The organism is Croceicoccus sp. Ery15 (assembly GCF_020985305.1).
GTDB lineage: Bacteria > Pseudomonadota > Alphaproteobacteria > Sphingomonadales > Sphingomonadaceae > Croceicoccus.
Genome location: NZ_CP087588.1, coordinates 1,830,590 through 1,886,977 on the forward strand (window position 1 = coordinate 1,830,590; position 56,388 = coordinate 1,886,977).

55 protein-coding genes (2 of these 55 only partly in view) are annotated in these 56,388 nt (G+C 64.9%); 27 read left to right on the forward strand and 28 right to left on the reverse strand.

Annotated features, from left to right (window positions below; all coding sequences use genetic code 11):
* Positions 1–651, forward strand: the 3' portion of a protein-coding gene (locus LOZ77_RS08975; RefSeq protein WP_230278849.1) for a Mur ligase family protein. Its footprint begins 774 nt before the window's first position; only the last 651 of its 1,425 coding nucleotides appear in the window; its start codon lies off the left edge, out of view; it ends in the stop codon at positions 649–651.
* Positions 652–655: 4 nt separating this feature from the next.
* On the opposite strand, the gene LOZ77_RS08980 is transcribed toward LOZ77_RS08975, so the two are convergent.
* From LOZ77_RS08980 to LOZ77_RS08990, 3 genes are read right to left on the reverse strand one after another with little or no spacing between them, the layout of a single operon-like run.
* On the reverse strand, positions 656–2,359 hold the full coding sequence (locus LOZ77_RS08980; RefSeq protein WP_230278850.1) for a M28 family metallopeptidase: 1,704 nt from the start codon (positions 2,357–2,359) through the stop codon (positions 656–658).
* A gap of 28 nt (positions 2,360–2,387) precedes the next feature.
* Positions 2,388–3,716 (reverse strand): DUF418 domain-containing protein, encoded by a 1,329-nt coding sequence (locus tag LOZ77_RS08985; protein WP_230278851.1) that lies wholly within the window; start codon positions 3,714–3,716, stop codon positions 2,388–2,390.
* Positions 3,717–3,762: 46 nt separating this feature from the next.
* Positions 3,763–4,269, reverse strand: a complete 507-nt coding sequence (locus tag LOZ77_RS08990) for a GNAT family N-acetyltransferase (RefSeq protein WP_230278852.1) — start codon at positions 4,267–4,269, stop codon at positions 3,763–3,765.
* Between the two features lie 296 nt (positions 4,270–4,565).
* On the opposite strand from LOZ77_RS08990, the gene rpsF reads away from it, so the two are divergent.
* The 4 genes from rpsF to LOZ77_RS09010 all read left to right on the forward strand — a co-directional run bounded on the left by rpsF (position 4,566) and on the right by LOZ77_RS09010 (position 7,365).
* Complete coding sequence (gene rpsF, locus LOZ77_RS08995; RefSeq protein ID WP_230278853.1) at positions 4,566–4,922, forward strand: 30S ribosomal protein S6; 357 nt, start codon at positions 4,566–4,568, stop codon at positions 4,920–4,922.
* Positions 4,922–5,146 (forward strand): 30S ribosomal protein S18, encoded by a 225-nt coding sequence (gene rpsR, locus LOZ77_RS09000; protein WP_066845972.1) that lies wholly within the window; start codon positions 4,922–4,924, stop codon positions 5,144–5,146. The genes rpsF and rpsR overlap by 1 nt, the downstream gene beginning before the upstream one ends.
* Before the next feature lie 14 nt (positions 5,147–5,160).
* Positions 5,161–5,778, forward strand: a complete 618-nt coding sequence (gene rplI / locus LOZ77_RS09005; protein WP_230278854.1) for a 50S ribosomal protein L9 — start codon at positions 5,161–5,163, stop codon at positions 5,776–5,778.
* Positions 5,779–5,925: 147 nt separating this feature from the next.
* On the forward strand, positions 5,926–7,365 hold the full coding sequence (locus LOZ77_RS09010; protein WP_230278855.1) for an AMP nucleosidase: 1,440 nt from the start codon (positions 5,926–5,928) through the stop codon (positions 7,363–7,365).
* 3 nt (positions 7,366–7,368) lie between these two features.
* On the opposite strand, the gene LOZ77_RS09015 is transcribed toward LOZ77_RS09010, so the two are convergent.
* The 3 genes from LOZ77_RS09015 to LOZ77_RS09025 form a co-directional block, all read right to left on the reverse strand.
* Complete coding sequence (locus LOZ77_RS09015; RefSeq protein WP_230278856.1) at positions 7,369–8,157, reverse strand: alpha/beta fold hydrolase; 789 nt, start codon at positions 8,155–8,157, stop codon at positions 7,369–7,371.
* Positions 8,158–8,287: 130 nt separating this feature from the next.
* Positions 8,288–9,313, reverse strand: a complete 1,026-nt coding sequence (locus LOZ77_RS09020; protein ID WP_230278857.1) for an aspartate-semialdehyde dehydrogenase — start codon at positions 9,311–9,313, stop codon at positions 8,288–8,290.
* Between the two features lie 152 nt (positions 9,314–9,465).
* On the reverse strand, positions 9,466–9,972 hold the full coding sequence (locus LOZ77_RS09025; protein WP_370638076.1) for an Rrf2 family transcriptional regulator: 507 nt from the start codon (positions 9,970–9,972) through the stop codon (positions 9,466–9,468).
* Between the two features lie 30 nt (positions 9,973–10,002).
* Between LOZ77_RS09025 and LOZ77_RS09030 the strand changes: the two genes are divergently transcribed.
* Positions 10,003–10,455, forward strand: a complete 453-nt coding sequence (locus LOZ77_RS09030) for a globin domain-containing protein (protein WP_230278859.1) — start codon at positions 10,003–10,005, stop codon at positions 10,453–10,455.
* A 9-nt stretch (positions 10,456–10,464) separates the two neighbouring features.
* Complete coding sequence (locus LOZ77_RS09035; RefSeq protein WP_230278860.1) at positions 10,465–10,749, forward strand: DUF1971 domain-containing protein; 285 nt, start codon at positions 10,465–10,467, stop codon at positions 10,747–10,749.
* On the opposite strand, the gene egtD is transcribed toward LOZ77_RS09035, so the two are convergent.
* The 4 genes from egtD to LOZ77_RS09055 all read right to left on the reverse strand — a co-directional run bounded on the left by egtD (position 10,746) and on the right by LOZ77_RS09055 (position 17,534).
* Positions 10,746–11,750 (reverse strand): L-histidine N(alpha)-methyltransferase, encoded by a 1,005-nt coding sequence (egtD, locus tag LOZ77_RS09040; protein WP_230278861.1) that lies wholly within the window; start codon positions 11,748–11,750, stop codon positions 10,746–10,748. The genes LOZ77_RS09035 and egtD overlap by 4 nt on opposite strands.
* Positions 11,751–11,762: 12 nt before the next feature.
* Complete coding sequence (gene egtB, locus LOZ77_RS09045; RefSeq protein WP_230278862.1) at positions 11,763–12,998, reverse strand: ergothioneine biosynthesis protein EgtB; 1,236 nt, start codon at positions 12,996–12,998, stop codon at positions 11,763–11,765.
* A gap of 80 nt (positions 12,999–13,078) precedes the next feature.
* Complete coding sequence (locus LOZ77_RS09050; RefSeq protein WP_230278863.1) at positions 13,079–14,455, reverse strand: class II 3-deoxy-7-phosphoheptulonate synthase; 1,377 nt, start codon at positions 14,453–14,455, stop codon at positions 13,079–13,081.
* Positions 14,456–14,579: 124 nt separating this feature from the next.
* Positions 14,580–17,534, reverse strand: coding sequence for a pitrilysin family protein (locus LOZ77_RS09055; RefSeq protein WP_230278864.1), 2,955 nt, complete (start codon positions 17,532–17,534; stop codon positions 14,580–14,582).
* 156 nt (positions 17,535–17,690) lie between these two features.
* On the opposite strand from LOZ77_RS09055, the gene LOZ77_RS09060 reads away from it, so the two are divergent.
* The 7 genes from LOZ77_RS09060 (at position 17,691) to miaB (ending at position 22,792) form a co-directional block, all read left to right on the forward strand.
* Positions 17,691–18,266: a NifU family protein gene (locus LOZ77_RS09060; RefSeq protein ID WP_230278865.1), complete on the forward strand. Its 576-nt coding sequence runs from the start codon at positions 17,691–17,693 to the stop codon at positions 18,264–18,266.
* A gap of 55 nt (positions 18,267–18,321) precedes the next feature.
* The gene (gene tsaB, locus LOZ77_RS09065) at positions 18,322–18,990 is read left to right on the forward strand and encodes a tRNA (adenosine(37)-N6)-threonylcarbamoyltransferase complex dimerization subunit type 1 TsaB (protein ID WP_230278866.1); all 669 of its coding nucleotides are present in this window, start codon (positions 18,322–18,324) and stop codon (positions 18,988–18,990) included.
* Complete coding sequence (locus LOZ77_RS09070) at positions 18,990–19,463, forward strand: GNAT family N-acetyltransferase (protein ID WP_230278867.1); 474 nt, start codon at positions 18,990–18,992, stop codon at positions 19,461–19,463. The genes tsaB and LOZ77_RS09070 overlap by 1 nt, the downstream gene beginning before the upstream one ends.
* A 223-nt stretch (positions 19,464–19,686) precedes the next feature.
* Positions 19,687–20,115: a MucR family transcriptional regulator gene (locus LOZ77_RS09075; protein ID WP_230278868.1), complete on the forward strand. Its 429-nt coding sequence runs from the start codon at positions 19,687–19,689 to the stop codon at positions 20,113–20,115.
* Between the two features lie 190 nt (positions 20,116–20,305).
* Positions 20,306–20,725, forward strand: coding sequence for a Fur family transcriptional regulator (locus tag LOZ77_RS09080; RefSeq protein WP_230278869.1), 420 nt, complete (start codon positions 20,306–20,308; stop codon positions 20,723–20,725).
* A gap of 7 nt (positions 20,726–20,732) precedes the next feature.
* Positions 20,733–21,461, forward strand: a complete 729-nt coding sequence (locus tag LOZ77_RS09085; RefSeq protein WP_230278870.1) for a lysophospholipid acyltransferase family protein — start codon at positions 20,733–20,735, stop codon at positions 21,459–21,461.
* Between the two features lie 11 nt (positions 21,462–21,472).
* Positions 21,473–22,792 carry a tRNA (N6-isopentenyl adenosine(37)-C2)-methylthiotransferase MiaB gene (gene miaB / locus LOZ77_RS09090; protein WP_230278871.1) on the forward strand — a complete coding sequence of 440 codons (1,320 nt, stop codon included), beginning with the start codon at positions 21,473–21,475 and terminating at the stop codon, positions 22,790–22,792.
* On the opposite strand, the gene LOZ77_RS09095 is transcribed toward miaB, so the two are convergent.
* Positions 22,789–23,373, reverse strand: coding sequence for a hypothetical protein (locus LOZ77_RS09095; protein ID WP_230278872.1), 585 nt, complete (start codon positions 23,371–23,373; stop codon positions 22,789–22,791). The genes miaB and LOZ77_RS09095 overlap by 4 nt on opposite strands.
* Before the next feature lie 52 nt (positions 23,374–23,425).
* On the opposite strand from LOZ77_RS09095, the gene LOZ77_RS09100 reads away from it, so the two are divergent.
* The 5 genes from LOZ77_RS09100 (at position 23,426) to LOZ77_RS09120 (ending at position 28,029) form a co-directional block, all read left to right on the forward strand.
* Positions 23,426–24,418, forward strand: coding sequence for a hypothetical protein (locus LOZ77_RS09100; protein ID WP_230278873.1), 993 nt, complete (start codon positions 23,426–23,428; stop codon positions 24,416–24,418).
* A 120-nt stretch (positions 24,419–24,538) separates the two neighbouring features.
* Positions 24,539–25,621 (forward strand): PhoH family protein, encoded by a 1,083-nt coding sequence (locus tag LOZ77_RS09105; RefSeq protein ID WP_370637988.1) that lies wholly within the window; start codon positions 24,539–24,541, stop codon positions 25,619–25,621.
* Positions 25,622–25,644: 23 nt separating this feature from the next.
* Entirely contained in the window at positions 25,645–26,148 is a 504-nt protein-coding gene (gene ybeY, locus LOZ77_RS09110; RefSeq protein ID WP_230278874.1) for an rRNA maturation RNase YbeY, read from the forward strand.
* A gap of 58 nt (positions 26,149–26,206) precedes the next feature.
* Complete coding sequence (locus LOZ77_RS09115; RefSeq protein WP_230278875.1) at positions 26,207–27,142, forward strand: hemolysin family protein; 936 nt, start codon at positions 26,207–26,209, stop codon at positions 27,140–27,142.
* Positions 27,142–28,029, forward strand: a complete 888-nt coding sequence (locus LOZ77_RS09120) for a LysR substrate-binding domain-containing protein (RefSeq protein WP_230278876.1) — start codon at positions 27,142–27,144, stop codon at positions 28,027–28,029. Before LOZ77_RS09115 ends, LOZ77_RS09120 begins: the two co-directional genes overlap by 1 nt.
* Before the next feature lie 158 nt (positions 28,030–28,187).
* On the opposite strand, the gene LOZ77_RS09125 is transcribed toward LOZ77_RS09120, so the two are convergent.
* Together LOZ77_RS09125 and LOZ77_RS09130 are read right to left on the reverse strand one after the other, a co-directional pair.
* Entirely contained in the window at positions 28,188–28,358 is a 171-nt protein-coding gene (locus tag LOZ77_RS09125) for a hypothetical protein (protein ID WP_230278877.1), read from the reverse strand.
* Positions 28,359–28,457: 99 nt separating this feature from the next.
* Positions 28,458–28,922: a peptidylprolyl isomerase gene (locus LOZ77_RS09130; protein ID WP_230278878.1), complete on the reverse strand. Its 465-nt coding sequence runs from the start codon at positions 28,920–28,922 to the stop codon at positions 28,458–28,460.
* Positions 28,923–29,189: 267 nt separating this feature from the next.
* Between LOZ77_RS09130 and mgtE the strand changes: the two genes are divergently transcribed.
* Together mgtE and LOZ77_RS09140 are read left to right on the forward strand one after the other, a co-directional pair.
* The gene (mgtE, locus tag LOZ77_RS09135; protein ID WP_370638077.1) at positions 29,190–30,668 is read left to right on the forward strand and encodes a magnesium transporter; all 1,479 of its coding nucleotides are present in this window, start codon (positions 29,190–29,192) and stop codon (positions 30,666–30,668) included.
* Between the two features lie 38 nt (positions 30,669–30,706).
* The gene (locus LOZ77_RS09140; protein WP_230278879.1) at positions 30,707–31,099 is read left to right on the forward strand and encodes a DUF1489 family protein; all 393 of its coding nucleotides are present in this window, start codon (positions 30,707–30,709) and stop codon (positions 31,097–31,099) included.
* Between the two features lie 26 nt (positions 31,100–31,125).
* On the opposite strand, the gene nudC is transcribed toward LOZ77_RS09140, so the two are convergent.
* Positions 31,126–32,055, reverse strand: coding sequence for an NAD(+) diphosphatase (nudC, locus tag LOZ77_RS09145; RefSeq protein ID WP_370637989.1), 930 nt, complete (start codon positions 32,053–32,055; stop codon positions 31,126–31,128).
* A gap of 104 nt (positions 32,056–32,159) precedes the next feature.
* Positions 32,160–33,248, reverse strand: coding sequence for an A/G-specific adenine glycosylase (locus tag LOZ77_RS09150; protein WP_230278880.1), 1,089 nt, complete (start codon positions 33,246–33,248; stop codon positions 32,160–32,162).
* A gap of 33 nt (positions 33,249–33,281) precedes the next feature.
* Here LOZ77_RS09150 and LOZ77_RS09155 point away from each other — a divergent pair, with 33 nt between their 5' ends.
* The 6 genes from LOZ77_RS09155 (at position 33,282) to LOZ77_RS09180 (ending at position 40,985) form a co-directional block, all read left to right on the forward strand.
* The gene (locus LOZ77_RS09155) at positions 33,282–33,866 is read left to right on the forward strand and encodes a DUF721 domain-containing protein (protein WP_230278881.1); all 585 of its coding nucleotides are present in this window, start codon (positions 33,282–33,284) and stop codon (positions 33,864–33,866) included.
* Positions 33,863–34,582 (forward strand): thioredoxin domain-containing protein, encoded by a 720-nt coding sequence (locus LOZ77_RS09160; protein ID WP_230278882.1) that lies wholly within the window; start codon positions 33,863–33,865, stop codon positions 34,580–34,582. Before LOZ77_RS09155 ends, LOZ77_RS09160 begins: the two co-directional genes overlap by 4 nt.
* Positions 34,583–34,747: 165 nt before the next feature.
* Positions 34,748–35,497, forward strand: coding sequence for a thioredoxin domain-containing protein (locus LOZ77_RS09165; protein ID WP_230278883.1), 750 nt, complete (start codon positions 34,748–34,750; stop codon positions 35,495–35,497).
* 28 nt (positions 35,498–35,525) lie between these two features.
* Complete coding sequence (gene smc / locus LOZ77_RS09170; RefSeq protein ID WP_230278884.1) at positions 35,526–38,957, forward strand: chromosome segregation protein SMC; 3,432 nt, start codon at positions 35,526–35,528, stop codon at positions 38,955–38,957.
* Positions 38,954–39,448: a PH domain-containing protein gene (locus tag LOZ77_RS09175; RefSeq protein WP_230278885.1), complete on the forward strand. Its 495-nt coding sequence runs from the start codon at positions 38,954–38,956 to the stop codon at positions 39,446–39,448. Before smc ends, LOZ77_RS09175 begins: the two co-directional genes overlap by 4 nt.
* A complete protein-coding gene (locus LOZ77_RS09180) occupies positions 39,441–40,985 on the forward strand; it encodes a PH domain-containing protein (protein ID WP_230278886.1) in 1,545 nt (514 codons plus the stop codon). Before LOZ77_RS09175 ends, LOZ77_RS09180 begins: the two co-directional genes overlap by 8 nt.
* Before the next feature lie 4 nt (positions 40,986–40,989).
* Here LOZ77_RS09180 and ftsA read toward each other — a convergent pair whose 3' ends face one another.
* The 13 genes from ftsA to rsmH form a co-directional block, all read right to left on the reverse strand.
* Complete coding sequence (gene ftsA / locus LOZ77_RS09185; RefSeq protein ID WP_370637990.1) at positions 40,990–42,270, reverse strand: cell division protein FtsA; 1,281 nt, start codon at positions 42,268–42,270, stop codon at positions 40,990–40,992.
* A gap of 9 nt (positions 42,271–42,279) precedes the next feature.
* Positions 42,280–43,257, reverse strand: coding sequence for a cell division protein FtsQ/DivIB (locus tag LOZ77_RS09190; RefSeq protein WP_230278888.1), 978 nt, complete (start codon positions 43,255–43,257; stop codon positions 42,280–42,282).
* Complete coding sequence (murB, locus tag LOZ77_RS09195) at positions 43,254–44,165, reverse strand: UDP-N-acetylmuramate dehydrogenase (protein ID WP_230281824.1); 912 nt, start codon at positions 44,163–44,165, stop codon at positions 43,254–43,256. The genes LOZ77_RS09190 and murB overlap by 4 nt, the downstream gene beginning before the upstream one ends.
* A gap of 62 nt (positions 44,166–44,227) precedes the next feature.
* Positions 44,228–45,658 (reverse strand): UDP-N-acetylmuramate--L-alanine ligase, encoded by a 1,431-nt coding sequence (gene murC / locus LOZ77_RS09200; protein ID WP_255671118.1) that lies wholly within the window; start codon positions 45,656–45,658, stop codon positions 44,228–44,230.
* On the reverse strand, positions 45,655–46,869 hold the full coding sequence (gene murG / locus LOZ77_RS09205) for an undecaprenyldiphospho-muramoylpentapeptide beta-N-acetylglucosaminyltransferase (protein ID WP_230278889.1): 1,215 nt from the start codon (positions 46,867–46,869) through the stop codon (positions 45,655–45,657). Before murG ends, murC begins: the two co-directional genes overlap by 4 nt.
* Positions 46,866–48,005, reverse strand: coding sequence for an FtsW/RodA/SpoVE family cell cycle protein (locus LOZ77_RS09210; protein ID WP_230281826.1), 1,140 nt, complete (start codon positions 48,003–48,005; stop codon positions 46,866–46,868). Before LOZ77_RS09210 ends, murG begins: the two co-directional genes overlap by 4 nt.
* Before the next feature lie 77 nt (positions 48,006–48,082).
* Positions 48,083–49,480 carry a UDP-N-acetylmuramoyl-L-alanine--D-glutamate ligase gene (gene murD, locus LOZ77_RS09215; RefSeq protein ID WP_230278890.1) on the reverse strand — a complete coding sequence of 466 codons (1,398 nt, stop codon included), beginning with the start codon at positions 49,478–49,480 and terminating at the stop codon, positions 48,083–48,085.
* Complete coding sequence (mraY, locus tag LOZ77_RS09220; RefSeq protein ID WP_230278891.1) at positions 49,477–50,538, reverse strand: phospho-N-acetylmuramoyl-pentapeptide-transferase; 1,062 nt, start codon at positions 50,536–50,538, stop codon at positions 49,477–49,479. Before mraY ends, murD begins: the two co-directional genes overlap by 4 nt.
* Positions 50,539–50,681: 143 nt before the next feature.
* Positions 50,682–51,704: a hypothetical protein gene (locus tag LOZ77_RS09225; protein WP_230278892.1), complete on the reverse strand. Its 1,023-nt coding sequence runs from the start codon at positions 51,702–51,704 to the stop codon at positions 50,682–50,684.
* Between the two features lie 11 nt (positions 51,705–51,715).
* Positions 51,716–53,197, reverse strand: a complete 1,482-nt coding sequence (locus LOZ77_RS09230; RefSeq protein ID WP_230278893.1) for a UDP-N-acetylmuramoyl-L-alanyl-D-glutamate--2,6-diaminopimelate ligase — start codon at positions 53,195–53,197, stop codon at positions 51,716–51,718.
* Positions 53,197–54,894: a penicillin-binding protein 2 gene (locus tag LOZ77_RS09235; RefSeq protein ID WP_230281827.1), complete on the reverse strand. Its 1,698-nt coding sequence runs from the start codon at positions 54,892–54,894 to the stop codon at positions 53,197–53,199. The genes LOZ77_RS09230 and LOZ77_RS09235 overlap by 1 nt, the downstream gene beginning before the upstream one ends.
* 110 nt (positions 54,895–55,004) lie before the next feature.
* Entirely contained in the window at positions 55,005–55,694 is a 690-nt protein-coding gene (locus LOZ77_RS09240; RefSeq protein ID WP_230278894.1) for a hypothetical protein, read from the reverse strand.
* Positions 55,691–56,388, reverse strand: the 3' portion of a protein-coding gene (gene rsmH, locus LOZ77_RS09245; RefSeq protein ID WP_230278895.1) for a 16S rRNA (cytosine(1402)-N(4))-methyltransferase RsmH. Its footprint extends 289 nt past the window's final position; only the last 698 of its 987 coding nucleotides appear in the window; the start codon falls outside the window, past its right edge — the gene reads right to left on this strand; its stop codon occupies positions 55,691–55,693. Before rsmH ends, LOZ77_RS09240 begins: the two co-directional genes overlap by 4 nt.

The window sequence follows — 56,388 nt, forward strand, 5'->3', positions numbered from 1 at the left end:
GGATCGATCCGCGAAAGCGCCACCGGCATAGCCGCAACCGTGCTGGACCGCGCCAACGGGCGCGAGGCGGCGCTGACCCTGCAAGTCCCCGGCAGGCATAATCTGTCGAACGCGCTGGCCGCACTGGGCGCGGCAATGGCTGTGGGGGTCGATTTCGGTGCGTCGGTCGATGCGCTGGGCGGGTTCACCGGCCTTGCGCGGCGGTTCGACATTGCGGGCACCAGCGCATCGGGCATCACAATGATCGACGATTTCGGTCACAATCCCGACAAGGTGCGCGCCACTTTGCGCACATTGCGCGCGCATGACGGACGCGTCATCGCCTTTTTCCAGCCGCACGGTTTCGGCCCGATCCGCCAGATGGGCCGCGAACTGGCGCAGGTGTTCGCCGAAGAGCTGAACGACGAGGATCGGGTGATCCTGTGCGATCCGGCCTATTTCGGGGGCACGGTCGACCGCAGCATCGGCGGGGCCGATCTGGCGCAATGGATCAGGGACGCGGGGAAAGATGCCGAATATTTCCCGCTGCGCGAAACATGCGGCGATCGCATCGCCGAAATCGCGCGCGGCGGCGACCGCATCGTGGTCATGGGCGCGCGCGACGATACGTTAAGCAGCTTCGCACGCGCCCTGCTGGACCGGTTGCCCTAGGCCGTTATTCCGCCGCAACCGATGAGCCGGGGGCCGGAGCCTTGGGCGCGTCGGGGGCGAAATTCTCGCCGAAATAATTGCCTTCGTACCACTTGGGCGCTTCGTCGGCATTGGCAGTGATCTTCACGATCTCGTAATTCAGCAGCGCGAATTTGCGTGCCGATTCCCAATTGAGCGGCTGGGTCAGATCGTCGGTCGGCTGATGGTAATTGGTCGACAGGAATTCGGTGAATGCCGCCTTCCCGCCGTTCTGCACGCCGGTCATCAGGAACAGGGCGGGCACACCTTGCTTGACGAAGCTGTAATGGTCCGAACGGGTGAACAGGTTCTCCTGGGGCATGAAATCGGGCGACACGCCGATGCCGGTGGCTGCACCCGCCTTGATCAGTGTCTGCCCCATGGTCGAATTTTCTGCGCCGAAGCCGACCACATCGGCCAGATCGTAAAGCAGAACGGGCATGTCGAAATTGACGACGCCGACCGGCTTGCCGTCTTCGCGCACGAAATGCTTGGCCAGATATTCCGAACCCAGCAGGCCCTTTTCCTCTGCCGTCAGGGCGGCGAACAGGATCGGGCGGCGCGGGCGATGCGGGCTGTGCGCGATCACGCGGGCGACTTCCAGCATGGTGGCAACGCCGGTCGCATTATCCATCGCGCCATTATAGATCGTGTCGGTATCCTCACCCTCTTCGGCATCGGACAGGTGATTGCCGACATGGTCCAGATGCGCGCTCATCACCACATATTCACCTGCCAGCGCGGGATCGGAACCCGGCAGCATGGCGACGACATTTGCGCTGGTCTTGTCGTCCCAGTCGGTGGTGACGCTACCCTTGGCCTCGCCCGTCATGTCAAAGGCGGCGGGACGGCTCTTTGCCTTGGGATCGTCATAGATTTTCAGCAGCGCGTCGAGATCCTTGCCCGATGCCGCCATCAGCTTTGCCGCCGTTTCGGGCGAGATATAGGCCTGCATCTTCAGACCCGGGTCCTGCACATTGGCCTGACCGTCAGGGCCGACCCATGTCTCGCGCGGTTCCTGAAGATAGGTGACCAGCTTGTCGAACGGCAAGCGTTCCAGCGATTCCTTGTTGCGGATCGAAATCATGCCGACCGCGCCATTCTCGCTGGCATATCTGGTCTTGGTATCGCCCAGTGTCGCCGCAACCTCGCCCGAAACCGTTTTGGGCGCGCCCGATACGATCACCACGATCTTGCCCGCAATATCGACGCCCGCATAATCGTCGATCCCGTTTTCGGGGCTGTGGATGCCCTGCCCGACGAACACCATCGGCGCGGTCAGATCGACCTGCCTGTCGGTAAAGCTGCCGCCCGCGACGAAGTCCTTGCCCGGTTCCAGCACCATTTCGCCATCGGGCGTGGTGATGGTCAGCGCGGCAGATGCCGTGCTGGCATTGCGGAAAACAATGTCCTGCATCCAGCTGCCGTTATTGGCAGGTTCCAGTCCCATGGCACGATAGCGCGAGGCGACATAGGCGGCGGCAATGTCGTAATATTCGCTGCCCGTGTCGCGCCCCTGCAGCAGATCGTCGGCGAGGAATGTGACGGTGGCCGCAATCTCGTCCGCGCTGATCGCGGCGGCGGCGGGATCGGAGCGCTCGGCCGGAGAAAGTGTGGCGGTTTGGGCAAGGGCAGCAACCGGCGAAAGGGCGCAACCGGCAAGCGCGGCGGCGAGGATAAGCTTGCGCATCGGGAAGGGGCGATCCTTACAATTGAGACTATATGTCCCGTTTAGCAGGTGAACCGTTGCTGGCAATGCCCGCGTCTGCGGCATCCTCGTCGCGGCGCCGGATCGGGAACAGTTTCATATAGGTAAGGCAGCGCCACAGCCATTCCAGCGGGCCAAAGCGGAAGCGGGCAAGCCAGGGCGCCGACCACAGCAGCATCACCGCCATGCCGCCTGCCGCCCATGCCCACAGCGCCAGCCGGTGCCAGTCGCCATAGAGCCCCAGCCCCCAGCCAAGGAACACCGCGCCCATCAGCACCGAGGAAGCGATGTAGTTCGTGAACGCCATCCGCCCCGCCGCTGCCATACGCCGGCCCAAAGCCGTCCGGCCCAGCGCGGGCGCGAAAGCCACCAGCAGCGCGGCATAGCCGAGTATCATCGGCAGGCGCAGCAGCGAGGCAGGGCCGAATTGCACCCAGAAGCTGACGGCGGGATAATGGTTATACTGGATGCCCATAATCGCCAGTGGCAGGGTGAACACGATGGTGGCGACGATCCCGGTCGCCCCCCACACGATCATCCCGCGCCTGCTCCACCCGCCCGAGAAAAAGCCCATGCGGTACAGCGCGGCGCCCAGCAGCATCAGCCCCAGATAACCCGGCCCCGTGACCGGCATGAAGGCAATGCGGTCCCACACGCTGCGCGTTTCGTGCCGCCACGCGACCAGATCGGTAAAGCTGCCCGTCTTGCGCACCGCGTCACTGGCGTGGCTCTGGCCGCGCATCGCCTCGACCTCGGCATCGTATCCAGAGCGGGCTTCGCTGGCGGCAGGAGCATCGAGCGCGGCCAGCTCGTCCGCGGGCCATAGCGCGATGCCGCCCATGATCCCCATGTAAAAGCTTGCGAACAGGCCGATGAACAGCAATGCCCGTGCGCCCAGCGGCAGGAACAGCATCGCGACCAGCCCGACCACCGCATAGTCCAGCAATATATCGCCGAAAAACAGCAGATAATAATGCAGCGCCCCGAACAGGGCGAGCCACAACAGCCGGCGCCCCTGCAACAGCAGCGCGCCCGCCATGCCGCGCCGCGCCGCCGCACGGTCGACGAAAATCGCCATTCCCGCCCCGAACAATAATGCAAACAAACCGCGCAGCTTGCCGTCGAGGAACAGGTACTGGATCAGCCAGCCCGCCTCTTCCCAAAAGCCCGCGGGATGCAGGATGCCCCAGTAATAATAGGGCCCCGTGCGCGCGAAACCGACGACATTGGCCGCCAGAATGCCCAGCACGGCGAAACCGCGCAGCAGGTCGAGGCTTTCGATACGCCGCGCACCCACCGGCTGGTCCGGTGTCGCGCCCCCGATGTCGCTTGTCGCCAATGTCTGCCCCCTCGATTCGAGCGGGCAGCCTAAACGCTATTGCGCGTCAGGCGAAACTCTTGACCAGCAGCATCAGCGACGGGTCGGCCTCGAAGCTGCGCGCCTCGAACCCTTTTTCGCGTTCGAGTTCGATGGCGGCATGGTACTCGCGGTCCTCGATCGCAATCACTTCGCGCAGGCCCCGTTCCTCGGCGGCATGGCTCAATACGTCCAGCATGGCCCAACCCACGCCGCGCCCGCGATAATCCTTGTGCACCGATACGGCGACCTCGCCCGTTTTCATCGCCGTGTCGCACGCCAGCAATGCCGATGCGACCAGCGCGCCGTTCACCGTGTCGAAGGCAAGGAAATTCTCGGTCTGCCAATGGTCAACGCTGACCAGCGGGTCCAGCTGCCGGTCGCCCAGACGCGCGCCCGCGTTCAGAAAGCGGAAGCGGCGGTCTTCCTCGCTGACATTGCCGAAAAAATCTTTCAGCAAACCCTGATCGTCCGGCTGCACGCTGCGCACGGACAGGTTTACCGCATCGCGGGTCACGACTGTTTGCTCTTCCATGATCTGCATCCCTTCACCGGTGTTGCCACGGAGGCTCTATCCCCCTTGATCCGCGGTTTCCTTGACCCAAGCCAAGAAACGCGGCTTTGGTTCCGCCAACGCGCACGCGGCGCAATTGGGCCATGGCCTTATCCCGCCTGCCCTTGCTTTTCCGGCCAGACCCTGTATGGCGCGCGCTTTCCCGAATGGCGCAGCGGCGATTCCGCCCGCGAATGGGGAGAAAACGAAGAAAGCCGGAGGGGCCTTTCGCCATGGGGGCGTAGGTCAGCGATCGGTATAGACAAAGGAACAGGCGCATGCCGCTTTACGAGCATGTGTTCCTTGCGCGTCAGGATCTCTCGCAGAGCCAGGTCGACGCGCTTGCGAACACCGCGACCGAGATTGTCGAGGCAAACGAAGGCAAGGTCGTCAAGACCGAGACCTGGGGCCTCAAGAACCTCGCCTACAAGATCGAGCGTAACCGCAAGGCACACTATGTGATGCTGAACATCGACGCACCCGCCAAGGTGGTCGAAGAGCTGGAACGCCAGACCCGCATCAACGAAGACGTGATCCGTTACATGACGATCCGCGTCGAGGAACACGAAGGTGGTCCGTCGGTGATGATGCGCAAGAATGACCGCGAGCGTCGCGGCCGTCGGGGAGACCGCTAATGGCCCGTCCTTTCTTCCGCCGTCGCAAGAGCTGCCCCTTTGCAGCCAAGAACGCACCCGCGATCGACTACAAGGACGTGCGCCTGCTTCAGGGCTTCATGTCCGAGCGTGGCAAGATCGTGCCGTCGCGCATCACCGCCGTCTCCGCCAAGAAGCAGCGCGAGCTGTCCAAGGCGATCAAGCGCGCACGCCACATCGGCCTGCTGCCCTACATCGTCAAGTAAGGAGGGTCTGACCCATGGATATCATCCTCCTGGAACGGATCGAAAAGCTGGGCACCATCGGTGACGTTGTCACCGTGAAAGACGGCTATGCCCGTAACTTCCTGCTGCCCAACAAAAAGGCCCTGCGCGCCAACGAGGCGAACAAGAAGGTCTTCGAAGCCAACCGCGAACGCCTGGAAGCCGAAAACGCCGAAAAGCGCACCGAAGCCGAAAAGGCCGGTGAAAAGGTTGCAGGCACCGAAATCACGCTGATCCGCGCGTCGTCGAACGCCGGCCAGCTGTACGGTTCGGTCAATGTGCGCGACATCACCGCGGCCCTGAACGAAAAGGGCCACGACATCGACAAGAAGATGGTCATTCTTGGCCACCCGATCAAAACGATCGGCATGTTCGACGTGACCGTCGCCCTGCACCCTGAAGTGCACGTGACCATCAAGGCCAATGTGGCCCGTTCGGACGACGAAGCCGCGCTTCAGTCGGAAGGCGTGGACGTTCTGGCCGCGATGTTCGAGGAAGAAGCCGCCGAACAGACCGGCTTCACCGAAGAGCGTGACCCCGATGCGGAACCCGGCGAAATCGCTGTGGACGATGCCGCAGAAGGCGAAGAGGAAGCCGGCGAAGAACAGGCCTGACCGGCCGCTTCACCGCTTTCGCGACAGACAGGAAGGGCGCGGACGGCATCGGCTGTCCGCGCCCTTTCCTTTTTGAAAGGGCGGAATTTTCGCATGGTGCGTCATGCCGCCTTTGAAATGTCGGAACGGGGCGGTTATCTCTTGTCGATGAATACAGCTGATGAAATCATTGCCGAACTGATCCGGCTTTACGACGCGGCCCGCGCCGCTTTGAAGGACGACATGGTCGCCTTTGCCGCGACGGGCGCCCTGCCCGACCGCGCCCGCCGCAACGACGGCACCTATGCCTATCCCGAATTGCGGCTGCGCTTTTCCGGCAGCAGCCGGCCTTCGGAAGTGAACCGGTCCTTCGCGCGGCTGTCGACGCCGGGCCGCTATGTCACCACCATCACCCGCCCGCAGTTGTTTGGTCCCTATCTGCGCGAACAATTGTCGCTGATCATGGAAGACCACGATGTCGAAATCGCGGTCGGCCCTTCGCGGCAGGAAATTCCGTTTCCCTATGTTCTGGACGGAGAGGCGGCAGCGGAGCTTGCGGGCGTATCGCCGCGCGAACTGGCCCGGCATTTTCCCGCGACCGAACTGGCGCTGATCGGGGACGAGATTGCCGACGGGCTGGACGTGGGCGATGTCGACGATCCGATGCCGCTTTCGCTGTTCGACGGGCTGCGCACCGATTTCAGCCTCGCCCGCCTTCAGCATTATACTGGCACCAATCCCGAACATGTGCAGCGTTTCGTGCTGTTCACCAATTACCACCGCTATGTCGACGAATTCGTCGATTGGGCAGCGCAGCAGCTGGACGGGGTGAATTTCACTGCGCTGTCTGGCGCGGGCGGGCTGTATCTGGACCAGCGGCGCGACAATGCGCGCAGCCTGCTTTCCGATACCGCATGGCGCAGGCACCAGATGCCCGCCTATCACCTGATCGCGCCCGACGGCGGCGGCATCACGCTGGTGAACATCGGTGTCGGCCCGTCGAATGCCAAGACGATCACCGACCATCTGGCAGTCATGCGGCCCGAGGCATGGTTGATGATCGGCCATTGCGGCGGTCTGCGCGACAGCCAGAAGATCGGCGATTATGTGCTGGCCCACGCCTATCTGCGCGACGACCATGTGCTGGACAGCGTGCTGCCGCCGGAAATCCCCCTGCCCGCCATTGCCGAGGTGCAGCAGGCCATGGCCAAGGCTGCGGAAGAGATCAGCGGAACCGAAGGCGTGGATCTGAAGCGCCGCATGCGCACCGGCACCGTCGTCACCACCGACGACCGCAACTGGGAATTGCAGGTATCGACGATCGGGCATCGCCTGTCGCTGGCCCGCGCGGTGGGCATCGACATGGAAAGCGCCACCATCGCCGCGCAGGGTTACCGCTTCCGCGTCCCCTATGGCACGTTGCTATGTGTGTCGGACAAGCCTCTGCATGGCGAGTTGAAGCTGCCGGGACAGGCCAACCGCTTTTACGAGCAGGCGATTGCGGGCCATTTGCAGATCGGCATCAGAAGCTGCGAATTGCTGAAGGCCGAGGGTGAGCGCCTGCACAGCCGCAAGCTGCGCGCGTTCAACGAACCGCCGTTCCGGTGATTTTCAGGCCGTAAAGAACCGCACCAGTTCGCGGCCCAGCGCCTTTTCGGTCACGCAGGACATATGCGTGCCGGGAATCCACGCCATCTCCGAATGGGGAAGCGCCGCCGCCAGATCCTCGGCCGATCCGTTGTCATCATCCTCTGTCCCGCACAGCACCAGCACGGGCATTTGCGGGATGGACAGCTGTTCGCGGGTGATGCCCAGCCCGCTGGCGGACAACAGCAGCCGCGCCGCCACGCGGTCGATCTTCATCGTCTTCATGAAGGACACGGCGAAGAAATGCCTGTCCCCGCGCTTCGCCGTTTCGAAATTGTCGATGGCGTCGATAAAGAACCCCGCGCGCCGCCGGAAATCGAGCAAGCCCTCTAGCCCCATCCCCACCAGCGCCAGCCGCCGCGGCGTCAGCCCCGCGATCACCCCGCCCAGCGACGTCCGCGAACCGAGCGAGAAACCCGCAAGGTCGTAATTGGTCAGCGCGTAATGCGCGACCACATCCTCCAGATCGTCGACCAGCACAGTCGGCGGATAGCAGGCGGGATCGTGCGGCGCGCCGCTATGCGCATGGGCGCGCAGGTCAGGCATGATCAGCGAAAACCCCGCCTCTGCCAGCGCGCGGGCATGGCCATATTTGATCCAGTTGATCTCGGCGCTGGAAAACAGCCCATGCAGCAGGATCAGCGTACGCTGCGCCTCGCCCGTCGCGGGCTCCATGCGGTGCACGGCAAGGCTGGTGCCGTCGCGGGCGGTAACGGTTTCGGTGGTGACGGGAAATTCGGCAGTCTGGCTCATGCCCGCGTGCCTAGCGGGTTGGCCGCCGCCCGCCAAGCGCGCCGGTCGCCAAATATTTCGGCCATAAAGCAACAGCCGCCCCCGCACATGGCAGGGACGGCTGTCATGTTTCCGCCAGTGGTGTGGGTGATCAGCCCTTCTTCAGGTGCCGGCGGCCCAGCAGTTCGGCGATCTGCACTGCGTTCAGCGCTGCGCCCTTGCGCAGATTGTCCGACACGCACCACAGCGCAAGACCGTTATCGACAGTCGAATCCTCGCGCACGCGGCTGATATAGGTTGCGTAATCGCCCACACATTCGACGGGGGTGACATAGCCGCCATCCTCGCGCTTATCGACCAGCATCACGCCCGGCGCCTCGCGCAGGATGTCCTGTGCCTGCTCTGCCGAAAGCTCGTTCTCGAACTCGATATTCAGCGATTCCGAGTGGCCGACGAACACGGGCACGCGCACGCAGGTGGCCTGCACCTTGACCTTGGGGTCGAGGATCTTCTTGGTCTCGGCGACCATCTTCCACTCTTCCTTGGTGGAACCGTCATCGAGGAACACGTCGATATGTGGGATCACGTTGAACGCGATCTGCTTGGTGAACTTGGCGGGTTCGACCGCATCGCCGACAAAGATCGCGCGGCTCTGTTCGAACAGCTCGTCCATGCCCTGCTTGCCCGCGCCCGACACCGACTGATAGGTCGCGACGACCACGCGCTTGATCGTGGCCGCATCGTGCAGCGGCTTCAGCGCCACCACCATCTGCGCGGTCGAGCAGTTGGGATTCGCGATGATGTTCTTCTTGGTATAGCCGTCGATGGCGTCCGGGTTCACCTCGGGCACGATCAGCGGCACATCGGGGTCCATGCGATAGAGCGACGAATTGTCGATCACCACGCAGCCCGCCGCTGCCGCCTTGGGCGCATATTCCGCCGTCGGGCCGCTGCCCGCCGCGAACAGGGCAATGTCGTAACCGGCAAAGTCGAAATGCTCGATATTCTTGCATTTAATCATCTGGCCGGTGTCGCCAATCTCGATCTCGGTCCCGGTCGAGCGGGGCGAGGCGACCGCCGCGATCTCGTCATAAGGGAAGGCCCGCTCGGCGAGGATGGCCAGCATCTCGCGCCCGACATTGCCCGTGGCTCCAACAACTGCCACCCGATAACCCATGATACTTGCTTTCTTGTTCGTGAATGATAATTGCGCAAATCTCCGCCAGCCCTGCCAACGGAATGCGCGCGGTAGTCAAACGCGGCATTTTGCGCAAGCAATTGCGGGTTTCAGGGGTGTGAAGCTGGGCTTGCACGCCACGGCAAACCCGCTCACGCCTCGGACAGCGGTTCCTTCACGGGGGCATTCGCATCGGGGGCGAAGAAGCTGCGGGCATTTCGTTCCACAGCATCCGCCAGGGTTGTCCGATCGAGCACGGCCAGGAATGCGTCCATCGCATCGCCAAGTATCGGCGTCAGCCCGCAGCCACGCTTCAGCACGCAATTGCCGCAATCGGCGGCCTGCATGCCCGGTTCGGTCTGTCGTACGACATCCCCCAGAGTGATGCTGCCGGGATCTTCAGCCAGCCAGAATCCGCCCCCACGGCCCCGCACCGTATCGACCAGACCCATGGTGGCCAGCTGGTTGACGACCTTCATCAAATGATTGCGCGAGATCCCATGCCGCTCGGCCACATCGGCAATAGAGAGGCGCACGCCCGGATTGGCGGCGGCCTGCATCAGGATGCGCAACGCGTAATCGGTATGCAGGGTCAGCTTGATGGTAAAATCTCCATTTGATGCATCCGGTTTACATCTATTTGCGTGTCGAGTATAGATGCATTTCCAATGCATCAATAAGGATCGACAATGTCCCGTACGCTTTCCGCCGACACCATGACGATCGTCAAGGCCACGGCCCCTGCGCTCAAGCAGCACGGCCTTGCCATTACGCAGCGTATGTATGAGCGCATGTTCGACCGCCATCCCGAGGTGAAGGCGATGTTCGACATGGCAGCGCAGGAATCGGGCGAGCAGCCCAAGCGTCTGGCGGCGGCGATCATCGCCTATGCCGAGAATGTCGATAAGCTTGAAAATCTAAGCGGGCCCGTCCTGCGCATGGCTCGCCGCCATGTCGAAACCCACGTCAAGCCAGAGCACTACCCCATCGTTGCGGAAAACCTTCTCGCCGCGATCAAGGACGTGCTGGGTGATGCGGCGACCAGTGAGATCCTCGATGCCTGGGGCGAAGCCTATTGGTTCCTGGCAGATATTCTGATCGCAAAGGAAGCCGAGTTATATGCAGACGAAGCCGAAGGCTGAACGCTGATCATGGCCGTGCCGTACAAATCCACTCCGCAGTTCGACGAGCAGAGCCTGCCCGATGCCATCCGCAATGCGCATAGCACCAAGGCAGGTGTCTGGGGCTTGCTGGTGGTCGACGAGGGGGCGGCACGGCTCATCTTTCACAAGCCCCGGCGTGAGATTGCTGTCGCGCCGGACAAGCTGGGTCTCATACCTCCGCAGGCTGTCCATCATGTCGAGACTTTTGGCCCGGTTCGCCTGCATGTGGAATTCTACCGGGAGAACCCGCTGGACCGGGCCGACCAGTCCTAGGGCGCAGACCGCAGCGGGCTCGCCTCTGCCAGTATCACCATGAACTGGCTCTCATGGTCGTTCCAGCGGTCCACGGGCGTCCAGCCGCCTGCCAGCAGCAGCGCGGCGGCAGAGCGGCGGCCGTATTTGTGGCTGTTCTCGGTATGGATCGTCTCGCCCGCCTGCATGGTGAACGCGCGGCCCGCAACGGTGAAGCCGATATCACGCTGCGCCTCCAGATGCATTTCGATGCGCGCGATATCGTCGTTCCAGATCGCGCGGTGGCGGAATGCATCGACCGGCATGTCGCCCGCCAGCTCGCGGTTGATGCGGGTCAGCAGGTTGAGGTTGAAACCCGCCGTGACGCCCTTGGCATCGTCGTATGCGGGGATCAGGATCTTGCGGCTCTTGATCCGGTCCATCCCGATCAACAGCAGCGGCGGGTGGCCATCGGGGCTGCCGCGTTCCAGCGTTTCGCGCATGCCGCGCAACAAATCGACCGCCGTGCGCGGCACCATATTGCCGATGGTCGAGCCGGGGAAGAAACCCAGCCGTGCCACCCCCTCGATCTCGGCGGGCATGGTGACGGGCTGCGTGAAATCGGCTTCCACCGGATGGATCGGCAGATCGGGCAGCTTTTCCGCCAGCCTGCGGGCAGAGGCGCGCAGGAAATCGCCCGAAATATCGATGGGGACATAGGCCGCAGGTTCGATGGCCTGTAACAGCAGCGGCGTTTTGGCCGAGCTGCCCGATCCGAATTCCACCACCGCGCGGCCTGCGCCGATCGACCGGCGAAAATCGCTGCCGTGGGCGCGCAATATCTCTTTCTCTGCCCGCGTCGGGTAATATTCGGGCAGGCGCGTGATTTCCTCGAACAGTTCCGATCCGCGCTCGTCATAGAACCAGCGCGCGGGGACCGCCTTTTGCGGTTCGGACAGGCCGCGCAGCACGTCGCGCCGGAACGCGTTGTCGATGCCTTCCTCGTCCTCGTCCACGATGCGCAAGGCTTGCTGGACCGTCATGCCGGATTATCCCTATATGTCTTGCGCAAGGCGGAGGCCGGTGAATTGCCAGCGCTGGTGCGGGTAAAAGAAATTGCGATAGCTGGCCCGCGAATGGCCCCGTGCCGTGGCGCAGCTGGCGCCTTTCAGCACGAACTGCCCGCTCATGAACTTGCCGTTATATTCGCCCACCGCGCCGTCGGCGGCCGTGAAACCGGGATGCGGCAAATAGGCGGAGCGCGTCCACTGCCAGCAGCTTCCGAACAATTCCGGCGTGGCGGCAGGCTGCACCGCTTCGGCGCGGTCCATTTGCTGGCCCGCCGATGGGTCGGCGCGGATCGCAGCCACTTCCCATTCCGCCTCGGTCGGCAGACGGCTTTGCGCCCATGATGCGAAAGCGTCAGCCTCGTAATATGAGATATGGGCGACGGGGGCCTGCGGGTCGCGGGGTTGCCATCCGGCCAGGGTGAACTGCTCGTCCTTGTGCCAATAGAGCGGTGCTGTCACGCCTTCCCGCTGCACCCATGCCCAGCCGTCCGACAGCCACAGCGAGGGCGTGCGATAGCCGCCATCGTCGACGAATGCCTGCCAGTCCGCATTGCTGACCAGCCGCCGCGACAGGCGGAACGGCTCCAGCAGCACGCGGTGGCGCGGGCCTTCGCAATCGAAGCAGAAACGGTCGGTCCCGCAATCATGTCCGATCCGCGCGATGCCGCCCTGATGCTCGATCCAGCCGTCGACGGTATGATGCGTATTTTCAGACAAGCGGTCGAACATCGCCGGGCCGAGCGGGTTCTGAAAAAGAGCGTGCTTGATATCGGTCAGCAACAATTCCTGATGCTGCTGTTCATGTGCGATGCCCAGCTGGATCAGGGGCGCGCAATCCTCGCGCTCCAGCAGCGCCTCCATCGCCGCATCGACGGCGCGGCGGAATGCGACAATCTCCTCAAGCGAGGGGCGCGAAAGCATGCCGCGCGAAAAGCGGGCGATGCGCCGCCCTTCCGCCTCGTAATAGGAATTGAACAGGAACGGATATTTCCCGTCGAACAGGCGATATCCGTCCAGATGGTCGCGCAGCAGGAATGTTTCGAATAACCAGCTGGTGTGCGCCAGATGCCATTTGGCGGGGCTGGCATCTTCCATCGACTGTATGGTCGCGTCGGCGTCGGATAGGGGCGCGGCAAGATCGAGCGTCAGGGCGCGGGTCGCGCGGAACCGGTCCGCTGTAACAGCCGGTCCGATCGGTGCGGGTCTGGTAGCAATGCCCATGCCATGAAAAATGCGCGAGGCAGGCTATGGTGCCCGCCCCGCGCAAATTTAACTATTGTCGCCTGCCTAGAGGCGGGCGCTCAGGCCGCGTCGCGGCGGGCGACCATCTCGGCATTCAGTTCCTCGGCCAGCAGGAATGCCAGCTCGATCGACTGCGCGGCGTTCAGGCGCGGATCGCAATGGGTGCGATAGCGGGCCGACAATGCCTCGTCCGTGATGGCGACCGCGCCGCCGGTGCATTCGGTCACGTCCTGCCCCGTCATTTCCACATGGATGCCGCCGGCATGGGTGCCTTCGGCGCGGTGGACGGCGAAAAAGCCCTTCACTTCCGAAAGGATGCGATCGAACGGGCGCGTCTTGAACCCGCTTTCCGACTTGATGACATTGCCGTGCATCGGATCGCACGACCAGACCACCGGATGGCCTTCGCGCTTCACCGCGCGGACCAGCGGGGCCAGCCCTGCCTCTACCTTTTCGTGGCCGAAGCGGCTGATCAGCGTGATCCGCCCCGCCTCGCGCCGGGGGTTCAGCGTGTCGAGCATCGACAGCAGCGCGTCGGGCGACAGGCTGGGGCCGCATTTCATGCCGATGGGATTGCCCACGCCGCGCAGGAACTCGACATGCGCCGACCCTTCGAAACGGGTGCGGTCGCCGATCCACAGCATATGCGCGCTGGTGTCGTACCATTCGCCGGTCAGCGAATCGCGGCGGGTCAACGCCTGCTCATAGGGCAGCAGCAGCGCTTCGTGGCTGGTATAGAAATCGGTGGCCTTCAGCTGCGGCACGGTGGCGGGATCGACGCCGCATGCCTCCATGAAATCCAGCGCTTCGCTGATCCGGTCGGCCGTCTGCGCAAAACGCGTTCCCCACGGCGAACGGTCCATGAAATCCAGCGTCCACTGGTGCACCTGCCGCAGATTGGCATAGCCGCCACCGGCAAAGGCGCGCAGCAGGTTCAGCGTCGCCGCCGCCTGGCTATATGCGCGCACCATGCGTTCGGGATCGGGCTGGCGGCCCGCCGCATCGAACGCGATATCATTGATGTTGTCACCGAAATAGCTGGGCAGCTCGACGCCGTCCTTTACCTCGACATTGCTGGACCGCGGCTTGGCGAACTGGCCCGCCATGCGGCCCACTTTCACGACCTTTTGCTTGCTGGCAAAGGTCAGCACCACCGCCATCTGCAGGATCACGCGGAACGTGTCGCGGATATTGTCGGGATGGAATTCGGCAAAGCTTTCGGCGCAATCGCCGCCCTGCAACAGGAAACCGCGACCCTGCGCGACCTCGCCCAGCTCGGCCTTCAGCGCGCGGGCTTCGCCCGCAAAGACGAGCGGGGGAAAGCGGGTCAGCCTGTGCTCCACATCGGCAAGCGCCGCCGTGTCGGCATAGGTGGGAAGATGCTTTGCTTCCTTCGATGTCCAGCTTTCGGGGCTCCAGTCCGCCGTCTTGTTCACTTCGTCACTCCATCGCCTGCCGGGCCTGTTGCCTCGGCAGTTTCTCTCTCCATCCGAAATGTCGGAATGGAGCCGCCCTTACCCCTTGGGGATAGGCTTTGCAAAGGTTTCAGGCGTTACCGTATCAGCGCGAGGCCGCCGCGTCCCCCGATCCGTCACCGGCACGCGCGCTGGCGCCCGGCACGATTTCGATCCGCATGGCATTGCCCGTCAGATAGCGATGGGCCAGCGCCTGCATCTCTTCGGGAGTGACCTGCGAATAATCGCGGATGATCGTCCTGATCTGGTCGATCCGGCGCGGATCGCGCGACGCGCCGCCCAGCTCGCTCAGCCAGAAACCGTTACCGCTCGACACACGCTCGATATAGCTGCGCAGCGGTTCGGTAACGCGGGCGATTTCCTCGGCACTGGGCGGATTGGTCGCAAGGTCTTCGGCAATGCTGGTCGCCGTGTCGAAGAACACCTGAACCTCGTCCGGCTCGACCTGCGCCATGGCGATGATCGATCCGCCCGTTTCGCGGTCCAGCGGCCAGCGCGAGGCGACATTGGGCGAATAGCTGGCGCCCAGCTTTTCGCGCATCGCATCGAACAGACGGTTGGAGAAAATCTGCGTCAACACCTGCGTCTTGCGCGACAGGGTCACGTCGTCGCGCCCGCCGCCCGTGGGCCATGCGACCACGGCCGCCGCCTCGTCCGCGTCGCCGCGATGGGTCAGAACGACGGGTGTGTCGCTTGTCTTGGGCGGGGTGGACAATTGCGGCTTGGCCGCCGCCGGTTCGCGCGGGGCCAATGCGCCGAATGTCTTTTCCAGCGCGGCAATCCCCGCAGCGCGGTCGAAGTCGCCGAAGATTTCCACCTGCACCGGTCCGCTCGCCAGAACAGGCGCCCAGGTCGCCTTGAATTCCTCGGCGCTCACGGCTTCCAGTTCGGCAGGGGTGGGCGATTTGAAACGCGGATCCTCTCCCCGCAGCAGATATTCGAAGTCGCGGTTCAGAATGCCCGACGGGCTTGCGGCAAAGCTGTCATAGCTGATCGAGAGGCCCGCCTTGGCGCGTTCCAGCGGGGCGGTATCCCAGCGCGGATCGGCCAGCTTGGCCGCGAACAGGTACAGCTGATCCTCAAGATCGGCGGCACGGGTCTCGCCCGCGAAGACGAACTCGCTATCCTCGATCCCGAACTGCAGGCCCATCTTGCGGCCCGTGGTAATCCGGTCGAGCGCGTCCTGGTCCAGCTTTCCGATACCCGCGCCCATCAGGGCAACCTCGCCCAGTGCGATTTCGGCATTGTCGTCTGCACCGAACGCGCCATAGCCCGCGCCGAAACGCACCCGAACGCTGACGCGTCCCGGTTCCGCCGTGCTGGGCCAGATCATCGCGGTGACGCCGTTCGACAGGCGCAGCAATTCGATCTCGAACAGACCGGTCGCGGCATTCGCCTCCACGCTGCCCGGCGTGCCGAGCGAGGGAAGCTCGTCAAACGAAATCGCGGCAGCGGGGACGCGCGCGGAATCGTCGGCCTCCACCGGTTCCAGCAGGGCGGCACGGAACGCGGCCTCGTCCGCTTCGCTGGCGTTGGGCACGCTCATCAACCCGCGCACGACATCGCCGCTGAACAGCTGCCTGGTATGCTGCAACAGGACATCGGGGGTCAGCTTGGGCTTCATCCCCTCGAACACGCTCAGCACCACTTCGGGCGCGGCGACGGTTTCGCGGATATTGATCGCCTCGACCACATTGTCGACAAGATCGGCACCCTGCTGCACGTCGCGGGTTTCCACGCCGACGCGGAACGCATTTTCGAACTCCGCCGCCTCGCGGTCGATCTCTTCCTGCGCGGGCGGGTTTTCGATCGCGTCCCTGATTACCGCGCGCACGTCCAGCAACGCCCCCTTCCAGTCGGCACCCAGCGGGGTGATCGACACAAAGGTGGCATCGGTCGAACGGTTCAGATCGTCCTGCGCGACCGACGCGGCGAGATAGCTGCCCCCTGCCCGCGCCCGCGATTCAAGCCGGCGATTGATGATCGACATCGCCAGCTGATCGGTCAGCAGCCCTTCGTTATAGACGATGGTGTCGACCACCGGCCGCCACGGGCGCATCACGGCATAGCCGATATTGCGCGGCAGATCGGGTTCGACCAGCACGCTGACCTTGTCCACCGGCGCCAGCGCACCGGGTGCGGTTTTCGCATCGGGGCCCGGCACCGGATCGCCGAATGCGGGCGCGGGTGTCGCCTTGCCCGAAACTTTCCAGCCGCCGAACGCCGTCTTCACCGCTTGTTCCAGCACCGCCGTCGGGAAATCGCCTGCGACCACGATGATCGTGTTGTCGGGCCGGTACCAGCGGTCGTAAAACGCCTTTACGCTTTTGCCATTGGCGGCCTGCAGCGTTTCTACCGTGCCGATGGGCAGACGTTCGGCAATCCGCTGGCCCGCGAAATAGGTTTGCTGCGTCGCTTCGGAAATCCGCCGCCCCGCCGCACCGCGTTCGCGCCGTTCGGCCAGCACGATGGGCAGTTCGGTCTGCACATTGGCATCGGTCAGCACCGGTCCCGTGACCATGCCCGACAGCAGGCGGAACACTTCGGCCAGCTTGGCCTGATCCGTTTCGGGCACATCGACATTGAACACGGTCTGCGTGGGCGACGTGAACGCCCCCGTATCCGCGCCGATGGTGGTGCCCAGTTCGCGCCAGCGTTCGATGGCCTTGCCGTTCGCCAGATATTTGCTTTCGCGGAACACCAGATGTTCCAGCAAATGGGCAAAGCCGCGCTCGCTATCCGCCTCGTGGATCGAACCGGCGTCGACCGCGACGCGCACCGAAACCTGACGCGCGGGAATGTCGTTCTGCCGCACCGCATAGCGCAGGCCATTGGGCAATTCGCCGAACACCCATTCCTCGTCCACCGGAATGTCGCTGCCGCGATAGAGCCACGGACGGTCCTGTTCCACTTGCGGCCAGTCGCGCTTGGCCTCTGCCGACGGGGCGGGCTGGGCGGCGGCGGGAACCGCGACGAGCGAGGTGGAGGCAAGAAGGGCGGAAAGCGCGGCAATGACCGCATGGCGGGATTGGAACTTCATGAAACCTGTATAGGAAGCGACGCAATGAAGCGCCAGTGAATAGGATTTCCGGCAGAACCGCCGAAAGCATCACCCGTTCCGCGCCCGAAAGCCGCACTATCGCCCGTGCAAGCAATCACCGCTTGAATGGCGCGCCGGTTCCCCTAAATCACCACCATGTTTATCGAGACCGAAACGACACCCAACCCGGCCACGCTGAAATTCCTGCCCGGGCGGCAGGTGATGACATCGGGCACCCGCGACTTTGCCGACCCCGAAGCGGCAGAGGCTTCGCCGCTGGCATCGGCGCTGTTTTCGATGGGCGATGTCACGGGCGTGTTCTTCGGGTCGGACTTCGTATCCGTCACCGCCGCGCCGGGGGCCGACTGGGCCGCGCTGAAACCGCAGGTGGTGGCCGTTCTGCTTGACCATTTCGTGTCCGAAGCGCCGCTTTTCGCGGGCGGCGACGCGGCGGGTTTTGCCGTTCCGGCAGAGGACGAGGCGGTTGAGGACAATCCCGAGGACGCCGATGTGATCGCCCAGATCCGCGAGCTGATCGAAACCCGCGTGCGCCCTGCCGTGGCAGGCGATGGCGGCGATATCGTCTATCGCGGTTTCCGCGAAGGCGTGGTCTATCTGCAGATGCAGGGCGCCTGTTCGGGCTGTCCCTCCTCGACAGCGACGCTGAAGCAGGGCATCGAGGGGTTGTTGAAGCATTACGTTCCCGAAGTGACCGAGGTGCGCGCGGCCTGACCGGCGGCGCAAGGGGCCTCGCCGCGGCGGGGCGCTTGAGGGGGTAAGGCGCGGAGTGCGAACTCTCGTCATCGATTGCGCGACCGAGAATTGTTCCGCCGCTCTGTTCGAGCGGGAGGGCGATGCGCTGCGCCTGATCGACGGGCGCTGCGAAACACTGGGTCGCGGCCATGCCGAACGGCTGGTCCCGATGATTGCAGAATTGCCCGATGGCGGGCGCGCGGACCGGATCGCGGTTTCGACAGGCCCCGGCAGCTTTACCGGCATTCGCGTCGGGCTGGCCGCTGCCAAGGCGCTGGCGCTGGCTTGGCGGGCCGATCTGGTCGGATTTCCGACACTGGCCCTGATCGCTGCGCAGGCACGCGCGCAATCGGGTGCCGCGCCGGTCGGCGTTACCAATAATGCGGGCCATGGCGAATGGTTCGTGCAGGAATTCGCCGCCGACGGGCTGCCCCGTTCGGATGCGCGCTCGCTCCCCCCCGCCGACGCGCAGACCGCGCTGACCGCGGAACAGGTCGCGGGCAGCAAGGCCGAGGCGCTGGTCGCCGCGCGCGGGTTCGGACAGGCGTGGCCGCTGCTCCCCGATGCGCGGCAGTTTGCCGCCCTGCCGCAAAGCCTGTTGTTGCCCGATCCGCACCCTGCCTATGGCCGCCGCCCCGATGCGGCGATCCCGAACAAGGGCACCACGGGAAGGCGGGTCGACAGCACCCAAAGGGCAGACTGATGCCCGAGCAGAATATAGCCGATGCGATCATGCGGGTCATGCAGGTGGCCTTCGATCCGGTTTACGGCGAGGCGTGGAACCGGTCGCAATTGCTGGGCGCGCTGGTGATGCCCGACACGCGGTTCGTGCTGGTCGACGATACCGGCAATCTGGCTCCGCACGATCTGGACAGAGTGACCGGCTTTGCCTTGCTACGCCGCGCAATGGACGAGGAAGAGCTGCTGCTGATCGCGGTCGCACCCGAATCGCGGGGCAAGGGGCTGGGCGGCAGATTGCTGGACCGGGCAGTCGAAACGTCGCGCGATCTGCGCTGTTCCAAGATATTTCTGGAAATGCGCGACGACAATCCGGCGCGTCATTTGTATCACGCCCACGGTTTCAAGCCCGTGGGGTTAAGACGCGACTATTATTCGGGACGCGATGGCAAAAGGCGAAACGCGATTACTTTCATGCGTGTTATTAACGCATTTTAAATCCATCTTTCGCACTGCAAAAGCTGAGCGAATGCGGCATTCGCGGAAATTCGCAGCGCGATCACTTCGAAACTTGAAATTAAAATTTTAACAAGCGGGATTTCAATGAAAAACCCGCACTGAATAGTTGAATTTTAATAAATGATGTACCAAAAGACGTGCATCGCCGACGGCATTCGGGGTGGTCAAGCGGCGAAGAACCGTACCGAAAGGATTTTAAGTCATGGATAATCCCGTACTCGACGTGAACGAGACGCTAATTACACTCACGTCTGACATCGTTGCCGCCCACGTCAGCAATAATAACGTGGAAGTCGGCGACGTCCCCTCGCTGATCAGCAATGTCTATGCTGCGCTCGCCGGTCTTGGCGAAACGGCACAGGAAGAAGAAACGCCGCCCGAACCGGCCGTTTCGATCCGCGCGTCCGTAAAGCCCGACTATATCGTGTGTCTGGAAGACGGAAAAAAGCTGAAAATGCTTAAGCGCCATTTGATGACACATTACAATATGACCCCCGACGAATATCGTGCGCGCTGGAACCTTCCGGCCGACTATCCGATGGTTGCCCCCAACTATGCGGAAAAGCGTCGCGAACTGGCGAAAAAGATCGGTCTGGGCCGCAAGCCCGGCGGTCGCCGTAAAAAGGGCTGAACGCCCACAGCAAAGGCGGGGCCGATCATGGCCCCGGCATCGCCCGCCGGTTTCATCCCCCACCCCAAACCACCGGCACGGGCACAGGAATTCAGGGCGGTTGCGTTGACAGCGGCGCGGTTTATGATCGCGGCAAAGCGGCGCCATCGCCCTTTATTCTTTTCCAACTGCTATCCAAGGCTGTAACCCAGTGCCCAACCCGATCGATATCGAAGCGATCTGCGCCGAACGCGGACTTCGCATCACCGACCAACGCCGTGTGATTGCCAAGGTGCTGTCCGAAAGCACCGACCATCCCGATGTCGAAAAACTGCATGAACGCGCTTCGGCCATCGATCCCGGCATTTCGATCGCTACCGTCTATCGCACCGTCCGCCTGTTTGAAGAGGCGGGGATTCTGGACCGCCACGATTTCGGTGACGGTCGTGCCCGTTACGAAGCATCGCCCGAGGCGCATCACGACCATCTGATCGATGTCGAAACCGGCAAGGTGGTCGAATTCGTCGATCCCGAACTGGAAGCCTTGCAGCGCCAGATCGCGGAAAAGCTGGGCTTCCGCCTCGTCGATCACCGCATGGAACTTTACGGCGTCCGCCTCGACCGGGATTGATCCCGTCATGGGCTGGCGTGCACCCGTGCGGCTGGCGGCAATGGCGATCTGGCTGCTGGCCTGCGTGATCGCCTTTGCACTGCTTGCTCCGCTGCCGGGCCGCAATCCCGTGCCGCCGGTGTTTCTGGCAGGCATCGCCTTTATCGCCGGGGTGGAGATTACCGTTCGTGGCACCCCGCCGCGCCGCGCCATGCTGCTGGCCAATCACGTCAGCTGGATCGATATCACCGCGCTGGCCGCCACCGCGCGGTCGGCCTTTGTCGCGCATGACGGGCTAAAGGGGCATCCGGTGCTGAAGAAACTGTGCGAGATGAACGACACCGTGTTCATCGCCCGATCGCGCCGGCACACCGTATCGCGGCAAATCGACCAGATCCGTGCCGCCATCGACGAATGCGATGTGCTGACCCTGTTTCCCGAAGGCACAACCGGCAATGGCGATGGATTATTGCCGGTCAAAAGCAGCCTGCTATCCGCCATCGACCCCGCGCCGCAGGGCGTGCCGGTTGTTCCGGTGGTGCTGCATTACCGCGATGCGAAAGACATTGCATGGGTGGATGACGAGGCCGGGGACGCCAATTTCCTGCGCATATTGTCGCGCCGCGATCCGGTGGAACTGACCGTACATTTTCTGCCGCCGCTGGCGGGCGCGGAGCTGGCCGGTCGCAAGGCCATGTCCGCGGCGCTGACCGGACGGTTGGAGAGGGGACTCGCCATCGCGGACGCAAAGGCGTAAGGGCGCGCCCCATGAAATCCCTCTCCGAACCCAAAAGCTATCGCATCAAAAGCTTCGGCTGCCAGATGAACGTCTATGACGGCGAACGCATGGCCGAAATGCTCGGCGCGCAGGGCATGTCCGCCGCGCCCGAGGGCGAGGATGCCGATCTGGTCGTATTGAACACCTGCCATATCCGCGAAAAGGCCGCCGAAAAGGTCTATTCCGACATCGGCCGCTTGCGTCGCGACGATGGCTCCTCGCCGCTGATCGCGGTTGCGGGCTGCGTCGCGCAGGCGGAGGGCGAAGAGATCATGGCGCGCAGCCCCGATGTACGCATGGTCGTCGGCCCGCAGGCCTATCACCGACTGCCCGCGATGATCGAAAAGGCCCGTGCCGGAGAGCGCGTGACCGATACCGACATGCCCGCCAATGCCAAGTTCGGCGTGCTGCCGACGCGGACGAAGCGCGCCCCGTCGGCGTTCCTGACGGTGCAGGAAGGCTGCGACAAGTTCTGCACCTATTGCGTGGTGCCCTATACGCGCGGCGCGGAAATCAGCCGGCCCTTCGCCGATCTGGTCGAGGAAGCGCACAAGCTGGTCGATGCCGGTGCGCGGGAGATCACCCTGCTGGGCCAGAATGTCAACGCATGGGACGGCGAGGATGACAAGGGCCGCGCCATCGGCCTTGACGGTCTGATCCGCGCGCTGGCCACGATGCCCGATCTGAAACGCATCCGTTACACGACCAGCCATCCCAACGATATGAGCGACGCGCTGATCGCCGCCCATGGCGAAGTGGGCAAGTTGATGCCCTATCTCCATTTGCCGGTTCAGTCGGGGAATAATCGCGTCTTGCAGGCGATGAACCGCAGCCACAGCGCCGAAAGCTATATCGCGCTGATCGAACGGTTCCGTGACGCGCGGCCCGATATCGCGATCAGCGGCGACTTCATCGTCGGCTTTCCCGGCGAAACCGATGCGGAATTCGATGATACGCTGAAGATGGTCGACACCATCCGCTATTCTGCGGCCTTCAGCTTCAAATATTCGCCCCGCCCCGGCACTCCTGCCGCGACCATGGAAAACCAGATCGCGAAAGAGGTGATGGACGAGCGGCTGCAGCGGCTTCAGGCCGCACTGCAGCGCGACAGCCTTTCCTTCAACCAGGCGTCGATCGGCAGGACCTGCGAGGTTCTGGTCGAGCGCAAGGGTCGCAAGCCCGGCCAGTGGCTGGGTAAGACGCCATGGCTGCAATCCGCTTGGTTTGAGGGGGACGCCGCCATCGGCGATCTGGTGCAGGTCGAATTGCTGGCCGCTGGCCCCAATTCGCTGGAAGCGCGCGTCGTTTAGCTTTCGGGCGCGCCCAGCTTGCGCATCGAATCCCACACGTCCTGCGCGATCAGGACCGTGCCTTGCTCTTCCTGTAAGGTAACGGGCGGCACGGTCGGGTTCGACGGATAGCCGGTGCCGTCGAAACGCAAAACGGCATTGCCGCTTTCGCCTCCGCCGCCGCCGACCCACACGGTCAGATCGCGCCAGCCATGGCTGCTGCTGTCCAGCACGGTCACCGGCAGTTTCGACACGCTGGCGTCCATGCGCACGGTAAATCCCTCACCCGCAGGTTCCAACACAAGCACATTGCAGCCGCCCGAACCGCACAACATCGGCCCGCTGGCATAGGCGACAATCTCGTCCATGCCGTCGCCGTTCAGGTCGATGGCAGCTGTGGCGACCGAAACCTCGCCATCATCGGCGAAATGCTGCGTCAGAAAGCCATCGGCCGCGTCGGCCACGGGCATGGCATCGGACGGGCCCTCCGGCATGACCTCGGTCGCTGGCGCCTCGGATGTCTCCTCCTGCACCGGCGGCGACCCGCATGCGGTGATGGCCAGCATTGTGACGGGGGCGAGCATGGTCGGGATAATACGCATGGCCCCTTATATAGCTTGCGGGCCCGCAGGGGAAATGCGAACGAACGCCAGCATGAACCGCCCGCCCCGTCCCGATCCCTGCACCGTGCGCAAGGTGCTGAAATTCGTGGCGCTTTGCCTTGCGCTGGGCAGCGGCGCATGGCTGGGCGGATGCGATGCCGCCCCCGAACGCGATACCGTGGCCGACCCCCTGCCGCTGACCGCACCCGCAGTGGTGGATGAAGAAACATTCGATTCGCCGCCCAATCCCGACGGTCTGCAACTGGCGCCCGGATTTGCGCCGCTGGCCTTCGATCTGGCGGGCACAGGCTGGCTGGTCACGGCGGTCGACGGTGTGCCCACTGCCGATTTGCAGGACGATCTGGCGACGGTGCATTTCGGCGGTTCCTATCTGCGATGGCTTGGCTGCAACCAGATGGAATCGCTCTATATCCCCCTCACCCGCAGCTTTGCACTGGGCGAGCCGCGCCAGATGACGCGTGATTGCGCCGATAGCGCGGTCGATGCCGCGATGGCGTCCGTGCTGGCGGACAAGCCGCTGATCGGCCGCAACCGCGAGGGGAAGATCATGCTGGCGGGCAAGACCCATGCCGTCACGCTAAGCCAGATCGACAGCGGACCAAAGGATCCCGAGGCACCGCCACTCGATGCCGCCCCGTTCGAGATCATGTCCCCCGGCGCGCCCGGCGGGCGGCCCGTTCTGGCGCTGAAAAACGGCAGTTTCGCCATCTGGATGGATTGCCCCGCCGCGATTTCGGGCAGCTTGCGCCTGGTCGAGGGTAAATTGCGCACCGGCAATGTGCAGGTGAAAGATTGCGAGAGCTATCGCAGCACCGCGCGCGATGCGCTGGCCGATTTCTTCCGCGCATCGCCCGCCATCGCACGCGGTCGCGGCGGCGAATTGCTGCTGAGCGACGGGAAACAGATAATCGCCGCGCGCCAGTGCAGCAACGGATCGACCGCATGCCGTCGCACCGCATCGGCCATCCACACCGAAGAAGCGCAGGAAGACGGCGGGGATACAGCGGTTATCCCCAGCCGCTGACCCTGAGGCGACTTGCCTAACCCCTCGGTGCACCTATCTTGATCCCAGCAACAGGCCGGTTTTCAGCAGCGGTCCGAGTCGGTTCCGCATTACCCTTGCCGGTCATGACAAGGAGCACGAGTGAGCCGCAAGAACGCGCGCGTTGCCGCACCCACGGCCCCCACGGGCAACTGGCCCGCCGACCGAACCGCCACCGCGGGAACACGGGCGCGGACCGAGATGGAATTCCCCGATGCCGAGATGCTGGGCGCATTATTCGGGCAGTTCGATCGCAATCTTGTCCAGCTTGAAGACCGCCTCGGCGTCTATATCGCGGCACGCGGCAATCGCGTGCAGATCGAGGGGACAGAAGAAGCCGTCGCCCGCACCCGCGACGTTCTGGCAGGCATGCAGCAACAATTGCTGTCGGGTTTCGAACTCGACGCGGGTGCGGTCGACGCGCTGATCGCGATGAGCAGCGAGCCCACGCTGGACGGCATCGTCAAGGGCGAGGACCAGACGGGGCTTGGCGCCGATCTGGGCCGCAATGGCCGCCCGCAGATCATGATCCGCACCCGCAAGAAGACTATCGCTCCGCGGTCCAAGGCGCAGGAAGCCTATATGCAGGCGCTGGTCAGCAATGACATCATCTTTGCGCTGGGTCCGGCAGGCACGGGCAAAACCTATCTGGCGGTGGCACAGGCGGTCGCGCAGCTGATCACCGGCAGCGTGCAGCGCCTGATCCTGTCGCGCCCCGCGGTCGAGGCGGGCGAGCGGCTGGGCTTTCTGCCCGGCGACATGAAGGACAAGGTCGACCCCTATCTGCGCCCGCTTTACGACGCGCTGTACGATTGCATGCCGCCCGAACAGGTTGAGCGCCGCCTGGCATCGGGAGAGATCGAGATCGCGCCCATCGCCTTCATGCGCGGCCGCACGCTGGCCGATGCATTTGTCATTCTGGACGAGGCGCAGAACACCACGCGCGAACAGATGAAGATGTTCCTGACCCGTTTCGGTCAAAACAGCCGCATGGTGGTGTGCGGCGATCCGCGGCAGGTGGATATTCCCGGCGGCGACCGCCATTCGGGTCTGGCCGACGCGGTCGAACGGCTGGAAGGGGTCGAAGGCATCGCCGTCAGCCGCTTTACCGCCGCCGATGTCGTGCGCCACCCGATCGTGGGCCGCGTGGTCGAGGCCTATGAAGGCTCGGGCGTGCCCGGTTGAATGGCACGACAAGCGAATCCGCGATGACGGCTCCGACACTGGAAACCGATGTATCGCCCGAATGGGGCGACGATATCGACTGGGACATGCTGGCCCACCGTGCGGCAGAGGCGATTGCCGCCGAAGCGCCCGAGCTGGCCGATCCCAACATGCTGGTCAGCGTGGTATTCGCCGACGATGACGAGGTACACGCGCTGAACCGGCAATGGCGGGCCAAGGACAAGCCCACCAATGTCCTGAGTTTCCCCATGCTTTCGCGTGAGGAAGTGCTGCGCGCCGCCGAACGGAAAGACAGCGGCGCACCGGTCATGCTGGGCGATATCGTCCTTGCGCTGGAAACCTGCGCGCGCGAGGCGGATGAAAAATCTGTTGCACTTGCAGTTCATGCAACGCATCTGGTGATTCACGGGCTGCTTCATATCGCCGGTCACGATCACGAGCTTGGCGATGCCGAGGCCGAGGCGATGGAAGCACTTGAAACGCGGGCCCTGGCCCGGCTGGGGATCGCAGATCCGTATCATTCCTGAAACCGGCTGCCGGAAACCCCGCTGGCCGGTTCTTTGACGAAGGGTTCAAGAGGCCATCATGGCCGACAGTCACAGTACCGACACCGGCTCTCAGGAGCCGGACAGGCGCCTTCTCTGGCATCGGATCCGGTCGTTCTTCGACGGCAGCGAGGGTGAGCAATCGCTTCGCGCCCAGATCGAGGAAGCGATCGACGAGCACGAGGAAGAGGAAGGCCGCGAAGGCCCCATCCACGAAAACGGCGATCTTTCGCAGATCGAGCGGCAGATGCTGCGCAATCTCCTCCATTTTTCGGAGAAGGACGCCGACGATGTTTCGATTCCGCGTGGCGAGATCGTGGCGATCGACCGGGCCGCCAGCTGGGACACGCTGGTCGCGACATTCGCCGAACACGGCCATTCGCGCATACCGGTGTTTTCGGAAACGCTGGACCATGTGATCGGCATGATGCTGATCAAGGACGTGTTCCCCTTTCTGGCCGAAAACCGCCCCCCGCCCAAGGACTGGACGACATTGATGCGCCAGCCGCTTTACGTGCCGCAGGCGCGCGGGGCGCTGGACGTGTTGGCCGATATGCGCGCACGGCGCGTGCATCTGGCCATTGTGGTCGACGAATATTCGGGCACCGACGGGATCATCACGATTGAGGATCTGGTCGAGGAAATCGTCGGCGAGATCGAGGACGAGCATGACGACGCCCCCGTCGAATTGCTGGTCCCCATCGACGAGGGGATGTGGGACGCCGATGCCCGCGCGCAGCTGATCGATGTGGCGCGCAGGGTCGATCCGCATCTGGCCGAAGTCGAAGAACAGGTTGACACATTGGGCGGTCTCGCCTTCGTTCTGGCAGAGCGCGTGCCCGAAGTGGGCGAAGTGCTGGAGCATGACAGCGGCTGGAAGCTGGAAGTGATCGCGGGCGACGAACGCCATGTCGAACGCATCCGCCTGCACCCGCCTGTCACAGATCAAAAATCAGAAGACGAAAGTTCCGATTGATGGCAACACGCCGCCTGCCACCTCTCAGATCGCTGGAAGCCTTTGTCCGCATCGTGCGGCTCGGCTCGGCCAAGGCTGCCGCGGCAGAACTGGCGCTCAGCCCGTCGGCCCTGTCGCGCCGCGTGACCGCGCTGGAGGATTATACCGGCCGAAAACTGTTCAACCGCGGGCACCAGACCATGAAGCTGACCGAAGAGGGGCAGGCCCTGTTCGACGCGGTCGCCCCCGCGCTGGACGAGCTGGCCGAACAGGTCGGGCGGCAAATGGCCGACAACAAGATCATGCGCCTGCGCCTGAACGTGCTGCCCCTGTTCGGCGAACAGCGGCTGGTGCCGCGCCTGCCAGAATTGCGACAGCTGTATCCGGCGCTGCACATCGATATCGACAGCTATCCCAACCCGCTGGCGCGTCTGGGCGAATCGGTCGATGCGGCGATCATCATTGCCGATAATGTCGATCCGAAGCTGCATGCGGTGCGGCTTGACCACAATATGGTCCACGCCATCGCATCGCGCAAAACGGCAGAGGAAGTGGGCGACGTACCCGATCCGGCGAAGCTGGAGAAGATGAACTACCTCGTCCATTCGGACATGGACCTCAGCTTTGCGGCATGGCGCGAGGCTGTGGGCATCGACATGCGCAAGGAACCTCTGGTCGATCATTTCGATTCGGGCGCGCTGATCCTCGAGGCTGCGGCACAGGGGCTGGGCATCGCGATCATGCACGGCGACCATCTGACCCGCGCGCGTGACGAACGTCTGGCAAGGCTGTTCCCCGACCTCGAGATCGAGAGCCCCTACAGCTTCTGGTTCGTCTGCCGCCCCAAGGCGCTGGAGACGAGGCCGGTCAGGATTTTCAACGACTGGCTGACAAACGCCAAGCTGTAGCCCGCGAATTTAGCCGAGGATTGCGAAGCAACCGCAGTCTGAATTCGCCAGAGGCGAAAGCCAGGCCGGCGGTCGCGAGGGCCTGAGCCCGCAGCGAGCCGTTCGACGTCACAGCCGCGGCTTTGCCGTGGCTGGTCTGACAAAAGCAACCGACAGCCTTACTTTAAACGTCGAACGAGTCGGACAAGTGAGCCAGCCCAAACCGTAAGCATCCCCACTATAAAAACAGCACCCGCCAGCATGCCATAGCCGAGATGACCGAGCGGCAGTATCAAAAGCAAGCCGACACCCATCATCGACAGGCCCACAAATGTCGTGCGATGCTTCATATGTGGCAGCGTGCTAGCAATCACCACGCATGTCAAAATCCACACCAAAAAAGAGGCGCTCGAAAGCGCCCCTCCTTCAATCGTCGCTGACGGCCCGAATTACGAAACCGTCGCCTTCACGATCTTGCCCGGGTTTGCCGGCGGCTCGCCCTTGGGCAGGGCGTCAACGTGGTCCATGCCTTCTTCGACTTCGCCCCATACGGTGTACTGGCGGTCGAGGAAACGGGCGTCGTCAAAGCAGATGAAGAACTGCGAATTCGCGCTGTGCGGATAGGACGTGCGCGCCATCGAGCAGACGCCGCGCGTATGCGGGTGGTCGTTGAACTCGGCCTGCAGGTCGGGCTTGTCCGAACCGCCCATGCCGGTGCCGTTGGGGCAGCCGCCCTGCGCCATGAAGCCGGGGATCACGCGGTGGAACTTCACACCGTCGTAAAAGCCTTCGCCGACCAGTTCCTTGATGCGCGCGACATGGCCGGGGGCCAGATCGGGGCGCAGCTTGATCACGACATCGCCGGTCTCACCATTGCCGGTGTCGAGCGTGAGGGTGAGTTTTTCCTCGGACATGAATTCTCCTTTGTCGCCCCCTTATGCGCCGCCCCTGTTGGCGGGGCCGCGGAGCGTGTCTGCGGGGTCGGCATCGCATATAGGCTATCGTCCGCATATGTCACGCCCGCGACTTTCCACGCCTGCCCACAAGCCATGCCGCCCGATCCACAGGCTTGTACCCCGCTTTCCCACAGCATGGCCCACCGGTTCGTCCACAAATCATCCACACGTGCGAAACCCGAGTTTCCCGGTTGATTTCGCGGTGCAGCAACCTAGACACCGGCACTGATGGAGCGCGACGACCAGAACCTTGCCAAGGAGCATGAGGCCGAAGAGGCCGCGATCGCGTCATCCGTCGCCAGCGACGATGCCGAGCATATGAGCGAGGCCGAAGAAGCCCGCGCCGAACGGCTGGACGAGGATGACCGGCTGAAGCCCGAATTCGTCGAGGCGGTGCGCGAGGCTCTGGACGAGGACGCCGAGACCGACGTCCGCGATCTGGTCGAACCGCTGCACCCCGCCGATATCGCCGATCTGTTCGAAATCCTGCCGCGCGAGGACCGGCCTGCGCTGGCCCGCGGCATCGCCGATCTGATGAGCGGCGAGGTTATTTCCGAGCTGAACGATTACGTTCGCGACGATCTGCTGGAAGCGCTGCCGCCCGATGCGGTGGCGGGTATTGCCGAACAGCTGGAAACCGACGACGCCGTCGCGCTGATCGAAGACCTAGACGCCAGCGATCAGGCCGCCGTTCTGGCAGAGCTGGACCCCGAAGACCGCGCCGCCATCGAAAGCGCGCTGTCTTTTCCCGAGGAATCGGCAGGCCGCCTGATGCAGCGCGATCTGGTCGCGGTGCCCGAACATATCACCATCGGCGATCTGATCGATTACATGCGGGACAATGCCGATCTGACGACTGAGTTCTGGGAAGTCTTCGTCGTCGATCCCGCGCATCGCCCTGTTGGCACATGCCAGCTTTCGTGGATCCTGCGCACCCCGCGCAGCGTGCCGATCGCCGATGTGATGAAGCGCGACCAGACGCTGATCCCCGCCGATCTGGATCAGGAAGAAGTCGCGCTGCGATTCCAGAAATACGCGCTGATTTCCGCCGCCGTGGTGGACAAGGGCGGACGCCTGATCGGCCAGATCACCGCCGACGACGTTGCGCATATCATTCAGGAAGAAGCGGGCGAGGATACGCTGCTGCTGTCGGGCGCGGGCGAAGGCGACATCAACGAACCGATCCGCACCTCATACTCCCAGCGTGTCCGCTGGCTGGTCGCCAATCTGGGGACGGCGCTGGTCGCATCGCTGATCATCGCGGCATTCGGCGCGGCAATCGAACAATTGGTGGCGCTGGCGATCCTGATGCCCATCGTCGCCAGCATCGGCGGCAATGCGGGCACGCAGACCATGGCCGTGTCGGTGCGCGCGCTGGCGATGAACCAGCTGACCCAGTCGAACACCCGCCGCGTCATCTGGCGCGAAATGCGCGTGGCCCTGCTCAACGGTCTGACCGTGGCGGCGCTGATCGGCACGGCGACGGCACTGATCTTTACGCCCATGCTGGGCGGGGTGATCGCGGCAGCCGTGGTGATCAATATCATCACCGCGGGACTTGCGGGCGTGATGGTGCCGGTGATCTTCGACCGGCTGGATCAGGACCCTGCGGTCGCATCGTCGGTGTTCGTCACGATGATCACCGATTCGATGGGCTTCTTCGCCTTCCTCGGCCTTGCGGTCGCGTCGGGGCTTGTCGGCTGACGGGTTGAGGCGGGGCGTATTCGCCCTATCTTGGGGCGATGCCCCTGCACCTCACCAAGATTGCCTTTGGCGCGCAAAGCTATGACGATATCGAAAGCTGGTTCGCCAATCGCCCGCGCGTATCGCTGAACACGCGCTATTGCCCAAAGCGGGTGGAGGAGCTGGAAGGCGGGTCGCTCTATTGGGTGCATGAACATGCGCTGGTGGCGCGCAGCCCGATCACTGGTTTCGAACAGCAGGATAACGGGCGCTGGTGGATCCACCTTGCCCCGCAGTTGATCCGCGTGCAGGCCCGTCCGCGCCGCGCGCATCAGGGCTGGCGCTATCTGAAAGACGAAGACGCTCCGCCCGATCTGGCCGAAGGGGCCGACGCGGGCGATGTGCTGCCGGGCAAATTGCTGGGGCAGCTGACCAAGCTGGGCCTAGTCTAGCTAGTCCGTAAAGCTGAATCGTCCGGCTAGTCCGCGGGCCGGTCCAGCCAGTCGCGCAGCAGATAATGCGCGATGGCATGCGGCGGCGGCGGATCGAATGTCTTTCCCGGCAGCCCTTCCAGCGCGGCGAACAATTCCCCGCGAGTTGCCCAGAATGCATCGTCCAGCTCGGTCCGGTCGATCGCAAGGGTCGCGTGATCGGTCACCGCGTGGCAGCCGATCATCAGTTGCGACGGAAACGGCCAGGCCTGGCTGGCGCGATAGCGGACCGAATGAACCTTCAGCCCCGCCTCTTCCAGCACTTCGCGCTGCACGCCCTGTTCGATGGTCTCGCCCGGTTCGATAAAGCCGGCCAGCGCGGAATAGCGCCCCTCGGGCCAGCCGAGACCGCGACCCAGCAGCACCAGCCGCTCGCCATCGGCAGTGGTGTGTTCGACCGTCATGATCGCCACCGGATCGGTGCGCGGGAAATGCGAAGCGCCGCAATCGCGATCGGTGCAATCGCGCTGCCAACCGCCCTTGCCCTGCACGGTCATCGAACCGCAGCGCGCGCAGAACCGGTGTGTCGCGTGCCAGCTGGCAAGGCTGCGCGCTGCGGCGAAAGTGGCGAAATCCTGCGGGTTCAGCTGCCCCGCCTGCAGCCATGCCTTGCCCCGCGCATCGCCCGCGCCGGTGCCGCGCGGAACGGCGGCGAAACAGCCGCGGTCGCCATCGAGGCCAAGAAACAACAGCTCCGCCCCTTGCGGCGCATCGTCCAGCGTGCCCCATTCCAGCCTGCCGTCATCACTGACCAGCGGGTCGCATTCGTCCATTTTAAGCAGCAGCGCGCGGTCGCCCATCAGCGCGCAGAGAGCATCGGGATCGGCGCGGACGTGATCGGCGCGGTCGATCCGGCGCGAACGGCGGCGGTCGCCTTCGGCCTGCACAATTTCGCCGTCCATCGGGCCGTTCACCATGGCTGTATCCCTGTATCGAATGATCGCTTCAACCCGCGCGGCCTAGCCCCGCCCGCAGGCGAAATGCAATCACTGGCAGAACTTCCCTACCATTTGCTTGTCCCTTATTCGCATTTCGACATCGCCCGGGCGGCATTGGCGAACAGCGTGGGCAGACCGGCATCGTCCAGCCGGTCGATCACCCACCATTCTCCATCAAGCCGCTCTGCCATGGCGGGCGGCGCATCGCGCATGGCGCTGATCCGCATGTCGAGGACGAAATGGGTAAACACATGCCGCACGCAGGCACCGCTGTCGCGCCAGCCGCCATCCGCCGGCGGCACCCCGTCGCCATCGCGCCGTGCGGCCCAGCCATCGTCGGGCAAGGCGCGCATGCCTGCCAGCATCCCTTTGGCAGGGCGACGCACCAGCAGCACATGACCGTCCCGTTCGATCCAATATGCCGTGCCGCTGCGTTGCGGCTTGGGCTTCTTTGCGGCCTTCACCGGCAGGCTGGCGGCAATCCCGCTGGCATGGCCGATGCAATCGCCTTGCAGCGGGCAGATCAGGCATTCGGGTTCGCGCGATGTGCAGACGGAAGAGCCGAGATCCATCATCGCCTGCGCGAAATCGCCCGCGCGCGCATCGGGAGTGATGCTGTCGGCAGCCTCGCGGATTGCGGGGCGCGATGCGGGCAAGGGATCGGCTATGGCGAACAGGCGCGACACGACGCGTTCGACATTCGCATCCACCGCCACGGCGCGCTGGCCGAATGCGATGGCCGCAATCGCCGCTGCGGTATAGGCCCCCACACCCGGCAGGGCGCGCAGCCCTTCCTCGGTTTCGGGAAACGCACCGCCTGCACCCGCCACCATGCGCGCACAGGCAATCAGATTGCGGGCCCGTGCGTAATAGCCCAGCCCCGCCCACGCGGCGAGCACATCGGCATCGGGCGCGGCGGCCAGCGCAGCGACATCGGGCCAGCGCGCGGTAAAGCCGTCAAAATAGGGCTTAACCGCCGCCACCGTCGTTTGCTGCAGCATGATTTCGGACAGCCACACGCGATAGGGGTCGGGCGCCTCATTACTGCCCGGCGGCACCCGCCACGGCAGCGTTCGGGCATTGGCATCGTACCATCGCAGCAGATCATGCGCGATGCGCGATGCGCCGGCACCTGTCTTCGTTGCGGGTTTCTTGTGAAGGGAACTGGTCACGACCGGCACGCCTATGGCATGGGCTGGCGGGTCATGGAAAGCGACTCTGAAAAACCCCGCAGCAAGGCCGCAAGCAAGGGCGGCGCCAAAAAGGCGGCGGGGCCCAAACCCTATGAACGCCCGCGCGGCGGGGCGGCAAAGCCCATCGGCGATCTGATGCCCCAGATCGGGCGCACCGCGTTTCGCCGGTTCGGTTTCGTGCAATCGTCGGTCGTGTCGCGCTGGGCCGAAATCGTGGGCCCCCAACACGCCCGCGTCTCCGCGCCAGAGGCGATCCGCTTTCCCCCCGGCGAGAAATCGGGCGGCACGCTGCAACTGGTCGTGCTGCCTGCCCACGCCCCGCTGATCCAGCACGTCATTCCCGAAGTGATCGAGCGGGTGAACCGCTTTTTCGGCTATAGCGCGGTGGCAAAGGTGAAAATCCGGCAGGGTCAGGTTCAGGTACCGGATTCTATCGCAGGCGATGGCAAGGCCAAACCGCCGCCATCGCTGAAGCCGATTCCGATGGAATTGGGGGATTCGCTGCGCGATATCGGCGATCCGGAATTGCGCACGGTGCTGGAATCGCTGGCCCGTTCGCTGGGCGGGACCATGCCGGGCGGGAACGACAAGGGATGACGATGAAGACGGGTTTGAAAATTCTGGCCTTGGCCATGGCGGGCGCGGCCGCGCTGACCGCGCAATCGGGCACCGCCGGTTCTGCTGCAGCCGGTTCGGGCGCCGCGCAATCGCCGCAAGGCGTGACCCGCGTCGAACCCGGCGTGCATCGCATCGGCCCTGCCACAGCGCCGGTCACACTGACCGAATATGTCAGCTATACCTGCCCCCATTGCGCCCATTTCGAACAGGAAGCGGGCAAGGAACTGGTGATCGCCTATACCGCGACGGGCAAGGCATCGGTGGTCGTGCGCCATCTGGTACGGGATCAGGCCGATCTGGCCGCCGCGTTGGTCACCAATTGCGGGCAAAGCGACCGTTTTCTCGCCAATCATTCGGCGATCATGTCCGCACAGCCGGTCTGGCTCGACAAATGGTTCAAGGCGACCTCGGCACAGCGCGCGCGTTACCAGACGGGCACCGTCGGCGCGCGCATGCAGGCTGTTGCCCGCGATCTGGGTTTTTATGACATCATGGTTCGTCGCGGCTATTCCAAGGCCCAAATCGACCGCTGCCTTGCGGACGAGGCAATGGCAAAAACCCTGTCGGAAAAGACCGCGGCCTATCGCGACAAGGGCGTTTCCGGCACGCCCAGCTTTGACATTGATGGCGTGCTGCTGGCCGGAACGCATGACTGGGCCAGCCTGAAACCGCAGCTGGATGTGCGGATCAAATAGGTGATTCGCCCTTTCCGGGCGACAGCATGGACAATTTTCCGCACCGGGCATGCTGAAACCCTTGGATCGATTGCAGTGCTTGTGCAAAACCGGCGTGCATGACGCGCCCCACGCTTCCGCAAGGGTGCCCGCTTGCGCTAGATTGTTCAGATTGGAAAGACTTCGATGATGACAGCCCGTTTCAACCGCCCGCTCCTTGCCCTTGCGCTTGCGCCGCTGGCCATGCTTGCTGCGTGCGATTCCGCCGAAGAGGCAACGGACGGTTCGGTCGAAGGCGATCCGGTCGAGGCGGTGGCCGCTCCAGAAGGGCAAAGCTGGTCGCAGATCGTGGCGCCGACCGATCAGGGCGGCTTTCTGATGGGCAATCCCGATGCGCCGATCAAGTTCGTCGAATATGGGGCGTTGTCGTGCTCGCACTGCGCCGATTTCGCCAAAACCGCAGGGGAAGAGCTGCGCAGCGAATATGTCGACAGCGGACGGGTCAGCTTTGAATTGCGACTCGTCCCGCTCAGCAGCATGGATCTTCCCGCTGCCCTTTTGGTGCAATGTTCCGCGCCCGAAGCAACGATTGCACTGGCAGACCAGTTCTGGGAAAATCAGGGCACTTTCTTCCAGGCCGCGCAACAGGCCGGACAGGGCGCATTCGAACAGGTCAACGCATTGCCGCCGGAACAGCGTATGGTGGCCATGGGCGAATTGTTCGGCATGACCGATTTCTTTGCATCGCGCGGGATCTCGCGCGATCAGGCCAATGCCTGCCTTGCCGATGTCGACAAGGCACAAAGCTTCGTCGAAACCGCCGCGACTTACGAGGTGACCTCGACCCCGACACTGGAAATCAACGGCACGCGGCTGACCGGCGCTCCCACCTGGGAAGAGCTGGAGCCTGCCCTGCAACGCGCCGGCGCCCGCTGATGGGGCATGGCGGCGACACTGTGATCTGATGCAGTTTCGCCGCCTGCGCCTTTCCGGATTCAAAAGCTTTGTCGAACCGGCAGAGCTGCGGATCGAACCGGGGCTGACCGGCGTCGTCGGCCCCAACGGTTGCGGCAAGTCCAATCTTCTCGAAGCGATCCGCTGGGTCATGGGCGAAAGCTCGGCCAAGTCGATGCGCGGATCGGGGATGGAGGATGTGATCTTTGCGGGCACGGCCAGCCGCCCGCCCCGCAGCTTTGCCGAAGTCTCCCTGCTGACCGAAAGCGCCGATGGCGAGGAATTCGACGTCACCCGCCGGATCGAGCGGGGCGCGGGCAGCGCCTATCGCCTGAACGGCAGCGATGTCAGGGCCAAGGATATCGCGCTGATGTTCGCCGATGCGGCGACCGGCGCGCACAGCCCCGCGCTGGTATCGCAGGGCCGCATTGCCGCGGTAATTGCCGCCAAGCCCGCCGAACGCCGCCAGATGCTGGAGGAAGCCGCGGGCATTTCGGGCCTGCATGTCCGGCGCAAGGATGCCGAACAAAAGCTGCGCGCGACCGAAAACAATCTTGCCCGGCTTGAGGATCTGCTCGCCCAGCTCGACAGCCGGATGGGCAGCTTGCGGCGGCAGGCCAAGGCGGCGGAAAAATATCGCGAGCTGTCGGACCAGATCCGCGTGGCCGAAGCGCAAGTGCTGTTCGCGCGCTGGCGCGAGGCGGCGGCGGCGGCAGATGCGGCGCGGGCCCTTGCGAAAGAGAGCGAGGCAGCGGTGACCGCCGCGCAGGCCGCGACCTCTGCCGCGCAGCATGCCCAGCAGGCCAATGCGATCCGGCTGGCGCAGGCGCGCGAGGATATGGCCGACCGGCGCGACGATGTATCGGCACAGGCGAACCTGTTGACCATGCTGACCGGCAGGCTGGAAGCGGCGCAGGAAAGGCTGGCCGATCTGGACCGGCAATATGCGCGGCTGAACAAGGACGAGGGCGACGCGGAGGAAAACACCCGCAATGCCGCCGAAGCCATGGCGCGGTTGACCCGGGAAATCGCCGCCAGCCAGCGCAATCTGACCGAAGACGAGCAGCGCCGCCCGAAGCTGGCCGCCGCGCAGGACGATGCCGAACGCGCGGGCCGCGCCGCCGAACTGGCACTGGCGCAGGCGACTGCCGATCAGGCGCGGGTCGAGGCCGACTGGCGCGTGGCCGAGGCAGCCGTCGCGCAGGCGCAGAACAGTTTGGCGCGTGCCCGGCGCGAGCTGGAGCGGAGCGAGGCCGAGCGCGACGGATTGGGTAGCGAGGAAGAGGCGAATGCCGCATTGCAGGCGGCCTCTGCCCGCGTCGAACAGGCCAGCGCCGCGCGCGCCGACGCCCGCGCCGCGATCGACGAGGCGCGCATCGCCCGCGAAGCCGCCAGCGCCCGCCGCGACGCCAGTGCCAGCGCGCTCGCCTCTGCCCGTGCCGAGCTGGCGGGCGTGGAGCGCGAGCACGATGCGCTGCTGCGCGACCGCACCGCGCGTGAAAAGGCCGACAAGGGCGCGAAGGGGCGCAAGCGCGCGATCGACGCGGTCAAGGCCGCGCCCGGTTACGAACGCGCCCTTGCCGCCGCCCTTGGGCGCGACGGTGCGGCCCTGCTGGCCGCGCCCGCCGATGGCGAGGAAGGGCGGTTCTGGACCGGCTCTGCCGCGCCGCAGCCGCATGGCGAAAGCCTTGCCGCCCATGTGACCGATGCACCGCCCGAATTGCAGGCCCGTCTGGCACTGGTGCGCGTGGCGGACGAGGATAAGGGTCAGGCGCTGGAGCCGGGCGAATGGCTGGTGACCCGCGCGGGCGCCTTGCGCCGGTGGGACGGTTTCGTCGTGCGGGGCGAAGGCGCGGCGGAAGCGGCCATGCTGGAGGCTGCGAACCGGCTGGACGCGCTGGCCGCGCGCTTGCCCGCTTTGCGCGATGGCTTGGCCAGGGCGGAAAGCGACCAGACCGATGCCAGCGCCGCATTCGAACAGGCGCGCGAGGCCAATGCCGAAGCGGAACGGGCAATGACGGCAGCGGCGGACGAGGAACGCTCTGCCATGATGGCGCGCGGTCAGGCAGAGGCGGCGCTGGACCGTTTGCAACGCGCCCGCGCCGATCTGGCCGAACGGCTGACCGAACTGGCCGCCCGCGTCGACACGGCAAGGGAAGAGCTGGCCGATGCCGAAAGCCAGCGCGCGACCTTGCCCGATCCCACCGTCCAGCGGCAGGCGAGCGAGGCAGCACGCGCGCGCAACGATGCAGCCCGCACCCGCCTGCAACAGGCGATGGCCGAACATGCCGCGCTGGAACAGGCGCTGGCCGTGGGGCGGGAACGCATCAATGCGATGCGCACCGACATGCGCGGCTGGGAAGCGCGTTCGGGCGATGCCGCCCGCCGTCTAGCCGATGTGGCCCGGCGGCGCGAGGAGATCGAGGAAGAGCGCGCCATCACTGCCGCCAAGCCCGAAGCCCTGATGCAGGATATCGAGCAGGCAAGCGCGGCGCGCGACCGGTTGACGGCCGAGCTGGACAAGGCGCAGGCCGCCCATTCCGCCGCCGAAGCCGCCGCGCGCGAGGCCGATGCCGCCTTCGCTGCCGCCAATGAAACGCTGGCCGCCGCGCGCGAGGCCCGCGCCGGTGCCGCCGCCCGCGCCGAGAACGAGGAAGCCCGCCGCGGCGAGCTTGCCCGCGCCAGCGGCGAACGGTTCCACTGCCCGCCCCCGCTGCTGCCCGAACGCATCGGTTTCGACAGCGCAGAGGCCGCGACGATGTCCGCCGAACGCCATGCGCAGCAATTGGAAAGCCTGACCACGGCGCGCGAGCGGCTGGGCCCCGTCAATCTGGTCGCCGCGGACGAGCTGGCCGAGGCCGAGGCCCAGCACGGGTCGAGCGCCGCAGAACAGGCCGAACTGGCCGAAGCGGTGCACCGGCTGCGCGGGTCCATCGGCAGCCTTAACCGCGAGGGGCGCGAACGGCTGCGTGCCGCATTCGACGCGGTGGACGACCATTTCCGATCGCTGTTCGCCACGCTGTTCGGCGGCGGTCAGGCGCATCTGGCGCTGGTCGACAGCGACGATCCGCTGGAGGCAGGGCTGGAAATCTATGCCCAGCCGCCGGGTAAGAAGCTGCAATCGCTGACCCTGTTGTCGGGCGGCGAACAGGCGCTGACCGCGGTGGCGCTGATATTCGCGCTGTTCCTGACCAATCCGGCGCCGATCTGCGTTCTGGACGAGGTCGATGCGCCGCTGGACGACGCCAATATCGAACGTTTCTGCGACTTGCTGGAAGCCATGACGAAGCAGACGCAGACCCGTTACCTGATCGTAACCCACAATGCCGTAACCATGAGCCGGATGCACCGGCTGTTCGGTGTGACCATGGTGGAACAGGGCGTATCGCGCCTTGTCAGCGTGGATCTTGGCGGGGCAGAGGAATTGCTGGCCGCAGAATGAAGACGGACACCGATCAGGACCATATGACCCAGCCGCTGACCCCGCTGCACCCCTCGCACCGCACCGCGCTGATGATCGAGGGGGCGATCGTCGCCATCCCCTTGCTGATCGCGGGGATCGTGATCGAAATCGCCGCGCCGCTGCCGATGGGCGTGGCCATCCTCCCTGCCGCTCTGGTCGCGCTGTGGTGCCTTGGCTGGGCGCCGATGCGCCGTTACCGGCACAAGGGGTTCGCGATGGGCGAGGACCGTTTGCGCGTGGTCAAGGGCTGGCTGTTTCACCGCGACACGGTGGTTCCGTTCGGGCGCGTGCAGCATATTGACGTGAACCGCGGGCCGGTCGAGCGCATGTTGGGCCTGTCGACGCTGGTGCTGCACACGGCAGGCACGCATAACAGCTCGGTCACCTTGCCGGGCCTTTTGGACGAAGATGCCCAAGCCATGCGCGAGGCAATCCGCAGCCACATCACGCGCGAGACCGAGGGTGTCTGACCACGCGGAAACACACCCGCCAATAGCGGGCCAACGGACCGAGATTCTGGGCCTTGTCCCCGCGATCGGCAAATCGCTGGCGCAGGCCGTGTTCGCCATGGTCGCCGTCACCATCGGGTCCAGCGAATTGCGCAGCTATCCGCTGGCGCTGATTGGCATTGCCATGCTGGTAATCGGCGGGGCACTGGGTTCGGCGTTCCTGCGCTGGTGGCGGACCGAATATCGCGTCGGGGCCGACGACATCCGGCTGGAAACCGGCCTGCTCTCGCGCGAGGCGCGGTCGGTTCCCTATGAGCGGATACAGGATGTCAGCATTGCCGAACCGCTGCTGGCGCGGCTGCTGGGGCTGGTATCGGTCACGTTCGAGACGGGCGCGGGCGGCAAGGACGAGATCAGCCTTGCCTATGTCACCCGCGCAGAGGGCGAGCGGCTGCGCGCCGTGGTGCGGCGGCAGCATGAAGCGCCCCGCCCGGCGGTCGACACGCCCGCCGATACAAAACCGTCCGCCCCGCCAGAAACGCCTGCGCAGACGCTGTTCGCCATGGATCTGAAGCGGGTCCTGCATTTCGGCGTGTTCGAGTTTTCGCTGGTGGTGCTGGCCGCCATCGGCGCGGCGTTGCAACAGTTTGATTTCCTGCTGCCCTTCGACATATGGAGCGCGCGCTTCTGGACCGGATTGTTCGAGGTGCAGGCCGACACGATCCGCCATTGGGGCTTTATCGCGCAGGCGCTGGGCGCAGTGCTGGCCGTGGCATCGCTGCTGGTGCTGGGCGTGGCGACGGGCGTGGTGCGCACGGTGCTGCGCGATTACGATTTCCGGCTGGAGAAAACCGATCGCGGCTTCCGGCGGCGGCGGGGCCTGCTGAATCGTACCGATGTAGTGATGCCGGTTCACCGTGTGCAGGCGGGCGTGCTGGCGACGGGGCTGGTGCGGCGCTGGTTCGGATGGCACTCGCTGGCCTTTGTCAGCCTTGCCAATGATGCGAAATCGGCCAGCCACGATGTCGCCCCCTTTGCCCAGCCGGACGAAATCGCGCCGGTCGCGCGCGCGGCACGGATCGCGCTGCCGGGTCCGGAAACGCAATGGCACCGTCCCAGTGCGCGACCGTGGGTCGACTGCTTCGCGCTGTTCGCCGTGGTGCTGATCGCAGCAGGCGCGGGCATGGGGATAGGCGGGGTCGACTGGTGGTTTGGCCCGTGGCTGGTCGTGCCGGTGCTGGCGGGATTATTCACCCTCAACTGGATGCGGCGCGGCTGGGCGATGGAGGACGGGCAGGTCTTTGTCCGCACTGGTCTGCTGGCCCCCGTCATCACCTCTGCCCCCGCGATCAAGCTGCAAAGCGTGGAGATCGCGCGGGGCCCCCTGGGCATGCTGCGCGGCTATGTCGCGCTGAAATGCGGGCTGGCGGGCGGCAGTCTGGAGGTGGACGGGCTGATGGCCGAAACGGCGGAAAGCCTGCGGCAGGCGATACTGGCCGAAATCGCGCGGGTCGATTTCTCGCGGCTCAATACGCCCCAACCCGCGGTAAACAGCTGACCGGTCAGAAATATTCGCGAATGGCGCGCATCAACCTTGCGGGCAGGGTCATGCGCGCGAAACGGCTTGCGCTTTGCCAGCCGCCCGCGCTGGTGCGGATGTCCAGCGGGTCTGCCGCGGCATAGAGCACCAGACCCGACAGGCTGGCGAAACCCGGTGTCGCATGCGCTTCGGGCAGGCCGCTCATTCTGGGGGCCGCACCGGTGCGCACCGGCTTGGCCAGCGATTGCTGCATGTAATCGGCCAGCCCCGCCAGCTCGCCGCCGCCGCCCGTCAGCACGATCTGCCGCCCGTTGCCGCCACGCCCCGTGACGAAGCCCAGCGATTTCAGAGTCGCCGCCACGTCCTGTGTCCAGCGGGCAAGCTGGCTGTTGATCACCGCCACCAGATCGGCGCGCAGGATCGTTTCCGCGCTTTCGGCGCCCCCCCGCTCGCCCACATGGCCCAGCGGAATGCGTTCGCGGTGGTCGGTCGGGCTGGCGATGGCCGATCCATAGACGCATTTCAGCCGTTCGGCCTGCGTGCGGCGCACGCCGAAAGCCGACGCGATGGCATCGGTGATGTCGCCCGATCCGTAAGCCAGCACCGACATGCCCACCAGCACGCCGCCGACATGGACCGACACATGCGTCACCTCTGCCCCGAAATCGACCATGGCGACGCCCAGCTCGCGCTCTTCCTCTGACAGGCAGGCATGGCCGGTCGCGATCCCCGCACCAACGACGCCCTCGACATTCAGGTGGGCGTTTTGCACCGCTTCCATCAGATTGCGCAAAGGCCCCGTCTCGGCCTCCATCACATGGACGGCGACGGCCAGACGTTCGGCATGCAGCCCGCGCGGATTGCCGACGCCATGCGCACCGTCGAGGATGTAATGCGCCGGCTGCGCATGCAGCACCACGCGCGGCGCACCCGCGGGCGGGATGATCTGCTCGCGTGCGTCGTTCATCAGATATTCGATGTCGTCCTGATCGATGCGGCGCCCGCCCACTTCCAGTTCGATTTCGCGGATTTCGGACAACAGGCCCGCGTTGCCACAGCCGATCCACACCGATTCCACCTGCGCATCGGCGGCGCGTTCGGCGCGTTCGATGGCATCGCGGATCGCATGGGTCGCCGCATCCATATCGGTGACATAGCCGCGCCGGATGCCCTCTGCCGCGCGGTGGCCGCTGCCCAGCACGACCAGCTCGCCATCGGCGGTCAATCCCGCGATCATGGCGGAAATCCGGAACGAGCCGATATCGACCGCCCCGATGGTCTTTTCTATGCGCATCGCACCCATGGTCCCCGCTTAGCCCCCGATCTCTTCGCCCGATTCCTGTGCCGCCGCGGCCTGCGCAGCCTCACGCTCCAGCCGCTTGCGCTGTGCTTCCATCTCGGCCTCTTCCGCCGCGCGGCCCGGCACGCGCATATAGATGCGATCGTCGGCGCGCATGTCGAACACGGTCACCTTGCCGCCCAGCAGGCGGTTCATCCCGTCCATCCGGGCAAAGCTGACCAGCGCGTCCGACGATTCCTTGTCCCCCTCGGGCAAGGCGACGACCTGCCCCGTCTTGAAGGTCAGGTTCCAGCGGCGATGGCCGACCCATTCGGCGGCGCGCACCTGCGGTTTCAGCGCAGGTGCGGCATCCAGCAGCTCGGACAGTTCGGCCGCGCGCTCTGCCGCGCCGTCGCCCGACAGCACCAGCATTTTTTCCGCTTCGCCGCGCTTCACCGGTTGCAGGCGGTGGCCCGACGGGTCGATCAGCACGAATTCCTCCCCCTCTTGCAGCACGGCATGGGGGCGGCGTTCGACGATGTCGATGACCAGCGTGTCGGGCAGTTGGCGCGATACGCGCGCATCGGCCACCCACGGCAATTGCAGCAGTTCCCCGCGCAATTCATCCACATCCATCAAGGGCATGGGCACCTGTTGCGCGGCGACGGCGCGTTCATAGATGGCCTGCCGGTCCATTCGGTCCACGCCGCGCACTTCCACCTTGCGCACGGTAAAGCCCGCCCCGTCCGCCATGCCGCCCACGCGGTCCCGCACAGCTTCGGGCAGGCCCGCATAAATGGCCAGCGCGACCAGAGAGGCGGCCGCCAGCAGGACGAATATGCCGATGAAGAATTTCTGCAGACCGGTTTCGGAAATCGGCACCTTGTTCCATGCCGCGCCGACCGCGCCGCCGGTCTTCTTCTTTGCGCCCTGAACCGCACGGGCCTTGCCCTTGGCGGCGGTGGCGCGGCGCACGCCCTTGCCGCCGCGACGGATGGTGGTCGCGCTCATCGTGCAGCCTCCTCGCAGGCAGCGTCTTCGGCGGTTAGCCCGACCCGGCGGATTTCCCATTCCAGTTCGATGCCGCTATTGTCGCGGACGCGGCGGCGCACTTCCTCGCCCAATGCCTCGATATCGGCGCTGGTGGCGTGGCCATTGTTGATCAGGAAATTGGTGTGCTTCTCGCTCACTTGCGCGTCACCGATGGAAAGCCCGCGGCAACCCGCGCGGTCGACCAGTTCCCATGCGCGTTCGCCCGGCGGGTTCTTGAAGGTCGAACCGCCGGTCTTGGTGCGCAGCGGCTGCGACGCTTCGCGCGCCGCGCTGATGCGGTCCATCTCGGCCTGAATGGCGGCAGGTTCGCCCTTTTCCCCGCGCATGGTGGCGCTGGTGACGATCGCCCCTTCGGGCAGGTCCGAATGGCGATAGCTGTAATTGAGGTCGTCGGGCGTGAATACGCGCCGCTCGCCGCTGGGCAGCACAGCTTCGCATTCGATCAATATGTCCTTCACCTCGCGCCCATAGGCGCCGCCATTCATGCGGACAAAGCCGCCCACCGAACCGGGGATCGACTTCAGGAATTCCAGCCTCGCAATGCCATGGTCGCGCGCGCTGGAACTGCCCAGCACGCCCGATGTGCCGCCGCCCATTTTCAGCGTCAAACCGTCGATTTTCTCGACTCCCGAAAACCCCTTGCCCAGCCGCACGACCACCCCGTTCACGCCGCCGTCGCGGATAATCAGGTTCGACCCCAGCCCCAACCCCATCACTGGCACCCAATCGGGCAGCGCCGCCATAAAGGCGGCCAGATCGTCGGCGTCGACCGGCTCGAACAGCAATTCGGCAGGGCCGCCCGTCTTGAACCATGTCAGCTTTGCCAGCGGAGCATTCTGTGTCAGCCGTCCGCGCGGGCGCGGCATCGCAAAGCTGCCCTGGCGCAGCGACAGCTGCAGATCGCCGATGTCCTGGGGGCTGCCGGCCATCATCGCCTCTTGTCCACCTCATCCGCCAGATCGGCGGCCCAGCGCGTGATGTCGCCCGCACCAAGGCAGACCACGATGTCACCCGGTTCGATCATCGGGGCCAGCGTGTCGGCCAGCGCATCGGCGTCCTCGACAATACCGGTGTGGCGATGGCCGCGTTCCTTCAGCCCCGCGACCAGCGCCTCTGCGCTCGCACCCTCGATCGGCTGTTCGCCCGCGGCATAAACGGGGGTGATATAAACGATATCGGCATCGTTGAACGCGCTCTGGAACTCTTCCATATGGTCGTTCAGGCGCGAAAAACGGTGCGGCTGCGCCACGGCGATCACGCGATTGCGCGCCCCTTCGCGGGCAGCGGAAAGCACGGCGCGGATTTCGACCGGATGGTGGCCGTAATCGTCGATCACGACGGCAGGATCGGCCCCGTCAAAGGCGATTTCGCCCACTTTGGTAAAGCGCCGGCGCACGCCGCCGAAACGGGCGAAACCGTCGCGGATCGTATCGTGCACGCATTGCATTTCGACCGCCACCGCCACGGCGGCCAGTGCGTTCAGCACATTGTGGCGGCCCGGCATGGGCAATTCGATCCCCTCAATCCGCTCCACGCTGCCGTCGCGTTGGCGCAGCACCGCATCGAAACGGTTGCCGCCGGGGAACGGGGTCACATTCTCGGCCCGCACGTCGGCCTGCGCCGAAAAGCCATAGGTGACCGTGCGCCGGTCGCGGATCTTGGGCAGGATCGCCTGCACTTCCGGATGGTCGAGACACAGCACCGCCGCGCCATAGAACGGCACATTCTCGACAAATTCGACAAAAGCGTCCTTTACCGCGTCGAAGCTGCCGTAATGGTCGAGGTGTTCGGGATCGATATTGGTCACGACCGCGATGGTGCCGTCCAGCCGCAGAAAGCTGCCGTCGCTTTCGTCCGCCTCCACCACCATCCAGTCGGATTCGCCCACGCGCGCGTTCGAGCCATAGCTTTCGATGATGCCGCCATTGATCACGGTCGGGTCCACCCCGCCCGCGTCGAGCAAGGCCGCGATCATGGAGGTGGTGGTCGTCTTGCCATGCGTGCCCGCCACCGCGACCGTGCGTTTCAGCCGCATCAACTCTGCCAGCATTTCGGCGCGGCGGACGACGGGTATGCGCGCTTCCAGCGCGGCGACGACTTCGGGGTTGGTCCGCTTGACCGCGGTGGAGATGACGAGGACGGCGACGCCCTCCACATTTTCCGCCTTTTGCCCGATGGTGACGGGTATGCCCTTGGCTCGCAGGCTTTCGACGACGGGGCTTTCGCGCATGTCGCTGCCCTGCACCTTATAGCCAAGGTTGTGCATCACTTCGGCGATGCCCGACATGCCGATGCCGCCGATACCGGCAAAATGGATCGTCCCAATGTCGAGCAGCGGGTCGGAGGTAATCGCCTTCACTGCGCATCCTCCATTGCCTTGGTCGCGGCAGGCGCGGCGGTGGCGGCAGAGGTTTTTGCAGGCGCGGATTTGCCGACCTTGATCACATCCATCAGCGGCGTGCCGCCGAAACCCTCGACCAGATCGGCCAGGTCACGCGCCGCATCGGGGCGTCCGCAAATCCACGAACGATGCGCGGCATTGGCCAGCGTCTCCGGTTCATCTGCCATGGCCATCAGCTGCGCGGCCAGCGCGTCGGGCGTAAAATCGGGTTCGGCAATCGAACGCGCGCCCCCTGCCTCGGCCATTTCACGGGCATTGGCGGTCTGGTGATCGTCCATCGCGATGGCGAGCGGGATCAGGATCGCGGGCCGGCCCACCGCCGTCAGCTCGGCAATGGTCGATGCGCCCGCGCGGCCCACGAACAGATGCGCGTCGGCAAGGCGCTGGGCCATATCCTCGAAATAGGTCCCCAGTTCGGCGGGAATGCCGCTGTCGGCATAGGATGCGCGGACGGCCTCGATATCCTCTGGACGGCATTGCTGCGTGATTTGCAGGCGGCGGCGCATGTCTTCGGGCAGGGCGGCGAAGCCCTGCGGCACCACGCGGCTGAGGATACGGGCACCCTGACTGCCGCCGGTGACGAGCACGCGCAGCAGCCCCTCTTTCAGAAAGGGCGGAAAGCTCTGGTCGCGCAAGGCCAGCACTTCCTCGCGCACCGGATTGCCGACAAGATGGATCTTGCCCGCGGCCTTGGCGGGCATGCGGTCGATCCGTTCATAGGCGGTGGCGACTGCGGCCGCGCTGCCCGCCAGATAGCGGTTCACGCGGCCCAGCACGGCGTTCTGTTCGTGGATTACGAATGGCACATTCGCGGCCTTCGCCGCCAGCAGCGTCGGCATCGCGGGATAGCCGCCGAAACCCACCACGCAGGCCGGCTCCATCTCGCGGATCAGGCGCAGCGCCATCGCGCGGCCCTTGCGGATCGCGTTCAGCCCGCGGATCTTGCCCAGAATGCCGCCATCCATGCGCCCCGCGGGCAACACAAAGGCGTCCATGTCCTTGGGCATGCCGGGAATCGCCTCTCCCCGCGTATCGGTGACCAGCGCCACCTTGTGCCCGCGCGCGATCAGCTCGCTCGCAAGGGCGAAGGCGGGGATCATGTGGCCGCCGGTGCCCCCGGCTGCCAGAATATAATGGCGGGTCGCGCGCGGCGCGGCCTGCTTGCTCATCGTCTCATACCTCCATGGCCGACGGGCAGACCGTCGCGCGTAAGGAACGGATTGCGCCTTGTGACCGCCAGCAGCATCCCCACCGTAAGGCAAAGCGCGATCATCGACGAGCCGCCATAGCTGATCAGTGGCAGGGTCATGCCCTTGGACGGAAAGAGTTGCAGGTTCACCGCGATATTGATGAACGCCTGCCCGCCCAGCAGCGATGCCAGCCCCGTCCCCGCAAGGATCGTGAACAAGTCTTCCTCGTCCTTTAACCGCCACAGCACGCGCACGACCAATGTGCAATAGAGCAGCGCGATGGCGCTGACCGCGATCAGGCCGAATTCCTCGCCAATGACCGACAAGATGTAATCGGTATGCGCTTCGGGCAGCGAATTCTTGCGCGTGCCCATCCACAGGCCCTGTCCGAACCACCCGCCCGACAGTAGGGTACGCCGCGCCAGATCGACCTGGCTATATGCCTCGCTGCCGCCCAGAAAAGCGTCGATACGATGGCGGGCATTGTCATAAAAGAAATAGGCGGCGATCACGATCGAAACGATCAGCCCCACCGCAACGCCGATCCGCTGCACTGGCAGGCCCGCCGTGATCACCAGCACAAGGCATACGCCCGCCAGCAGCATGGCGGTGCCGAAATCGGGCTGCAGCATCAGCAGCCCGACCGATGCGAGCAATATGCCAAAGCAGATCGCGATCGTCGGGATTTGCGGATCGCGCACCCGCCACGACAGGATCCACGCCAGCAGCACCGTATAGGCAGGCTTGTAAAATTCGGACGGCTGGAACGATACGCCAATATTGATCCAGCGCCGCGCACCATTGATTTCGTGCCCCACGAAAGGGGTGACGATCAGCAGAGCGAACATGGCACAAGCCAGAAGGATCGCGCCCCTGCGTGCATTGTCGCGCGACAGCATCGACGACACGAACATCACCGCCAGACCCATGGTCAGCCACGCCAGGTGCTGTTTGAAGAACATCAGATCGTCCAGCGTTTTGGCCGCCGTTGACAGGCGCTTGGCGCTGGCGGCCGACCCTGCGGCAACGCCGATGATCCCCACGGCCATCAATGCAAGAACGGTGAACAGGATCACGCGGTCGATCTCTCGCCACCAGACCAGCAGATCGTGCATCCGCCCTTTACGGCGGCGCGGATTGCGGGCCACGATATGAACGCCATCGGCGCCGCGTTCGAAATGGGGTGCAACGCTCAAATTTCCTGCTCCCCTGTCTTGTTTGCCTCGGCCAGCATGGCGACAAGGCTGACGAAGGCCTCGCCGCGTTTTTCGTAATCGCGGAACTGGTCGAAACTGGCGCATGCGGGCGACAGCAGCACCACATCGCCCGGCTGCGCGGCAGCGGCGGCGGCGCGCACGGCTTCTCCCATCATCTCGGACCGCTGGACGGGCACGCGCCCTTCCAGCAGGCCGGTGAACATCGGCCCCGCCTCGCCAATGGTATAGGCCGCCGCGACATGGTCCAGCATCCCCTCGCACTCGCCCAGCGTGTCGCCCTTGGGCAGACCGCCGACGATCCAATGGATACGCGCGCGCCCGTCCTGCGGCGGATATGCCGCCAGCGCAGGCGCGGTAGAGGCGGGATTGGTCGCCTTGGAATCGTTGACGAACGCGACCCCGCCAATCTCTGCCACCCGCTGCATGCGATGCGGCAAGCCGTGAAAGCTTTTCAGCCCAGCCTCGATCTCGGCCTCTTCCACGCCGAAACGGCGCGCGATGGCGACCGCGGCGGCGGCATTGCCGCGATTATGCGGCCCCTGCAGCGATGGCCATTCGTCGGGATTGCCGGGCAGGGACACATCCTCGATCACCACGGGCGAGCGATGGGACAGCGCACGGGCGACTGGCGGCATTTGCAGGCTGGCCCGATCGACCAGCGCCATCGCCCTGGCATCCTGCATGCCGAACAGGCGCACCTTGCTTTCGGTATAGGCCTCGAAGCTGCCGTCATAACGGTCGAGGTGATCGGGCGAGACATTCAGGATCGCCGCAGCCTCGCACGACAGGCTGTCGGTAATGTCGATCTGATAGCTCGACAATTCGAACACATAGATCGCCGGCCCCTTTTCATTGGGCTGCAGCGCGCTGGTCGACAGCACGGGAATGCCGATATTGCCGCCCAGCCGCGTGGCATAGCCCGCGCTTTGCAGCAGATGGTGCAGCAGCGCGCAAGTGGTGGACTTGCCGTTGGTGCCGGTGATCCCCGCCACTCTGTGCGCGGGCAGCAGCGGGCGGGCCTGTGCGAACAGTTCGATGTCGCCGATGATGGCGACGCCGGTGGCGCGGGCGATATCGGTAACCGGATGCTTGTTCAGTGGCACGCCGGGCGACACGACGATCCCGTCGAAACCGGCCACGGAATAGCGGTCGATCTCTCCCACCCGCAACAGGCCGCTGCAGTCGCCCGCCAGCTGCTCGGCAAGGCGGCGCGCATCGGGGTCGCGGTCCCACGCCAGAACGCGCGCACCCGCGTCGCAAAGCGCGCGGATCGCGGCCATGCCGGTGCGGGCCAGCCCCAGAACGGCATAATTGCGCCCCGCGAAAACGGCAGGCGGCAGAATAGCCGAAGAGGGGGCGCCGGTTTCGCTCATCGCACCTTCAGTGTCGCAAGGCCGATCACGGCCAGCACGATGGCCACGATCCAGAACCGGACGACCACGGTGGATTCGGCCCAGCCCTTTTGTTCGAAATGATGGTGGATCGGGGCCATTCGGAAGACGCGGCGGCCGGTGCGCTTGAACCAGAACACCTGCACGATGACCGATACGGCTTCCAGCACGAACAGCCCGCCGACGATGCCCAGCACCACCTCGTGATGGGCGGCGACCGCGATCGTGCCCAATGCCCCGCCCAGCGCCAGCGAACCCGTATCGCCCATGAATACGGCGGCCGGCGGCGCGTTGAACCATAGAAATGCGAGCCCCGCGCCAATGATCGCGGCACACAGGATGGCCAACTCGCCCGCGCCTTCGACATAGGGGATGCCCAGATAGGCCGAGTAATCGGCGCGGCCCACCAGATAGGCGATGATCGCGAATGTGCCGCTGGCGATGATGACGGGCATGATGGCCAGCCCGTCCAGCCCGTCGGTCAGGTTCACCGCATTGCCCGCCCCCACGATCACGAAAGCGGCGAACACGTAATAGAACGGCCCCAGCGGAATGCCGAAGCTGACGAAAGGCAGATAGAGCGTCGTCTCTCCCACCACCAGCCAGGCCGCGATGCCCGCGATCACGAATTCGCCCAGCAGCCGCACCTTGCCCGATACGCCCTTGTGGCTGGCCTTGCGCACCTTGTCGTAATCGTCGAGGAAACCGATCAGTCCGAAACCCAGCGTGACCGCGATACAGGCCCACACCTGCCAGCTGGACAGGTCCATCCACAGGAACATCGAAACCGATACGGCGGCCATGATCAGCAGCCCGCCCATGGTGGGGGTGCCGCGCTTGGCCAGATGGGTCTGCGGGCCGTCCAGCCGGATCGGCTGCCCCTTGCCCTGCCGCACGCGCAACAGATCGATAAAGCGCGGGCCGATGATCAGCCCGATCGCCAGTGCGGTCAGCAGGCAGGCGCCCGCGCGAAAGCTCTGGTAACGGACAAGATTGGCCAGCCCTTCGAATTCGAGCCACTGGGCGATCAGGTAAAGCATTTGCGCTCCTCGGGCACCGCTTCAAACTTGCGGTAACGCAGCCATAGGCAATGGGCTATGCCAACGGCCATGTGAAGCGCCCCTTTCAGCCTTTCCCCACCTGAACGACGGCTGGATTTGCCCCTGTTGGCGGGGTTGTCGACCTAAACCGCCACGGCGAGCGGCTGTTCATCCTCTTCCACATGGCCGCACAGGGCCAGTGCCGCCGCGCCAAGCGAAGCGCCCGCCGCGCGCATCGCGCCCATAATGGCCAGCGATTCCAGCGCGTCGCCTTCCTCGAACAGCCCCTCGGCCAGCGACCAGCACATGGCGCGGCCCATCATATCGGCAGTGACCAGCACCGAACCGTCGTCCAGCGTCACCGTGTCGATCAGGCGGATGTCGGCGCTGGGCTTGCGGCCATAGCCATAGACCTGCGCGCCTGCGTCGAGCGCGGCGGCACGCCATGCGGCAAAATCGCAGCTGTCGGCGGGCAGAACGGCCGCGCCGCCCGCCTGCAAGGTGGCTGCGATGCTTTCGCCCACCTTGTGATCCAGCGTCGGGCCCGACACGAACAGATGCGGGCGCAGCGCGCGGGCATCGTCGGCGTTGTCGAGCGTGAAGATCGCGTGATTGCGGTCCGCCGCCAGCGTACACAGCGACGCCGCCATGCCCAGTTCGGCATCCGCGCTCCACGCCATGCCGCGGCTGGCGCGGTCCAGCGCATCGTGCAGCACCGTATCGATGATCGAATCCGCCGCGAAACCGGCCAGCGCCGTCATCGTAGCGCGCGAACGGTTGCGCGATGCACGCGCGATGCGGGCCAGCGCCAGATGGATATCGTCGACCAGCACATGCGGTCCACGCACCCGGTGCACCGAAAGACAGCCCGCCGCGCCGTTCTGCAGCGCCGCCATCGCATCGACTTCGCCCTGCGCGATATAGAGCGAACCGCGCTGCACCTCGCCGGGGGTGAAGGCGACATGGTTGGCCGCGAAATCGCCATGCACCGTGCCGTCGGCGGCCATCGCCAGCGTATGGGCACGCCACAGCGGACGTTCGCCGCCCGCGTCGCTTTCCTCGATAATCGCCATTCGCGTCGCATCCGGCACAGGCCTGATGGTCTTGAGCGCCGAGTTTTTGACCGGCGGGCTCTTCAAGGCGGCGGTCTTGAGGACGGATTTCATCTGAGCTCCACTCATGCTGCACACTCTCTTGCTATGGTGACATCGTCGAAAGGGTGGACGCGTGTGGCTTCGCCGCGTCCATAAATCTGGCCCTGCTCGTGGCCCTTGCCGGCGATCAGGACGATATCGCCCTTGCCAGCCTGTGCGGTCGCGGCGGCAATGGCTTCGCGCCGCCCCGCAATCTCGCTGATATTCGCGGCCCCTTGTGCGCCTGCCAGCACGGCGGCGCGGATCGCGGCGGGGTCTTCGCCGCGCGGATTATCGTCGGTTACGATGGCGATATCGGCATCGCGCGCCGCAATCGCCCCCATCGGCCCGCGCTTGCCCGTATCGCGGTCGCCGCCCGCGCCGAACACGATAATCAGCCTGCCACTCGCGCCGACATGCGGACGCAGCGCGACGATGGCGGCTTCCAACGCCTCTGGCGTGTGGGCATAATCGACATAGGAGGGCGCGCCCGCGCGGTTCAGCGCCGCGCGTTCCAGCCGGCCACGCACGGGTTGCAGCCGCGCCATGGCATCGAACACCTGGGCCGCCGCAGGACCGGCAGCACCGGCCGCCGCGATCACCAGACCCGCCGCCACCAGCGCGTTCGCCGCCTGATAGGCACCGATCAGCGGCAGTTTCACCCGATAGTCCGCGCCTGCAAAGCGCAGCGCCAGTTCCTGCCCCAGTTCGGTCGGGGTGCGGCTGTGCAGACGGATGCCATCCGCGCCTGCCCGATTGCCGACCGGCAGAACGGAAAGGCCACGCGCCGCGGCGCGTGCGATGGCCGCATCGCTATGCGCATCGCCGGCCCAGACCACCGCATGGCCACCATCAGACACCACCTCGTCGAACAGGCGCATCTTGGCAGCGAAATAATCGTCCATATCAGCGTGATAGTCGAGGTGATCGCGCGACAGATTGGTAAAGGCACCAGCCGCGACCTGCAGCCCCTCGTTGCGGAACTGCGACAGCCCGTGGCTCGACGCTTCATAGGCGACATGGGTCACCCCTTCGCGCGCCAGACCCGTCATATTCGACAGGAACGTCACGATATCGGGCGTGGTCAGCCCGGTCGAAACGCTTTCGTCGGGGGTGGTCACGCCCAGCGTGCCGATGCTGGCAGCGGAAAATCCGCACATTCGCCAGATCTGGCGCGTCATCTCGACCGTGCTGGTCTTGCCGTTGGTGCCCGTGACGGCGACGACGGTTGAGGGGACCGGCTGAAAGAATTGCGCCGCCATACGGGCAAAGGCCCTGCGCGGCAGCGGATCGGCCACGTGCAGCGCGCCGGTCACCTCGGCTTCGGGCCGGGCGACAATGGCCACCGCGCCGCTTGCGACGGCGGCGGGGATGAAATCCTCGCCATTGACGCTGGCACCCTGAAACGCGCCGAACACGGTGCCGGGGGCAACCTTGCGATGGTCGATGGCAAAGCCGGTGACATTCGCATCACCCGCGCCATCGGCCCGAATGGCGGCCCGTTCCAAAAGGGTCGACAGGCGCATCAGTGCGCGTCCTTCCCGACCAGCGGGCGCAGATCGGTAAGGTCGATGTCGCGGCTGTCGTCGGGATAAACGCCCAGCATCGGGCCGATGCGCGGCACGACATTACCCACCACCATGGCCGCGTTCCACGCCGCCGTGCGCTGATAGGACGTGGCCGCCGTGCCCTGTGGCTCGTCCATCATGGCGACGACGACATAGCGCGGATTATCCATCGGAAAGGCGCTGGCGAACGTGGTGACAAGCGATGTGCGCTTGTAACCGCCTGCACCCGGCTTTTCGGCACTGCCGGTCTTGCCGCCAATGCGAAAGCCCGGCGCGTCGGCCTTGCGCCCCGTACCGTCGGTGACGATCATGCGCAGCATCTGGCGCATGCGGGCGCTGGTCGCTTCCTTGAACACGCGGCGGCCCTGCGGCACTTCGCCCGCGTTCAGCTTTTTCAGCGTGGCGGGGCGCCAGATGCCGCCGTTCACCATCGCGGCATAGGCACTGGCCAGATGCAACGGAGTCACCGCGATTCCATGGCCATAAGACACGGTCATCGTCGTCAGCCGCGGCCATTCGCCCGAACGCCAGATCGGAAAGCCGCGTGCGGGCAGTTCGATATGGGGCCGCTCGTTAAAGCCCAGCTGCTCCATCTTGGCCTTCATGCGCGCCGAACCCAGCTCGTCCGCAATCTGCGCTGTGCCGATATTCGACGAATGCATCAGGATTTCGGGCACATTCAGCGATGCGCCAATGGTGTGGCTGTCACGGATCGAAAAGCGTCCCACGCGCAGCGGCGCGCCAGTCGGCCAGCGACGCGCCAGATTGCCCACCGTGCCCGCATCGATCGCTGCCGCCACCGACAACGGCTTGAAAGTAGATCCAAGCTCGTAAACCTGATTGGTCACGCGGTTGAACATCAGTTCCATGCCGCGTTCGTCGATATGGTTGGGGTCAAAGGTGGGCAGTGAAGCCAGCGCGACCACTTCCCCCGTATCGACATCCATCACGATGCCGCCCGCGCCCTTGGCCTGTGCCAGACCCATCACGCGGTAAAGTTCATCCTCCAGCGCGGCCTGAACGCGGGCGTCAATGGCCAGCGCCACCGGCGCACCGCGCGTGGCAGGGTCGGTCAGCTGCTTGTCGAACACTTCTTCCATGCCGACATGGCCGCCGCCGTCCGCACCGACATAGCCCAGCACATGGGCGGCCAGCGTGCCTTCGGGGTAATAGCGGCTGGGTTCCGCAGGCGGGTTCAGCGCGGGTTCGCCAATGGCATGCACGCGATTGGCCTGTTCGGGCAGGATGCGGCGGCGCAGATATTGCCCCTTGCCGCTGGCAAGGCGGCGGGTCAGGTCCGCCTCGTCCATGTCGGGAAAAATCCTGACCAGTTCGCGCGCGATATCTTTGGCAGGACGGGTCAGCGGTTCGCCGCCTTCCATCGCCTTGGGATTGAACCACAGCGCATAGCTTTTGAAATCACGCGCCAGCGGGATACCGTTGCGATCGGTCAACTCGCCGCGGTCGGGCACCAGCAGGCTGGACCCGCTGGCATGGGCGGTATCGGCCTCAAACAGGCCGAGCATCCCGACGCGCAGCACCAGAACCGCGGTCGCTGCAGCGAAGATAAAGGCGATCACGATCGCGCGCTGCTTCGCCATTTTCAGCGTTTCGGTGCGCAAATTATAGCGCCGCGCGGGCGGCGGCGGCGCCATCCCGCTGTCACCTGCGTCCAGCGCGGGCAGACTGGCCGCATTCAGCGCACGTGCCGCCACACCCCGCAGATCGGGCAGACTGGCCGATGGAAAGAGCGGCAGCGTGGCCATCAGCGGTGCTTCGCGCCCGCTTCGGCGACGACGCCCTGAAAATCGAAGCTGTCGGCAAATTGCCGCGCGGTCTTGGGCGCAGGCTCGGGAGCCAGTCGGCGCGCGATATCGGCCCGCTCGCCCGCACTCAGCGAGGCGGGCCTGGCGGTTTCGGCAGCCGCGAGCCTTACAGGATCGGGGCGGACAGGATCATTGCGGGTGGGCTCTCCCTTCAGCGGCTTGGCCACACGTTCGCTGGCGGGCGCGGTCTTGTCGTCGCGCGCGACCAGCTGGCGCATCATCTGCGGCGCAGTCTTGTCGGCAGCGGCAAGGCGGATGCCGTCTGCGGGCGCCTTTGCGGCATCCGACGCATCGGCCATCAGCACTTCGCCTGCACCCGAAGGCGCGATATCCAGCGGCTTGCCCAGTGCGGCCAGCTGCGCGCCATCGGCAATGAACTGGCTGGCATCGGGCGCGCTATAGCCAAAGTCGACTTCGTTCCAGCGGGCCAGCTGCTGCTGACGCGCGCGGGTCTGGAATTCGGTTTCCAGAATCGCGATCTCTTCCTGAACCGATGTGATCTGCCGCTCGGTATCGGCGATATCGCTTTTCACCGCGGTCACTTGCAGCATCAGCGCAAAGCAGATCGCGCCCGACACGCCCAATGCGCCGGTCCACAGCACGGAATGCAGGCGGTTGCGATTGGTCATGCGAAGGCCCTTTCGGAAGCGGGACGAGCAGGAGCAGCCGTGCGCACGGCAGCGCGCAGCACAGCAGAACGGGAGCGCGGGTTGCGCAGGATTTCGGATTCGGTGGCGCGAACGGCGCGCATCGGCTTTTCGAAGGCGGCACGTCCGGACGACCGCAAATCGGGCAGATGGCGCGAAGGCGCAGCACCGCTATTAGACGCATCGCGCAGGAAACGCTTTACCATGCGGTCTTCAAGACTGTGGAAACTTACAACTGCCAGACGGCCGCCTGCGCCAAGCAGCTCTTCCGCCGCGCCCAGCCCCGCCGCCAGCTCGTCCAGCTCGCCGTTCACATGGATGCGGATCGCCTGAAAGCTGCGGGTTGCCGGGTCCTTCGGCATATGCGGCTTATAGCCCAGCGCCTTGCGCACCACATGGGCAAGCTGGCCGGTGGTTTCCAGCGGACGGGCCGCGACAATGGCACGGGCCACGCGGCGCGACTGGCGCTCTTCGCCATATTGGTACAGCACGTCGGCGATCACGCCTTCGTCGGCAGTATTGACGAAGTCGGCGGCGCTCTCGCCCTCGCGGCTCATCCGCATGTCCAACGGCCCGTCGAGCGAGAAGGCAAAGCCGCGCTCGGCCTGATCGAGCTGCATTGACGAGACGCCGATATCCATGACCACGCCATCGACCTGCGCCACACCCGCATCGG

Excerpts from the sequence above, each read along its gene's own strand:
- LOZ77_RS08980 (WP_230278850.1), bottom strand. The coding sequence starts at position 2,359 with ATGCGCAAGCTTATCCTCGCCGCCGCGCTTGCCGGTTGCGCCCTTTCG.
- LOZ77_RS08990 (WP_230278852.1), bottom strand. The coding sequence starts at position 4,269 with ATGGAAGAGCAAACAGTCGTGACCCGCGATGCGGTAAACCTGTCCGTG.
- rpsF (WP_230278853.1), top strand. The coding sequence starts at position 4,566 with ATGCCGCTTTACGAGCATGTGTTCCTTGCGCGTCAGGATCTCTCGCAG.
- rpsR (WP_066845972.1), top strand. The coding sequence starts at position 4,922 with ATGGCCCGTCCTTTCTTCCGCCGTCGCAAGAGCTGCCCCTTTGCAGCC.
- rplI (WP_230278854.1), top strand. The coding sequence starts at position 5,161 with ATGGATATCATCCTCCTGGAACGGATCGAAAAGCTGGGCACCATCGGT.
- LOZ77_RS09010 (WP_230278855.1), top strand. The coding sequence starts at position 5,926 with ATGAATACAGCTGATGAAATCATTGCCGAACTGATCCGGCTTTACGAC.
- LOZ77_RS09015 (WP_230278856.1), bottom strand. The coding sequence starts at position 8,157 with ATGAGCCAGACTGCCGAATTTCCCGTCACCACCGAAACCGTTACCGCC.
- LOZ77_RS09020 (WP_230278857.1), bottom strand. The coding sequence starts at position 9,313 with ATGGGTTATCGGGTGGCAGTTGTTGGAGCCACGGGCAATGTCGGGCGC.
- LOZ77_RS09030 (WP_230278859.1), top strand. The coding sequence starts at position 10,003 with ATGTCCCGTACGCTTTCCGCCGACACCATGACGATCGTCAAGGCCACG.
- LOZ77_RS09035 (WP_230278860.1), top strand. The coding sequence starts at position 10,465 with ATGGCCGTGCCGTACAAATCCACTCCGCAGTTCGACGAGCAGAGCCTG.
- egtD (WP_230278861.1), bottom strand. The coding sequence starts at position 11,750 with ATGACGGTCCAGCAAGCCTTGCGCATCGTGGACGAGGACGAGGAAGGC.
- egtB (WP_230278862.1), bottom strand. The coding sequence starts at position 12,998 with ATGGGCATTGCTACCAGACCCGCACCGATCGGACCGGCTGTTACAGCG.
- LOZ77_RS09055 (WP_230278864.1), bottom strand. The coding sequence starts at position 17,534 with ATGAAGTTCCAATCCCGCCATGCGGTCATTGCCGCGCTTTCCGCCCTT.
- LOZ77_RS09060 (WP_230278865.1), top strand. The coding sequence starts at position 17,691 with ATGTTTATCGAGACCGAAACGACACCCAACCCGGCCACGCTGAAATTC.
- LOZ77_RS09070 (WP_230278867.1), top strand. The coding sequence starts at position 18,990 with ATGCCCGAGCAGAATATAGCCGATGCGATCATGCGGGTCATGCAGGTG.
- LOZ77_RS09075 (WP_230278868.1), top strand. The coding sequence starts at position 19,687 with ATGGATAATCCCGTACTCGACGTGAACGAGACGCTAATTACACTCACG.
- LOZ77_RS09085 (WP_230278870.1), top strand. The coding sequence starts at position 20,733 with ATGGGCTGGCGTGCACCCGTGCGGCTGGCGGCAATGGCGATCTGGCTG.
- miaB (WP_230278871.1), top strand. The coding sequence starts at position 21,473 with ATGAAATCCCTCTCCGAACCCAAAAGCTATCGCATCAAAAGCTTCGGC.
- LOZ77_RS09095 (WP_230278872.1), bottom strand. The coding sequence starts at position 23,373 with ATGCGTATTATCCCGACCATGCTCGCCCCCGTCACAATGCTGGCCATC.
- LOZ77_RS09100 (WP_230278873.1), top strand. The coding sequence starts at position 23,426 with ATGAACCGCCCGCCCCGTCCCGATCCCTGCACCGTGCGCAAGGTGCTG.
- ybeY (WP_230278874.1), top strand. The coding sequence starts at position 25,645 with ATGACGGCTCCGACACTGGAAACCGATGTATCGCCCGAATGGGGCGAC.
- LOZ77_RS09115 (WP_230278875.1), top strand. The coding sequence starts at position 26,207 with ATGGCCGACAGTCACAGTACCGACACCGGCTCTCAGGAGCCGGACAGG.
- LOZ77_RS09120 (WP_230278876.1), top strand. The coding sequence starts at position 27,142 with ATGGCAACACGCCGCCTGCCACCTCTCAGATCGCTGGAAGCCTTTGTC.
- LOZ77_RS09125 (WP_230278877.1), bottom strand. The coding sequence starts at position 28,358 with ATGAAGCATCGCACGACATTTGTGGGCCTGTCGATGATGGGTGTCGGC.
- LOZ77_RS09130 (WP_230278878.1), bottom strand. The coding sequence starts at position 28,922 with ATGTCCGAGGAAAAACTCACCCTCACGCTCGACACCGGCAATGGTGAG.
- LOZ77_RS09140 (WP_230278879.1), top strand. The coding sequence starts at position 30,707 with ATGCCCCTGCACCTCACCAAGATTGCCTTTGGCGCGCAAAGCTATGAC.
- nudC (WP_370637989.1), bottom strand. The coding sequence starts at position 32,055 with ATGGTGAACGGCCCGATGGACGGCGAAATTGTGCAGGCCGAAGGCGAC.
- LOZ77_RS09155 (WP_230278881.1), top strand. The coding sequence starts at position 33,282 with ATGGAAAGCGACTCTGAAAAACCCCGCAGCAAGGCCGCAAGCAAGGGC.
- LOZ77_RS09160 (WP_230278882.1), top strand. The coding sequence starts at position 33,863 with ATGACGATGAAGACGGGTTTGAAAATTCTGGCCTTGGCCATGGCGGGC.
- LOZ77_RS09165 (WP_230278883.1), top strand. The coding sequence starts at position 34,748 with ATGATGACAGCCCGTTTCAACCGCCCGCTCCTTGCCCTTGCGCTTGCG.
- smc (WP_230278884.1), top strand. The coding sequence starts at position 35,526 with ATGCAGTTTCGCCGCCTGCGCCTTTCCGGATTCAAAAGCTTTGTCGAA.
- LOZ77_RS09175 (WP_230278885.1), top strand. The coding sequence starts at position 38,954 with ATGAAGACGGACACCGATCAGGACCATATGACCCAGCCGCTGACCCCG.
- ftsA (WP_370637990.1), bottom strand. The coding sequence starts at position 42,270 with ATGGGTGCGATGCGCATAGAAAAGACCATCGGGGCGGTCGATATCGGC.
- LOZ77_RS09190 (WP_230278888.1), bottom strand. The coding sequence starts at position 43,257 with ATGAGCGCGACCACCATCCGTCGCGGCGGCAAGGGCGTGCGCCGCGCC.
- murB (WP_230281824.1), bottom strand. The coding sequence starts at position 44,165 with ATGCCGCGCCCGCGCGGACGGCTGACACAGAATGCTCCGCTGGCAAAG.
- murG (WP_230278889.1), bottom strand. The coding sequence starts at position 46,869 with ATGAGCAAGCAGGCCGCGCCGCGCGCGACCCGCCATTATATTCTGGCA.
- LOZ77_RS09210 (WP_230281826.1), bottom strand. The coding sequence starts at position 48,005 with ATGCACGATCTGCTGGTCTGGTGGCGAGAGATCGACCGCGTGATCCTG.
- murD (WP_230278890.1), bottom strand. The coding sequence starts at position 49,480 with ATGAGCGAAACCGGCGCCCCCTCTTCGGCTATTCTGCCGCCTGCCGTT.
- mraY (WP_230278891.1), bottom strand. The coding sequence starts at position 50,538 with ATGCTTTACCTGATCGCCCAGTGGCTCGAATTCGAAGGGCTGGCCAAT.
- LOZ77_RS09225 (WP_230278892.1), bottom strand. The coding sequence starts at position 51,704 with ATGAAATCCGTCCTCAAGACCGCCGCCTTGAAGAGCCCGCCGGTCAAA.
- LOZ77_RS09230 (WP_230278893.1), bottom strand. The coding sequence starts at position 53,197 with ATGCGCCTGTCGACCCTTTTGGAACGGGCCGCCATTCGGGCCGATGGC.
- LOZ77_RS09235 (WP_230281827.1), bottom strand. The coding sequence starts at position 54,894 with ATGGCGCCGCCGCCGCCCGCGCGGCGCTATAATTTGCGCACCGAAACG.
- LOZ77_RS09240 (WP_230278894.1), bottom strand. The coding sequence starts at position 55,694 with ATGACCAATCGCAACCGCCTGCATTCCGTGCTGTGGACCGGCGCATTG.